Origin of the sequence: Rhizobium sp. C4, assembly GCF_021026315.1 — a bacterium.
Lineage (GTDB): Bacteria > Pseudomonadota > Alphaproteobacteria > Rhizobiales > Rhizobiaceae > Ensifer_A.
On sequence record NZ_JAJNCX010000018.1, the window covers coordinates 1 to 57579 of the forward strand.

The window sequence follows — 57579 nt, forward strand, 5'->3', positions numbered from 1 at the left end:
AGCCTCCTGCTCGCGCAGCACCCCAATAATCTGCTCTTCTGTAAATCTCTGCTTCTTCATAAGTCCGTCCTCAATGGGCCGAACTCTAATCAATTTTGGAGGAAATTCTCAGTGGCAGGTCAGGCGCCGGGCGCCGGCCGGATCGTTTCCGTCAGACCTAAGACCTCGGCCAGCAGCGCGAGGTCGGCGACGGAACGGCCATACCAGCCGACCGTATCGAGGCTGTTCGCGTAGATCTTGAAGCCTTCGCGGCTGACCATGCCGAAGGTCGGCTTCAGGGCGTAAACGCCGCAGAAGGAGGCGGGACGGATGGTGGAGCCGCCGGTCTGGGTGCCGATGGAGAGGGGCACATGAAAGTCGGCGACGGATGCCGCGGAGCCGGCCGAGGAGCCGCCGGAAGAAAACCGCGGATCACGCGGATTTCCGGTCGCGGCATTGCGACCGGCTGCGGCAAATTCCGTCGTGTCCGTCTTGCCCAGAATGATGGCGCCCTCGGCGCGCAGCAGATCGACGACGGCCGCGTCCTGCCCCGGCTGGTGGCCTTCAAAATTGGGCGAGTTGAATGTGGTCGGCATGTCTTTCGTCTCGAAGACATCCTTGATGCCGATCGGCAGGCCATGCAGTCTGCCGCGCTGTTCCTGCGGCAGGGCATCGAGTGCGGAGGCCTGCTTCAGCACATGCGGGTTCAGGTGGAGCCAAGCCCGAACCTCGCCATCGCGCGCCTCGATCCGTTGCAGGCAGGACTGCACCAGATCCCGGGCGAGAAGCCGGCCCTCCCGCAAAGCCTGCAATGCCTGCGTCGCGGTGAGCCGATGAAGCTCCAATTTTGCCGGAATACCGGAGGCCGGTTGCGGTCGGATATTCATGACTACCTCGGGACTGTCTCTCAGTCTGAAGATGCGCCGGGCGGGGCCAGACGGTGATGCCCGGTGACGGATTGAAATGCTGCACCGACGAGAAGGCAGAGCGCATCCTCCTGCGGGCGACCGACGATTTGCATGCCGGTCGGCAGACCCGCGCGTCCAAGCCCCGTCGGAAGCATCAATGCCGGGAAGCCGGTGAAGTCGAAAATCATCGTGTTTCGGGAGATGACGTCCTGAAAACCAAGCGGCGCGCCGTTGACATCGACCGTCAACGTCGCAAGCGAGCCCGCTTCGCCGCCAATCCCCGGTGTGATGAGGAGGTCAAGGCCGTCCATCGCGCCGAGGAACGCGTCTTGCGCCGCCACCCGCGCCTGAAGAGCCTGAGCGTAGTCGACAGCGCTGAAGGCCATGCCATTGCGCAGCCGGCCGAACATGCCGGGGTCCATGAGGTCGGCGCGCTCCGCCCGTTCGGCATGAAGGGCTGCCAGTTCGCTTTGCAAGACGATCCAGCCGGCCTTGTGGTAGGGCGCGACATCCACAGGCGGCAGCTCCACCAGGATGCAGCCTAGCGTCTCCAGCGTTTCGAGCGCCTTCTGCCAGTTGGTCAAGACAGCCTGATCCACATTGTCGGTGAACCAGCCGCTGGCGACCCCGATGCGCAGACCCTTTATGTCCAGATCTTCCGAAAAGGCGGCGCAGTCGTGGGCAAGCTGTGGATCGGGGTGGCCCGTCATGAATGGCAGGACGCGGGCAATATCCGTCGCTGAACGCGCCATCGGGCCAACATGGTCGAGCGTCCAGGAGAGGGCGGCGACCCCGCGGCGGGAAACCTTCTCGCCTGTCGGCTTCAGTCCCGTCGTACCGCACCAGCAGGAGGGCACACGGATCGAGCCGCCGGTATCCGTGCCCAGCGCCAGCGGCATCAACCGGGCGGCCAGCGCCGCGCCGGAGCCCGTCGAGGAGCCGCCTGTCCACCGGCTTGCATCCCATGGATTGGTCACAGCGCCAAAGCGCGGATTATGCGGGCCGCCGCAGGCAAATTCGCTTGTGGCGGTCATGGCAAAGGGAATGGCACCGGCAGCCCGAAGGCGGGCAACGACATCGGCGTCTGCCGGAGCGATGCGGTTGCCGGTGAATTTCGAGCCGCAGGTCACTTCTGTGTCGGCGACGTCGATAATGTCCTTGACGCCGAAGGGAATGCCCTCCAGCGGGCGCGGGTTGCCGGCACTCCATCGTGCCGCGCTTTCGACAGCCGCTTCATGGGCGCCGGGTATCGGTCGCAGAATGGCTTCGCCGCCCGCCCGGGTGATGTCGACCGAGGTCATGAGACTTTCGAGGGCATTGACCGGCGTCAGCACCCCTGTGGAAAAGGCAGAAAGCAAACCGCCGACACCTGCCTCGGCGACGCTCTTGAACGCGCCTTCGGCGATCGGCATGGAGGCGAGTTCCGGCTCGCTCACAGGCGGCATCATAGGATGCGGCGCGAGACGGGCGTCCGCGTCAGCCGGATCGACAAAGGAGGTCGGCTCCAGCACATCCGTTGCAGGGAGGGGCTGGAGCATGTTCATCAATTACTCCGCAGCAATGCTGGTGGCGTTACGGGAGGCCATAAGCGGCTGGATGCGCTGACCGAACTGGTCGAGGCCGATCAGGAAGTCGTCGAAGGTCAGCATGATGCCCTTGGTGCCGGGGACATTGGCGGCTTCATCCAGCATGCGGGCGACAGAGGCGTAGGAACCAACGATCGTGCCCATGTTGAAGTTGACCGCGCCTTCCGGCAGGTTGATGTGCTTGGCTGTAGAGGAGCTGTCGGCCGAGGCGTCCTTGCTGCCCTGGTCCGCCATCCAGGCGAGAGCATTGACGTCCGCGCCGCCGCGATATTTCTCCCACTTGGCCTTTGCCAGTTCGTCCGTCTCGTCGGCGATGACCATGAAGAGAACATAGGCGCCAACGTCGCGGCCCGTCTTGGCCGTGGCTTCGACCAGGCGAATGTTGCCTTCCTTGTGGGCGGTCGGCGTGTTGATGCCGGCGCCCATGACGAAGTTGTAGTCGGCATATTCGGCGGCGAATTCCATGCCGCGCGGGCTCTGGCCGGCGGCAACGATCTCGATCTTGTTGGCCGGCATCGGCTTCATCTTGCAATCGTTCATCTGGAAATGCTTGCCGTCGAAGGTGCATTCGCCCTTTGTCCAGAGGTCCTGCATGACGTGCACATATTCGGACGAATAGTCATAGCGGTAGCCGAAATAGTCATTGCCCGGCCAGATGCCCATCTGATCGTACTCGGCCATCTGCCAGCCGGAGACGATGTTGACGCCGAAACGGCCGGGCGCAACGCTGTCGATCGTCGTCGCCATGCGGGCGACAATGGCCGGCGGCAGGGTGAGCACGGCGGTGGAGGCGAAAAGCTTGATCCGCTCGGTGACGGCCGCAAGGCTCGCCATCAGCGTGAAGGATTCCAGATTGTAGTCCCAGAACTCGGTCTTGCCGCCAAAGCCGCGCAGCTTGATCATCGAAAGCGCGAATTCGAGACCGTATTTTTCGGCCTTCTGCACGATCTGCTTATTGAGTTCGAAGCTCGGCATATATTGCGGCGCGGCCTCGGAAATCAGCCATCCATTGTTGCCGATCGGGATGAAAACGCCAATGTCCATGTTGTGCTCCTGTGGTCGGGAAGGGGAGGATGAACTGCAATATGTACGAACTAATGCAAAAATTCCGAAACCTGTCCAGACAAAAATGGCGAACAAATAGGCGTGCATAAAATACGTGCAAAATCCTTCCGGATTCCGGTGGGTGTGATTGGGAATTGGGCGCGATCAGGCGCGCGCTGCAGCAACATTGTGCAGCGCGCAAGAGTGGCTCAGACGGCGTTTTCGGCTGTTTTAGTTTTCTGCCCGCAGTGTCGTCGTGTAGCTGAAACGGTCGGCGGGGAGAATCTGGAAAGCGTATTCCAGCAGGCGGCGGCCGGAGCCGTAATAGCGGCGGGTCACCATCAGGGCGAGGTCGCCGCCTTTGCAGCCGACTTTCTCGGCAATGTCCTCGTCCATGGCGACGGGGCGAACATCCTGTTGAATTTCATGGATTTTCTCGCCCGTGAACTCTTCGATGTAGTGGAAGATGGCGCGGCGGGCGACGGTGACGTCCTTGATGGCGGCGGCAACGCGCGAGTCGATATAGACTTCATTCCAGGAAAAGGCCCTGCCGCGATTGGCAGGGTAGCGCACGCCGGTGATGTGCAGGAACTTGCGGCCGGGGCGGCAGCCCAGATCGACGGCCAGTCTGCCCTGGGCCGAGACCATTTCGCGATAACCGATAACGAATTCCGTCTCTGCGGCAATTTCGAAGAGTTCTGAGCGCGATTGCGCGATGAAGCGCGTGCTGCCATTCGTAGCCTCTATGGCCTCGACGCGCGTGCCCACTCCCTTGCGCGCCGAAAGCCGCCCCTTGTTGCGTAACAGGCCAATTGCCTGGCGCACTGTCTGGCGGCTGACGCCGAGCGCTTCGGCAAGTTCGTTTTCCGTGGGGAGCAGGGAGCCAACTGCAAAATCACCCTTGGAAATGCGGGCCTCCAGGTGGTGTGCCACCTGCATATAGAGCGGCGCGGTCGCAATCTCGGGCTTCCAGTCGCTCTTGATATCCTGTTTGCCGCTCGTCATTTCCACAGCAATTGCATCGCTCATGTGTTCAGGCCTCCCGGCCCATCAATATGTTTTTTCATGCGAAAGCAAACGGATTTCAGCGCCGATGCTAATTTTCGCAGTGTCCTTGCGCTCAATTTCGAAATCAATTAGTACGTACATATACGGATATCTTTAGGGCTGTTGCATTTCATGTCAGACGTCACCGTCGAAGACGCCTCGGGATCGGGCGCGCGGAAATCCCATTCGCTTGTGGTCACGCTCAGTGCGGCCACGTTGATCCAGATTGTCGCAACGGCCAGCGTTCTTGCCCTGACTGCCATTGCTCCGACTGTGGCTGTGGATCTTGGCATCGGGGCCTATCTGATTGGTTATCAGATCAGCCTGATCTATGCCTCGGGCATGTTCTCGTCGGCTGTGGCCGGTACGCTCGTCAAGCGCTTCGGGCCGGTACGTGTCGAACAGCTGGCGCTTGTCTGCTTTGTTCTAGGTTTTGTCGGCATCGCCATGGCGCATGTTCTGCCAATCATCATCGCCTCCCTGCTGATCGGGATCGGCTATGGGCTGAACAATCCTGCTTCCTCGGAAATGCTGGGGCGGATCACGCCGCAGAACAAGCGCAACATCGTCTTCTCGATCAAGCAGTCCGGTGTGCCGCTCGGCGGCATCCTGGCGAGCTTTGCCTTTCCCTTCCTGTCGCGGCAGATTGATTGGCAATATGCGGTGTTGGTCGGGGCTGCGGCGCCGCTGGCGACCATGGTGCTTCTGGCTGTAACGCATGAGAGCGACCCTGTGGACCGCACCGTGCCGATGGGCTCGATGATGAAGGGGTTTCGCGACGAGCAAAGCATCATCTGGAAAAATCCCAAGCTGAGAACCTTGAGTTTCCTCGGCTTTGCCTATTCGGCGACGCAGCTTTCGCTTTCCGCCTTCGCGGTTGTGACGCTGGTTCATGATGGCGGCTGGTCGCTTCTGGCCGCCGGTTCCGTGGCGGCCGTGATGCAGTTCTTTGGCGCGTTCGGGCGCATCTTCTGGGGTGTCGTTGCGGACAGGGTTGGCGGCGGCTTCAAGACGCTGGCGCTGCTGGGGCTGCTCATCGGACTTGGATTCGCCTCCCTTTTCTTTGTCGTGGACATGCCGGCTTACGTGCAGGTCGCGATACTGATCATGTTGGGCATGACTACGATCGGCTGGAACGGCGTGCTCTTGGCCGAGGTGGCGCATAATGCGCCGGAAGGGCGCATCGGCGCGATTACTGGTGGCGTCCTGGTTTACACGTTCATCGGTGTCATCGTCGGGCCGTCGAGCTTTGCAAGCCTCTATATGGGCACTGGCCATTATGGGGCGAGTTTCCTTGTCTTTTCGCTGCTCGGATTTTTCGGCATGGTCGCGGCATGGCGCTCCCATAAAGCGGCGCGGGTCTGACATGTAAAGTACTGACATATTAAGATATGGAGCGGGGCCGTGCAACGTGTGCGGCCCCGTTTTCGTTTGTCCTTTCGTTACGTAAAGTTTCGTCAATCTAAGGGAGATGAATAAGAATATTGCAGATAATCACGCCTTGGACGGCATTTGCCTGAATATTTTGCAGTGCAAAAAAATCTTGCAAAATAGTTGACGACGCTTTGAATATGTACGTACATTACATATGTCCCGTTGCCACGGAGATGCGATCACGACCCCGGAAATGCGGGGCATCCAACAGGGGAATGTCAGATATGCGTGTGCTTCTACTCAGCGCTTTCGTTGCCGCGTCCGCCATTGCTGCAGTGCCGTCGGGCGCGCATGCGGATGCCATGGCCGACGCCAAGGCGATCATCGAACAGCATAAGAAGATACCCGTCTTTGAACCGCCCGGCGAGCCCTTTGACGCAAAGTCCTGCATGGCGGGCAAGAAGGTTCTCTCGATCCCGATCTCGATGACGATCCCGTTCAATGTCGAGTTGCAGAAGGCGATGTCAACCGCCGCCAAGGAAGTCGGCTTCACCTACACGACCTGGGACAATCAGCTGAAGACCGACCAGTGGATACAGGGTGTGTCGCAGGCAATCAGCCAGAAATACGACGTGCTGGACCTCGCCGGCGGCCTGAACCCCGAATGGCTTGGCCCGCAGCTGAGCGAAGCGCGCAGCGCCGGTCTCAAGATCACGACAACGCATCTTTACGATGTCACTCAGAAGTCCGCTCCGACGGTGGATTACTCCTCGCGCGTCGACTTCACCGGCGCGGGCAAGGTGCTCGCCGCCTGGGCCTATATTCAGACAGGCGGCAAACCGAATGTGCTCATCGTAGGCTCCTCAGACGTGCTGCCGTCCATTCCCTTCGTCAAGGCGATCCAGGAAGAGCTGAAGGTGCTTTGCCCGGAATGCAAGCAGAAACATCTCGATGTCCCGGTTTCCGACTGGGCCACGAAGATCCAGCCCGGCACGCAATCCGCGCTGCTGGCTGATCCCGGCATCAACTACATCATCCCGATCTATGACTCGATGTCGCAATTCGTCGTGCCGGCGCTGCGCATCACTGGTGCGGCTGGCTCAGTCGGCGTCGCAGGCTTCAACGGCACGCCCTTCGTGCTCGACATGCTGCGCGACGGCCAGGTCAACATGGATATCGGCGAAAGCCTCGGCTGGGCCGGCTATGCGGCGATCGACAACATCATGCGCATGATCTGCGGCAAGCCGGAAGTGGCCAAGCTCAACGTGCCGCTGCTGATCTTCGACAAGGACAATGTGAAGACTGCCGGCGTGCCGGCCAACTTCAATGACGGCTATGGCGATGCGCATCTCGAGGGGTTCCGCAAGCTCTGGAAGCTGAAGTGAGCTGAGCAACCTTCAACCCGAACCGGAGCCGCGCCATGACTGATAATGCCGTGCTTGTGATGAACAACATCAAGATGAAGTTCGGAAGCAACTATGCCCTCAAGGGCGTCAGCATTGCGGTCCGGCGCGGCGAGGTCTTCGGCCTGCTCGGACAGAACGGATCGGGCAAGTCCACCCTCATCAAGGTTCTGGCCGGGTTTCACCAGCCGGAAGAGGGCAGCGAGGTCGTGCTGTGGGGCGAGAAAATGGCCCTGCCGCTCGACCCCATGCTGATCAAGAAGCGCGGTGTCGCCTTCGTCCACCAGCATCTCGGTCTCGTCCCCTCGCTGACGGTCGCCGAAAACATGCGGGTGACGTCACTCGGCCAGAAGAACCCCTGGTTCGTTTCCTGGCGCAAGGAGGCCGAGCGCCTTTCCAGGCTCTTTGCCGAATTCAATCTCGATATCGACCCGATGGCGACCGTGGCGAGCCTGCCGCCGGTCGAGCGCGCCTTCGTCGCCATCATCCGCGCCTTCGAGGATCTGCGTGCGTCCGATGCCGGCTATGGTGGGGAGGGCATTCTGGTACTCGACGAACCGACGCCTTTCCTGCCGGGCGAGGACGTGAAGCGGCTCTTCGAACTCGTCCGTTCCATCGTCAAGACCGGCGCCTCCGTGATCATCGTGACCCACGACATCGACGAGGTGCGCGACATCACCGATCGCGTCGCTGTGCTGCGTGACGGACAGCTGGTCGAGGTTCTCGACACGTATGCCTCGAGCCGCCAGGCCATTCTTGATACGATCATCGGATCGCGCATCGATGCCTTTGCCAAGGAGCGGATGAGCACCGGCGCTGCTCCCGTTGCCATCCGCGCCGATCATCTGACCGATGGCCGCACGCCGCCTTTCAGCCTGTCGCTGCAAGAGGGTGAGATTCTGGGTGTCACGGGCCTGATTGGCTCGGGCTTTGCCAGCGTGCCTTACACGCTTTATGGCGCGCGGCGGGGAGCCGGGACGCTGACAGTTGCCGATCGGAAGGTCGATCTGGCGGCCATGAGCCCGCTCATGGCGCAGCGCATGGGCGTGGCATTGCTTCCAGGTGACAGGCTGGGGGCGGCCGGGATCGGCTCGCTGGCAGTCACCGACAACATTACTCTGCCCATTCTTGAGGAACTTTCGAACCTTGTGGGGCTCGACCGTGGCGCCATGGTGAAGTAGGCCGGGCGGCTTTCCGAACTCCATGACGTGCGCCCGCACAATCCGGCGCTGGCGCTCGGGTCGCTTTCCGGCGGAAATCAGCAGAAGGTGCTGCTTGCCAAATGGCTGCGCATCCAGCCGAAACTGCTTCTCCTCGATGAGCCGACGCAGGGTGTCGATTTTGGCGCGCGGCAGCAGATTTTCAAGGCGCTGGATGGGGCGGCGCGCGCCGGAACCTCCATCCTCTGCGCCTCCACCGACAATGAACAGCTTGAGCAGATCTGCGACCGCATCCTTGTCTTCGCGCGCGGACGGCCCGTGGTCGAGCTCAAGGGACACGAGATCAGCCGCAAGGCAATCACCGAAGCCTGCTTCTACAGCACCGATGCGGAGGCCGCAGAATGACAACGATCGAAATGCCCGTCCAGAAACCCGTCTCCGCCCTGCGGTCGCGCTTCACGCTGAAAACCGAGGCGGAACGTTTCGCGCTGGTCGCCGCCTGGCTCTTTCTCATCATTCTCTTCGGCATTCTCATGCCGGACAGTTTCTTGAGCTGGCGCAATTTCTCGACCATGTTCGGCTCGCAGGCCGTCCTGGTCGTCCTCACGCTCGGCATCATCATTCCGCTCACCTCCGGCGACTTCGACCTGTCGGGCGCGTCCATCCTGACGATGAGTTCGATGGTCATCGGCGTCTTCAATGCGCAGATGGGCTGGCCGATCCTGCCGGTGCTGGTCATGTCGCTGGCCGTCGGCGCGCTGATCGGGGCGATCAATGCCTTCTTCGTCCTCTATTTCCGCATCCACTCGCTCATCGTGACCTTGGGTGTCGGCACCTTCGTCAATGGCGTCATTCTCTGGATGAGCGGTTCGCAGACGATCTCCGGCGTCTCGATGGACCTTGTTACCTGGGTCATCATGGGCCGGCTCTGGGGCATTCCGCTCGCCTTCTACTATGCGCTGATCCTGGCTGCGGTCATCTGGTACGCGTTCGAATTCACCATTCCCGGCCGCAAGCTGCTGTTTGTCGGACGCGGTCGCGAGGTCTCGCGGTTGAACGGCATCCCGGTCGAGCGTGTGCGCGCGACGTCCTTCATTCTCTCAGGCCTGATCTCCGCCTTTGCCGGCATCCTCTATTCCGGCATGACGGGTTCGGCCGATCCGCTCTCCGGCCTCAATCTGCTGCTGCCCGCCTTCGCTGCGGCCTTCCTCGGCGCCACGACCATCGCGCCCGGCCGCTTCAACGCATTCGGCGCCGTGATCAGCGTCTATTTCCTCGTCACCGGCATTACCGGCCTGACCATGATGGGCGCACATGCCTATGTGCAGAACCTCTTCTATGGCGGCGCGCTGGTCATCGCCGTGTCGCTCAGCCAGCTCGTCCGCAACCGTCAGCCGCAGGATTTCAGCTGATGGCCGAACTCAAGGAAATCGCCGATACGCTGGCGCGCCTTTACTGGTCGCGTCCGGCCAACGAGGCGGAGACGGTCGCCATGGCGGGTGAAATGGAGCGCGACAGTGCCGCCATCGCCCCGCCGCGCGAGGGACAAGGCAATGTCTTCTTCGCAATCGAGCCTTCGACCTACTATGCGCTGATGGCCAAGGAGGCGGAGGCATGAGCAAGCTTCATCCGCAAAGCCTCGCCGAGGCGGCCAGCCTGATCAGGACCGGTGAGGTCACCTCGCTTTCGCTGACGCAGGCCGCGATCGAACGCGCCAAGACATCGCAGCCGCGCATCAACGCCTTCATCGCCATCGAGGAGGATGCAGCCCTTGCCGCCGCCGAGGCGGCCGACCGTTGGAAATCGGGCGGCAAGCCGCTGGGCCCGTTGCACGGCGTGCCGCTGGCGCACAAGGACATGTATGACCGCAAGGGCATGGTGACGGGATGCGGGTCCAAAATCCGCGCCGGCCATGTCGCGACCTCGACCTCGACTGTGATGCAGCGGCTTGAGGCGGCGGGCGCCATTTCCATCGGGCGGCTCAACATGAGCGAATTCGCCATGGGGCCGACCGGTCACAATGCCCATCATGGCCGCGCGAAGAACCCGATCGATCCGGAGCGGATCACGGGCGGCTCGTCCAGCGGTTCGGGTTCTGCCGTCGGGGCAGGGGTTGTGCTGGCCGCGCTCGGCTCCGACACCGGTGGTTCCATTCGTCTTCCAGCCGCCTGCTGCGGCGTTGTCGGCATCAAGCCCACGCAGGGACGCGTCAGCCGCCATGGCGCAATGCCGCTTTCCTTCTCGCAGGATTGTATCGGCCCGCTCGGCGCGCATGTGGATGACGCCTACAGCCTGCTCCGGATCATCAGCGGTGCGGACCCGCTCGATCCGACCTGCGCGACCTTGCCGCCGCCCGACGATCTGTCTGCGGACGTGTCGGCCCTGCGCATCGGGGTGCTCGGTGGCGTGTTCGCGAAAGATGTCGAGGCGGTGGTTGCGGGTGGTTTGGGCGCTGCAATGATGGCGCTGGAGCCGCATGTCGCCGCAATCCGGCAGGCAACGCCTTCCGATCTCTCGACGGTTGCCGAACTTGCAAACGTCGTTGCCATGGGCGAGGCGGGCGCGGCCCATTTCGACTGGGTGCGCGAGCGGCCGGAAGATTACGGGCCGCAGATCCGCATGCGGCTGTCGCAATCGCTTGCCATGCCCGCCCCGATCTACATCCGCGCGCTACAGATGCGCAGTCTCCTGCTGGCAGAGTTTTTGGAGACGGCATTCTCGGAGGCGGACGTGCTGATCGCGCCGGTCATGCCGTTCCTGCCGCCGCGTTCGGCGGATGTCGATATTGGCGCGAGCCCCGAGATGAACCGTATCGTCAGCGCGATGACAATGTTCACGCGGCCGTTTTCCTATCTCGGATTGCCGGTCGTCACGATGCCGGTCGCCGTCTCGCCCGAGGGGCTGCCGGTCGCGATCCAGATCATAGGCCGGCCCTGGCGCGAGGCACAGATCGCCTGCCTCGCCAGCCGTCTCGAACACGAACTCTCCCTCAAACCCTTTGTGCCGCAGGTCGCGCCCCTGGCGCAGTCGGCATGAGCGCTACTTGAAAGGATGTCTCTGATGACCCTCAAACCGTCTTTCGCCAATGCCGAAGTCATCGCGGATGCCGTCTCGCAGCAGACCTTTCGCGATGCGATGTCCAAGATGGGCGCGGCCGTCAACATCGTGACCTCCGACGGCCCGGCCGGCAAGGTCGGCTTTGCCGCAACTGCCGTGTGCAGCGTCACCGACACGCCGCCGACACTGCTTGTTTGTCTCAACCGCTCCGCCTCGGTGTTCAACGCCGTCATGGAAAACCGCGCGCTCTGCGTGAATGTGCTGGCGAGCTCCCACGACCGCCTCTCCAACCTCTTCGGCGGCAAGACGCCGGTCGAGGAGCGGTTTGCTGCGGCAAGCTGGCATCGCGGCGTATCAGGCGCACCGGTACTTGACGATGCCGTCGTCTCGTTCGATTGCATGGTGGCGGACAGTATGGATGTGGGGACACACCGCGTCCTGTTCTGCTCCGTCCTTTCCGTTTCCAACGGTGAAGGCGCCGATGCGTTGATCTACTTCCAGCGAAGCTACCACAGCGTGGGGCTTGCCGCTGCCGGTTAGCGGTTGTGCGAGCCTCTGGGCGTCATCCCATATTTTCCTTTGTCGGGCGGAGCGTGCTCGGAGAAAATTCCCCGAATGGTCCTGAGTTTCTTGAATGCCTCGGTTGCGGTTGTACTGCTTCTCGAAATTCACGGTCGATAGCATCCGTTCCTGACATGCTTAGGTTCGGGTTCTAGAACATCGCGATGTAAAAGAACACGTCGAGCGGCGCTTGCTCTTGAGGCGAATGAGACCGAAAAAGGCTCTGTCAAATTGGAGACGGATATTAAGGCGTTCATCAATACCGCTGGCAAGCTCGAGCAAGGCAATGTTGCCATTCTTGGCGATACGGCAAAGTTCTCAAATAAAACCTCGGCCATGCCATTAAGCTGGATGATAATGTCGAGGCTATCGTCGAATTCTCAGGTTGGCACGCGATGGTGCTGCAGGAGATAAATTTCTCTTTCAAAACGAGATTTGGGACCTCAAGGTAGACAGAAATCGCAGGAAGAGACATCCGTTTCCACTTATATTTTGGATCGGGACGCTACTGTCCGACGGGATTGGAGCATTCTGCCAGCCATTTATTTGACCATATGACGTCAAACTACGTCTGCTCTCGGACGTTTTTGCATGGAATTCAAACGGCAAAAATGCGGGCGCATTCCCGCCGTTCAAATTGGTCGAGAATCGTCTCCAGTTTGCTGGACGATGTCTTACTTCTCGAACTCCGTCTCGACATCACGAAGGCGCGCCAAATTGACAAGCCTCTGTGCCATCAGGCACCCGCAACCAACTTCCCTACATAAAATATAACGGAAAAGCCCGCTAGGTGAAAACCAGCGGACTTCTTGGCGTTCGGGCGATTTGAATTCGATCAATGCTGCCATCCACCCCGCTGCCGCTCAGGCGGCGGTGCTGGTGCTTGAGTGAAATGTGGTATGGGCAACGGTTACACTCATGCCTTTGTCGCTGGACACGGTCTGGACCCGCGCGTCCAGCTGCTTGGCAAGGGCTTCAATGATCAGCGATCCCAGCCCCGATCCCGGTTCTGCCGGTTTGGCCGTCGCGTTTTTGCCCACGCCGTTGTCCGAAACCACCAGCCGCCAGTCTGCTTCCTGCATTTCGAAGCTCACCAGAACCCGTTCGGACCCGGTATGGACCGGGAAGGCATATTTGATGGCGTTGATGACGAGTTCCGTGACGATGAGACCAAGGCTGACGGCGCTGCGGGACGGGATCGCGCTTTCGGTTGCGTTCACATCGATGATGATGGGCCTGCTGTCCAGCACGATGGACTTGGCCAAACCCTCGCACAGCTTGCGCAGGTAAGCCGCCACTTCGATCTCTTCGACACCGTCTGTCAGATGCAGATAGTTCTGGACGGTTGCGACCGACATGACGCGCCTATGGGCATCTTCCAGATGGCGTCGGCTGTCTTCGGAGGTGACCGCGCGCGCCTTCAGCAGCAATATGCTCGCTATGATCTGAAGGCTGTTGGCGACCCGGTGCTGCATCTCGTCGAAGAGAATACGTTGCTGGTCGAGCAATTTTTCGGTGCGCTCGAGAAGCGCCTGTTTCTCGGCCGTGGCATGCCTTGCTTCCGTGACATCGCGAAAGGCCAGCAACGTGTTCGGCGGGGACGATCCGCCGTAGGCGACCGTACTGGCCGACATGACCAGAGTTCGCCGACCGAGGCTTGCGACATCACGATCGAATTCAAAAGCTGAGATCTGCGGCTGATCCGGCATGGTCACCGTCAGCAGGTTGCGCAGCACCGGAATGTCCCATTGCTGCTCGTCCAGATCAAACAGGCCGACACCATGAGATGTCTCGGGATCGATCTCGAACGTCTGAAAGAAGGCACTGTTTGCCGCAATGAGGCGCATGTGGCTGTCGAGGACGACGAAGGGTTCTGGAATGCTCTCGACGATCGCGAGCGCAAGCGTCTTGGCATCCTGGGGATTTCCGAGCCGCCGCAACCGCATATCCCCCCGCGAGGTTGAATGGTCCCGCCGACCCTCATCTCTGCCGGTTTGAACACTACGCTTGATTGTCTCCCTTAGCCAACAGAATCTAAGCTTGCAGCCACCGGGGACAGACGCAAAGCGGGTGCGGATTTCAAACGCGTCGTTTCGCGCGCCTCGGGATGCCAGGTCGCAGCAGCCGGTGGGCTTACCCGGTCACCTGGCCGTCGCCGACGAGAATCTGACGCCGGCATCTGGCGGCGATCTTGTCGTCATGGGTCGAGATCAGAAATGTCGTGCCTTCCTCGCGATTGAGGCGGTCGATCGTCTCCATCACCTGGTTGGCGGCGGCGCGGTCGAGATTGCCGGTCGGCTCGTCGGCCAGCACCAGTTCCGGACTGTTCATCAGCGCGCGGGCGACGGCCACCCTTTGCTTTTGCCCGCCGGAAAGGCTGGTGGCGAGATAATCCATCCTGTCGGCAAGGCCCATCCTGACCAGTAGTTCGCGTCCGCGCGCGCGGGCCGCCGAAGTCTCTCGTCCCTCCCGCACGGCGGTCGGCAAGATCACGTTCTCCAGTGCTGTAAAATCCGGCAGGAGATTGTGAAACTGGAACACGAAGCCGATATGCCGGTTGCGGAACTCCGTGAGGTCCTCGTCGCTGGCTGAGGTCAGATCTTGTCCCAGCATCGTGTGGCGGCCCGATGTCGGCCGCATCAATGTGCCGAGTATGGTCAGCAGGGTGCTCTTGCCGGACCCGGATGGTCCGAGCAGAGCCGACATCTCGCCATGCGCCATTGTAAGGTTTAGACCTTTCAGCACCTGGGTCGCGGCATCGCCCTCCCCGAAGGTCTTCCAAAGATCGCGGACATCGAGCAGGGGCTCCGTCATTGGCCGATCGCCGTGACGGGATCGACGCGCGAGGCGGCGCGCGCGGGTAGAATGGAGGCGAGCGTGGCGCTGATCACGGTCAAGAGGATTGCCAGCCCGTAGGCGCCCTGCGTGATGTCGATCGGCAAATTGCCGGGCTTGAAGGCCTCACGGCCGGGAAAGGCGAGCAGCACGAGATAGCCAAGGCCCGCGCCGAGCAGGCCGCCGGCCAGTCCGATCATCGCGCCCTGGATGACGAAGACGGTGACGACGAAGGAGCGCGGCGCGCCCATGGCCCGCATGATCCCGATTTCGGGACGCCTGCGATAGGTGGAGAGGAGAAGCGCGGACGCGATACCGATGACGATGGTGATCAGCGCGAAGGATTTGAGCATGAGGCCTGTCTGCGCCTGAGCCTTGAGCGCATCGAGAAGCTGGGCGGCATTCTCGGTCCAGGACGTGGCGGGCAGGCCGGTGATCGCCTTGATCCGCGCGGTCGTCGCATCCGCCTGATAGAGGTCGGCGAGCTTGATCTCGACCCGCGAGACGCCCTGCGGCAAGGCAAACAGCGTTCGCGCGACGGCAAGACTGACATAGACCTGCCGGCGGTCGGGGCCGCCGGAGCCGATCTCGTAAATGCCCGAAACGATCAGCGACTGGCTGATGCCCGTATCTGCCTGAAGCTCGACCGTCTGGCCGAGGCGGTAGCTCATGTCGTCAGCCAGCTTCTTGCCGATCAGGACCTTACCCGGCCCCAGATCGACCGTTCCCGCGACGAGATAAGACTTCAGATTGATGATGGCGGAGACCTTGGCGGGCTCGACGCCCGTCACGCTCACCTGCGCCGACTGCACGCCGCGCTTGAGGAAACCGCCTCCGGTGATCTCGCGGGAGACAGCCTTGACGCCCGGCAGTTGCTCGATGACGGGAATGAAGGCATCGACGGAGGAGAGACGGGCCTCGCGGCTGGTATCCTTCTTCTGGACCAGCAGGACCGCGCCCTTTTCATCTGGCAAAAGCAAGGAGGGGACGCGCGCCTCCGCTTCGATCGTCACATGAGAGAGATCGCCCGCCGTGCGCGACAGGATATAGTCAGCAAGCCCGCCGATCAGGGCGCTCATGAAGATGAAGATGAACACGCCGACCGCGACCCCGAAGATGAGCAGCGCGGATTGCGCCTTGTTGGAGGTCATGTAGCGTGAGGCGATCTTGAGCGCATAGAGCATGTTACGGCCCCTTGACCTTCACGCTCTTTCCATCGGCAAGGCCATTGGCATCGACGATCAACCGGTCTCCCGCCTTCAGGCCATCGGTCACGAGCAGCCGTTCTGCGGGCCAGTCGATGACGTTGACGGCCGTCTTGTGCGCCTTCCCGTCGGTGGCAACGAGGAAGACGGCATGGTCCTGTCCGCTCGTCACGATGGCGGCCCGTGGCGCCGAGATGGCCTTGTCCTTGCGCTCAACGATGATATTGGCCGTCACCGTCAGCCCCACGGGTGCCAATTGAGGTTTGTCGAACGCGATCTTGACGGCAAGACCGCCCGTTCCGGCATCGACGACCGGCGCCACGAAGGTGACATGGCCTTCCTGCGTGCTTGTCGCCCCCGTCAGTTGCAGGAGGGCCGGCATGCCGACCTTGATCTGCGTTGCGTAGAGTTCATCGACATTCGTCTCGACCACGAGGTCGCTGAGATCCGCAAGCGTGAAAAGCGGCGTTGAGAGATCGACGACCTGACCGGGATCGACATTGCGCTTCAGGACAGTTCCGGCAATGGGGGCGACGATGCTGAACTTCGTCAGCAGAAACTGCGCCTGATCGACAAGCGCGCGCAGCCTGCCGACCTCCTGATCGGCGCGCGCCATGGCGTGCCGGGCATCCTCAAGCGCCATGCGGGATACGTTTTCCCCAAGCGCCTCCGCGCGGTCGAGCGCTTCGCTCGCCTGGCTTTGCGCGACTTGAGCCTGCTGCAATGTTGCAATGCTCTGCCGCACGGCGGCGGTCTGCGATGTGTCGTCCAGTGTCGCAAGCACTGCGCCCTGCTGCACGACGTCACCTTCCTGCGCCATGCGGGTCGTGAGCGTTCCGGCGACGGTTGATTTGACATCGACGGAACGAAGCGCCGCGATCCGCCCGTTGATGGCAAGAACACGGGTGATCGGCCCGGGGGCTACGACCTCCACGGCCACGGTTGCCGCGGTCGTTTTCCAGGGCTGACGGTAGAGCACGGCCGCGATGATGGCGAGGCCAATGGCCAGCGCGACGAGCAATGGCCAGCGTCGTGGCCGCTGCTCGTTATCGCGGGATGGGCCTGGGTCTGCCGGGTGTTGCGGGGGAACGGTCACGGCTGAATAGGGCTTTGTGGCGACCATCGCATTCCGCGAAACGGTCTCGGTCGGCTTTCCGTTTTGTTCGGGAACCACCATCAATTCAATCCGTGTTGTTCGTCAGCGTGTCTGGCCAGGTCGTCACGTCAGGAAGTCGGGCTGCGCGTAAGCCGGGTTCGGATAGTGGTAGAAACCCTCGCCCGACGCGGCACCCAACTTGCCCTTGTCGATGTAATTCGTCTTCAGATACTCGGCGATGCGAAGCTGCACCGGATCCTTGCTTTGCTCGGCGCCGTTACGGATAATGTTGTAGGCCGTCGTCAGGCCGACAATGTCGAGGATGGCGAATGGCCCCATGCCGATCGAGTTGGCGACCATCCAGGTCTTGTCGATGGTCTGGGCGTCGGCGACCTCGTTGACCAGCAATTGCAGCGCCGCGTTCAGCATGGGAATGAGCAGCGTGTTGAGCAGATATCCCGGCTGCTCCTTCTTCAGCGGCAGCGCGACCATGCCGATCGCTTTCGCAAATGCCACCACCGCATCGAAGACCGCCGGATCGGTGCCGGGGTGGCCCATGATTTCCGCCGTGTTGTGGGTCCAGATCTGATTGGCGAAGTGCAGGTTCAGGAAATGCTCGGGACGGCCGGTGAAGGCGGCAAACTGGCTCGGCAGCATGGTCGAAGAATTGCTGGCAAAGATCGTGCTCGGCGGCGCGACCTTGGCGAGTTCCGCATAGAAAGCGCGCTTGATATCGACGTTCTCCGGGACCGCCTCGATCATCAGATCGGCGTCCGCGACGGCCGTCTTCAGGTCGGAGCTATAGGCGATGCGGTCGAATGCGGCATCGACCGCCGCCTGCGTGGCGCCGACCTCGGCGATATAGGTTTGCTTCAGGGCCGTAAACTTGGCCTTTGCGCCTTCAAGCACGGTGTCGTTGATGTCGTAGACCGTGACATCGAAGCCGTGAAAGGCCGTTTGAAAGGCGATCTGTGCGCCGAGAACACCGGTTCCAGCGACGGTAACGTTCCTTATCGATTGCTTGGGCATAGGCCCTCCAGTCTTGTTCTTTATCTTTTCGACAACAGGCCGGATCAGCCTATGCCTATGGGGTGGGGTCGGTTTTGATCAAGATCAATAAGCATGGCAGTCCAGGGCCGAACCCGATCACATCCCCCATTTCCGGATGAACCACGTTTTGACGATTGTCGTCAGCACGGCATAGCCGACGAGGAACGATGCGACGATCGGCCAGTAGAGCAGCGGAAGCGGCTGCAGGCCAAGCGTTCCTGCCAGCGGCGAGTATGGCAGCGCAACGGCGATGGCACAGATGATGATCGTCGAAATGATCAGCGGCGGGCTTGCCCAGCTGTCGATGAAGGGCCGTTTCTTCGTGCGGATGACATGGATGATCAGCGTCTGGGACAGGATGGATTCCACGAACCAGCCCGTCTGGAAAAGCGACGGATTGCTCCAGGCATCGAACACGTAGAGCATGGTGAAATAGGTCGCATAGTCGAAGATCGAGCTCATCGGGCCAATGAACAGCATGAAGCGCATGATGTTGCCTATTTCCCATTTGCGGGGCTGCTGCAGATACTCCTCGTCCACCGTATCGGTGGGGATCGTCGTCTGCGAAAAATCGTAAAGCAGGTTGTTCGCCAGAACCTGCAGCGGCGCCATCGGCAGGAAGGGCAGGAACATGGATGCGCCGAGCACGCTGAACATGTTCCCGAAACTCGAGCTGGCACCCATCTTGATATATTTGACGATGTTGCCGAACACCCGCCGCCCTTCGAGAACGCCTTCATTGAGGATCGCAAGGTTCTTTTCGAGAAGGATGATGTCTGCGGATTCCTTGGCGATGTCGGCGGCCGTATCAACCGATATGCCGACATCCGCCCGCTTCAGCGCCGGCCCGTCATTGATGCCGTCTCCCAGAAAGCCGACGACATGGTCGCTGGCCTGCAGGGCTGCAATGATGCGGGCTTTTTGCGCGGGTGAGACCTTGGCAAAGACATTCGTCCGCTCAATTGCCTTGCGCAAAGCCTCGTCATCCATCGCCTCGATTTCATGGCCTGTGGCAACGCCTGTCACGGTCAGTCCGACATCCCGGCATGTCTTCAACGTCACCAGATCGTTGTCGCCCGTCAGGATCTTGATCGAGACGCCCGATGCAGCAAGGGCAGCAAGCGCGGCGGCGGCCGTTTCCTTCGGCGGATCGAGAAAGGCGACAAAGCCCTGAAGGGTCAGGCCGGCCTCGTCGCCGGCATGATAGGATGATTTCGGTTCGGCAATCTCTCTGGTGCCCAGGGCAATGACGCGAAAGCCGTCGCCATTAAGCCGCGCGGTCACGTCGGCAATGCTGGTGCGGTGGGCTGCATCGAGCGGCCTGCTTCCGTCGGCCGTTCGGCAATCGGCGCAGACGGCGAGCACCTCCTCGACGGCCCCCTTGCAGATCAGCAGCGTTTTGCCCTCGGGCGTCCCAACGACGACCGAGAGGCGTCGGCGATTGAAATCGAAGGGGATCTCATCGATCTTGCTGTAGCCGCCATCGACTGAGAGATGTTCCTCAAGCTCGGCATGGTTCTGGATTGCAACGTCCAGAAGGTTCCGGAGCCCACTTTGAAAGTGGCTGTTGAGATAGGCGTATTTCAGGACATTATCGTCGTTGTGTCCTGCCACATCGAGATGCAGTTTGAGGACGACGCGGTCCTGTGTCAGCGTGCCTGTCTTGTCGGTACACAACACGTCCATGGCGCCGAAATTCTGGATCGCATCCAGCCGCTTCACGATGGCATGTTTCTTCGCCATCGCCATCGCTCCCTGTGCCAGGTTCACGGTGACGATCATGGGCAGCATTTCCGGCGCCAGTCCGACAGCGACGGCCACGGCAAAGAACAGCGCTTCCAGCCAATCGTGCTTGGTCAGGCCATTGATGAGGAAAACCAGCGGCACCATGACGAGGATGAAGCGCAGCATCAGCCAGGAAAAGCTTCGGATGCCGCGATCGAAGCTCGTTTCGGTGTCGGCGGCCATGATCTGGCGCGCCAGCGTTCCAAACGAAGTGGCGTCGCCGGTGTGAACGACGACGGCCGTGCCATATCCGCTGGAAATGCTCGATCCCATGAAGCAGATATTGGGCAGCGCCAGCGGGTTCTCGTCGGTCACCTTCGCGATGGCGTCGTTTTTTTCGACAGGCATGGATTCGCCGGTCAGTGTCGACTGGTTGACGTACAAATCGTTCGCGCTGCACAAGCGGACATCGGCCGGCACCATGTCGCCCGCCGAGAGCTTGACGATATCACCCGGAACAAGCCCATCCAGCGGGATCGCGGCAAACCCCTCGGCATCCGCGCCGGCAGCGCCCTGTCGTTTCACCATGACCTCGACACGCACCATATTGGCAAGCTTTGCCGCCGCCTTGCTGGAGCGATGCTCCTGAATGAAGCCGAGGCCAATGCTGAGCACGACCATGGTCGCAATCACGGCGGCCGAGCGCAGATCCGAGAGCAGCCAGGAGAGGCCGGCAAGCCCGAACAGCAATATGTTCAGCGGGTTCTTGAATTTGTTCCAAAGCTCCAGAAGCAGAGGCGAGCTGTCACGCCCGCCCGCTATATTGGGTCCGTAGGTTTCAAGACGTGCCTTGACCTCCTGACCGGAGAGGCCATCAGAACCTGTTTTCAGTTTCGCAAGCACGTCGGAAACGCTGGCTGCCGCCAGTGTCCGGAGTTCGAGATCGGATGGATTTGGTGTCACGCAGGTTTGCTCCAATGCTCTTGCCTTGCGCCTCGGGTTCCAACTGCGAAAGTCATGAGGGGTTCCATCTTGCTCATGAGCGCAACGCGCCACCGAGATCGTGGCTTTTGGCAATCCGCGTGCCCGCATGGCCGTTCAGTATGCCTTCGGCATCCTCAAGCCGTCCGATTGCCGCAAATCCTCCTGCTTCGGCAAAGTCGGCCGCAGCAATGAGCTTCGGCCGCATGGAACCCTCCGGGGCACCCAGGGTGCGCGCAGCCTCCGGCGTCAGTTCGGCAATGGCGACGGCATTCCCGCTGCCGAAATCACGAAAGACCGCGGCAACATCCGTCAACAATAGCAGCGCATCAGCGCCGAGCGAACGCGCCAGCAGGGCGCTTGCGGCATCCTTGTCGATGACCGCCTCGATGCCGAGCAGGCTGCCGTCGTTGCGTCTGACGACCGGGATACCCCCGCCGCCGGTGCAGACGACGATCACGCCGTTGTCGAGCAGCAGCTTCAGCACCTTCCAGTCCGGGATCTCGACGGGCTTCGGCGAGGGAACAACACGACGCCACTTGTCGCCGTCTCTCGCAACGGTCCATCCGGCCGCCTTCGCGCGGCTTTCCGCTTCAGCTTGTTCATAGACCGGGCCGACGAATTTGCCGGGCTTGCCGAAAGCCGGATCCTTCGGGTCCACAATCACCTGTGTCAGGACGGTCGCCACCGGTCTTGTGTGATCCAGCGCGTTTTCCAGTTCCTGCTCGATCATATAGCCGATCATGCCCTCGGTTTCTGCGCCGAGAACATCCAGCGGATAGGCCTCATCCGGCTTGTAGGCGGCGCCTTGCAGGGCGAGCAGGCCAACCTGCGGACCGTTGCCATGCGTGACGACAAGTCTGTGGCCCGCCCGGATGATGGCGGCCAGCGACCGGGCGACGACCTGAACGTTTTTGCGTTGCGCCTCTGCCGTCAGGGCCTCGCCGCGCCTGAGAAGGGCGTTGCCGCCGAGTGCTGCCACGACCAGCATTCTCAATCCCCCAGCGTTGCAACGAGGACTGCCTTGATGGTGTGCAGACGGTTTTCCGCCTGATCGAAGACGATCGAGGCCGGACTTTCAAAGACCTCTTCCGTGACTTCCATGGCATCGATGCCAAACTGGGCCTTGATGTCGGCACCGACGCTCGTCTCCGTATTATGAAATGCCGGCAGGCAATGCATGAAGCGGGTTCTCGGATTTCCGGTCCGTTTCATCAGCGCCGCGTTGACCTGATAGGGCATGAGCAGCTTGATACGTTCTGCCCATTTCTCCTTCGGCTCGCCCATCGAAACCCAGACATCGGTATAGACGAAGTCGACATCCTTGACCGCCTGTCCGATATCCGCCGTGATCGTGATCCGCGCGCCGGTTTCTTTGGCGATCTCGTCCGCCTCGTGGCGAATTTCGGCAGACGGCCAGCATGCCTCCGGCGCACAAAGCCGAACGTCCATGCCCATTTTGGCGCCGCCGATCAGCACGCTGCCGCCCATGTTGTTGGCGGCGTCGCCGATGAAAACGAAGGCGACCTGATGCAGGAGCTTTTCGACATGTTCCTGCATGGTCAGGAAGTCGGCCAGGATCTGGGTTGGATGGAATTCATTGGTCAGGCCGTTATAGACGGGCACGCCGGAATATTTCGCCAGTTCCTCGACGATCGCCTGGCCGAAGCCCCGATATTCGATCGCGTCATAGATGCGGCCAAGAACGCGGGCCGTATCCTTGACCGATTCCTTGTGCCCGATATGGCTTCCCGTTGGTCCGAGATAGGTGACGCGCGCGCCCTGATCGAAGGCCGCGACTTCAAAGCCGACACGGGTTCGGGTCGAATCCTTCTCGAAAATGAGGGCAATGTCCTTGCCCTTTAGCCTTGGGACCTCGGTGCCGGCATATTTTGCCGTCTTCAGGTCCGCCGCAAGCTTGATGAGAAAGCTGATCTCGCGCGGCGTGTAATCGCGAAGCGTCAGCAGGCTTCGGTTCTTCAGATTGAAGGCCATGGAAATGCTCCTTGAAGTCAGGTTGCGTCGCGGATGGTCGGGCAGCTCATGCAATGGCCCCCACCGCGACCTCGGCCGAGTTCCGCGCCGGGAATGGCCAGCACGTCGATGCCGACGGCTTTGAGCGCCGCGTTCGTATCGTCGTTTCTGTCGTAACCGACGACGACGCCGGGTCTCAGCGCCAGAACATTGTTGCCGTCGTTCCACTGCTCGCGCGCACGCTCTTCCTCTGTCGCGCCGCCGGTGGGCACGATCTGAAGCTTTCGATAGCCGAGAACCTCGGCCACGATCTCGAAGATCGGTCGCGGGTCATGGCGGAAGGAGAGGGGCGTTTTGCCATCACCCGGCCTGATGTCATAGCAGACGAGTTCGTCCGCAACCTCCTTGAACGTCGTCACGACATCGCCGCCGCAGAGCGTGAAGACGGTATCGAGATGCATGGCGGCACGCGACTTCGGGATGCGGAAGGCCAGAACCCGATCGACAACGCTCTTGCTGAACAGAGCCTCTGCAAGTTGCCCGATGCCTTGTGGAGACGACCGCTCGCCCATGCCAACGAGAACCGTGCGGTTTCCAACCGGCATGATATCGCCGCCCTCCAGCGTTGCCAGCCCGTGCTCCTTTGACGGATCGCCCCAATGGACCGTCACCTTGCCGGCGAATTTGGGATGAAACCTGTAAATCGCCGCCGTCAGCAGCGTTTCAGGCCGTCTGGCCGGCCAGAACATAGGATTGACCGCGACACCGCCATAGATCCACGCGGAATTGTCGCGGGTGAACAGGGCGTTCGGCAGCGGCGGCAGGATGAAGCCGTGATGGCCAAGGTAGCTTCCAAACAGGCCGGTCGGCTTGAAGGGGAGATCGTCGACCGCGAGCCCACCGAGCAGAAAGTCGGCAAGGCGAGGTCGGGGCAGTTCCTCCATCCAGGCGCGCAACTCGGCGATCATGCCGATGCCGACCTGATCGGCTGCGATCCGGTGATCCAGCACGAAGGCGCGGGCTTCAGGAATTTCGAGGGTTTCGGCGAGCAGCGTGTTGACGTCCAGCACCTCGACACCCTGTTCCCGCATCACGCCGGTAAAGACATCGTGGTCCTTCTGGGCCTGCTTGACCCAGAAAACGTCGTCGAAAAGCAGCTCCTCCCGGTTTGTCGGCGTGAGGCGTCGATGGGCAAGGCCGGGGCGGCAGACCAGCACCTGCCGCAAGGTTCCTGTTTCGGAATGCACGCCCAGGGGAAGGGAATTGTTCATTGTCGTCTTCCTCGGCCAATGGCCGCCAGAGCATCATCCGATCGGAGTGGAACGAAGGTCGATTGGATCATGTTGAAAATAGAAGGATTTAGAGGGCGCTGATGGCGCCGATCCACATGAGGTATCCGGCGACGACCGCCGCCAGACCGATCGCCGCCGCGAGAAGCGCCTCGAGGCCGGAGAACGGTTTTTCCGCCCTGGCATGCCGTGCCCACCAGTAGACGGGAACGCCGAGGACATAGAGAAGCGCGCACATCAGCAGATAGTTCGGGCCGGCTGCGTAAATCAGCCAGCAACCGTAGACCGTCGCAATGGCGCCCGTGAACAGATCGCGGCCGCGTGCTTCGCCCGGGCCATAGGCCTCGCCGCTGATGGCGAGCTTGAGGGCGTAAGCGCCGGAAAGCACGTAAGGGACAAGGATGGCCGTCGATGCGATGAAGAAGAGGGCCAGATAGGTCGAATTCGCAAAGAAGGTGAGAATCAGAAAAGCCTGTACGAGCAGGTTGGTGATCCAGAGCGCTCCCGACGGCGAGCCCTTGCTGTTTTCAACGGCAAAGATGTCCGGCAACATCCCCTCCTTGGCGGCGCGATAGGGGATTTCGGCGGCAAACAGCGTCCAGCTCAGGAAGGCGCCGGCGACGGACACGACGAGCCCGATCCGGACGACGACGGAGCCCCAGGGGCCGGCAATCTTTTCAAGAACATTGGCCATGGAGGCAGCGGCCGGCAGGCCGGCGAGTTCCGGCTGGCTCATGATGCCGAAGGAGAGAAGCGAGACGGCAAGATAGGCCGCAAGCGCGATGACGAAGCCGATGATCGTTGCCCGTCCGATATCGGCCCGTTTGGCCGCCCGCGCGGAATAGACGCTGGCGCCTTCGATGCCGATGAAGACCCAGAGCGTGACCAGCATCGTGCTTTTGACCTGGGTGAGGATATTGCCGAGCGCCGGTGTTTCCGTGCCCCAGAGGTCCAGGCGAAATGTTGGAAGACGGAAGGCGATCGCAACAAGCGCGATGAACAGCACGATCGGTGCGAGCTTGGCGATCGTCGTCAGGACGTTGATGATGGCGGCCTGGCGAATGCCCATCAGGATCAGGGCATGCGTGGCCCAAAGCAGAATGGACGCCCCGACGATCGCCTGCCACGTATTCCCTTCTGCGCCGAACGCGGGAAAGAAATAGCTCAGCGCCCCGAAGATCAGAACGACATAGGAGACATTGCCGATCCAGGCGCTCAGCCAGTAACCCCACGCACTATTAAATCCGACGAAATCGCCGAAGCCGGCGCGGGCATAGGCATAGGGACCGGCGTCCAGCGCGGGCTTTCGGGTCGACAGGCTCTGGTAGACGAAGGCCAGCGCCAGCATGCCGACGCCCGTGATCAGCCATCCGATCATGACAGCGCCGGGCGACGCGCCCTTCGCCATGTTTTGCGGCAGGCTGAAGACACCGCCCCCGATCATCGATCCGACCACCAGCGCCACCAGAGGCAGCAGGCCGAGCTTGGTTTCAGAAACAGGGCTTTGGACGCGGACCACGTCCACGGTCGGAATGCTCATGCTCGTATTCCTTGCTTTGAAGAACTATCGTTAGCGAGCTGGGTTCCATCTGCGGAACGAACCTCAAATCAATGCCGAGGGCACCTCTGCGGGTGCGCGTGACGGTTCCGAAACTCGTCACGATCTTAAGCTAGACCTTATACACCCTTTTGGAATTGATACAGGTCAAGGGACGCGTTCTGATTGAGGTGTAGCTATTCCCCGGAGGAATCGAGGGCTTTTACGGTACGCTTCAGGTTGGGGGATGCGACTTGCCTGTTTTGCGCGGTGCCGGTCCCGCGCGTCGTCATCGGCGACGACGACCTGGGCCACCATCGAACTGCTGAGTCGGAGAGAGAGCGTGGGGTTCGAATTCTGCGGCCCCAAAGTGCCTGCCGCCCCCGTATGCCGTCGGAAAGGTACAATCGTCATGCGGAATCGCTCCGGCCTTCGGGATGCGTTCATCGACAGGATTTTCGGCAGACGGGAAGTGCGCCATTCTAGCCCGGTCGCATCCATGCGCGGGTTCTGGGGTTTGATGAGCGCCTACTGGCTCTCCGAGCGGTGGCGAGAGGCCTGGGGCATCACGGTTGCGATCCTGATCCTGACGGCCTTCTACGCGAAGGCGAATGTCTGGTTTGCCGTTACCTCCGGCGAACTGATCAACCGGATCGCCTATTTCCACGATCCCGCGACGCCAACTACGCTCTCGACCCTGCTGACGACCTTTGCGACGCTTGCGGGTATTGCAATCCTGCGAGACGCAGGCTTCACCGCGACACGCCATTTCCTGTCGACCACGCTTCATCGCCGATGGCGGGCCTGGCTCGACCAGCGCTTCAACGAAGCACTGTTCGATTCCAATCATACCCATTTCCACCTGCAGCAGATCGGAGCCGACGCGGCAGGAACGTCAGTTCCGGCACCGGACAATATCGATCAGCGCATCCAGGAATCCATCAAGGGAATGACCGGCGGCGCCATCGGGCTGGCAATGGGCGTCGCCGGCGTCGTGCTCTCCCTCGGTTTCGTCGGCAGCAAACTGATCGAAACCTCGACCGAGGTCAGCGGGCTTATGTTTCTGGGCAGTTATGGCAGCGCCGTTCTCGCCTTCGTGGCGATTGCGGTCTATGTGCCGATCAACACCCTCATGGCTGCCAGGCTCGGCGGCCTTCTCCAGCGGCTCTCTGTCCGCATGCAATGGGCGGAAGGCGGTTACCGCAACGAGCTGAACACCTTTCTACACAGGAGCTTCCACGTCGCGGTCCTCCACGCCGAAAGAGCCCAGAAAGCCGTCAATCAGCGGAGATATCGGGATATAGACCAGACCTGGGCCAGCCAGAACAAGGTCACGGCCGCCTATATGGGGTTCGAGCTTGTTCACAACTTCGTCGGCGCGCGGATCGTCGCCTACGCGCCCAATCTCATTCCCTACATCAACAAGACGATCAGTCTCCAACAATACGTCACGGGCGCCGAGCTTGCGAATGCCCTCATCAATGACTGTTCCTGGTTCATCCATGTCATGCCCGATATCGCCACGCTCCGGGCCAATGCCCGGCGGATAACCGACCTCGCGCAGGCGATCGAATGTGTCCAGCAACCCGAGGCGTTTTATGCGCAAAGCGGCCCGTGCGACTTCAAGTACTCGAAGCAGGATGCCGCGCGCGGCGTGATGGTCGAGAAACTGGAATTGCTGCATGCCCGCGTCGAACAGCCTTTCCTCGTTGCCGACCGGCTGGAATTCGCACCGGGCGAATGGACGCTGATTGTCGGGGAGTCGGGAAGCGGCAAGACATCGCTTCTGAAGGCGATGAACAGGCTTTGGGCGCATGGTCGCGGTTCGATCCTCACGCCCCGGCATGTCCGTGCACTCTATGCGGCGCAGGACATCAGGCTCCAGGCCGTGTCCTTGCGAGAACTCATCTGCCTTCCCGACCCGGTCAGCGCGCATTCCGAAGCAAGCATCAGGGCAGCCCTGTCTCAGGCCGGGCTCGAAGCGCTTGCCGACGCATTGTCGGACGATGGTCGTGACGGCCAGAGCTGGGATCAGCTTCTATCGGGTGGACAGAAGCAGAAGCTCGTCCTTGCAAGGATACTGCTGCTGCGACCCGGGCTGATCTTTCTGGATGAGGCGACAAGCGCGCTCGACGCCGAGGCGGCACGGGCGTTTCACCGCACGATCAAGGACGCCTGTCAGGAAGCAACCGTCATCGCCGTCATGCATGACATCTCCCCCATCCGCTCCGATCGCGGGATCGACTTTTTCGACAGCGTTCTGAGCATACGAGACAAAGTCGCGTCCAAGGGCTCCATAGAGGCTTGGCGGAAGTCGTCCATGCCGGCTTCTTGAATTGAAGACTGGCGGGTATGCCCTGCCGGCGATCATCCCGCTGCCGGCACCGGATCAGGCTTCGGGTCCGCCGTCGTCATTTTCGGCCTCGACGCCGCTGACATCAATAATGTCGAGGGCGAAGAAGATATGCGTAGAGGAGGATCGCGGCGGTTCCTGGGTTGGGCTTAATGCGCCCGGCTCCCACCAATCGAAATGTTGTGCGAGAAGGGACCAGGCCTGCATCCTTTCCGGGCGGCTCGCCTCATCGTCCGGCAATTCGGTAAAGTTCGCGTCGACAACGACGCTCATCCAATGATGGTTGTCGCCATATCGATCGATCTGCAGGCAGACACGCGGATTGGACCTCAAAATCTCAATCTTTTTGCCCGGCATCGAGAAGGCGTAGAGCCGGTTCCCATGGAGAGCGTAGTAGATCGGGATGACATAGGGAATATTGTCCTTGGCACAGGCCAGCCTCGCCAAACGCTGTTCGGCAATGAGGGCAATGCAGTCGTTCTTGCTCATTTCCCGGATAAACATTCCGGTTCCTCCCCGATGCGTGATGTTCTGATGGCGACTTATCGATTTCCGCAGCCAACGCCCCGGTGTCGTTGGCATCTGAGCAGCGGCTTCCTCGCTGCTGATTTCGTTTGCAGATGGGCAATATCTACCAATTTGAAAATGCCTCCGCCTTGATGCCGGTCAATCGGGATGCCTTGGCACGTGGTAGCGTGTTGCACGGATGTCCGGCAGGTTGTGTCCGGAGGAGGATTTTTGATGCTCGAATACAGTGTCTCCGCGCAACGGATCGACCAGCGAGAAAGCGTCGCGCGCACCAAGGATGCGCAGATCAGGTTGGCGACGGGGCTTTCCGGCACAGCGGATGCCTTTAATCCGGCAGAACTGCTGCTGGCGGCGATTGCTGCCTGCATGATCAAGGGGATTGAGCGCGTCACGCCACTCCTCGATTTCTCGCTTAACGGTGTCGAGGTGCACCTTCATGCCGTTCGGCAGGACAGCCCGCCGCTGATCGTTTCCGTCGATTACGAGCTTGTGGTCGAGACTGACGAAACGGATCAACGTCTCGAACTGCTGCACAAGAATGTCCGCAAATACGGGACGATCTCCAACACCATCGCTCTTTCTGCGCGTCTTGAGGGCACGATCCGGAGGAAATCATGAAAGGCCTTCATCGTGAAAACCACCTCGTTTCCCGTATCGGATGGCTGCGCGCCGCTGTGCTCGGAGCAAATGACGGCATCGTCTCGACGGCGAGCCTCATTGTCGGCGTAGCCGCGTCTGCCGCCGGCAGTTCTCAAATCCTGATCGCCGGGGTTGCTGGTCTGGTGGCCGGTGCCATGTCGATGGCAGCCGGCGAATATGTTTCGGTCAGTTCGCAGGCCGATACCGAGCAGGCCGATCTGGCGCGGGAGAGAGTTGAGCTGGAGACCCAGCCGGCTGAGGAGCGCGAGGAGCTTGCCCAGCTTTACGCGAAGCGCGGCGTGGAGATTGAGCTGACCCGGCGCGTGGCCGAGCAATTGATGCAGAAGGATGCGCTGGAGGCGCATGCGCGTGAGGAACTCGGCATTTCCGAAATCACTAGGCAAGGCCCATCGTTGCCGCACTGACCTCGGCCCTGACATTCTCACTCGGCGCATTCATGCCACTCGCCATGGTGTGGCTGGCCCCGGCCCACCTGCTCGTGGTGATCGTCTCGGCTGCCTCCATCCTGTTCCTCGGCCTTCTCGGGGCGATTGGTGCGAAGGCAGGCGGCGCGAACGTGCTGAAAGCGACGCTCCGCGTCACCTTTTGGGGTGCCTTTGCCATGGCCCTAACGGCAGGCATCGGTGCCTTGGTTGGGACCGCCGTGTAGACAGCGCTGCTGTCAGGTGAGCGAACGTCAGCGGCGAACGACAATGCCGAAACCCGGCGCTGTTCAACGATCCGCCTTATTCGCGAACGCACGGATCAGATCCATACTCGTTGGGGGAATACGGCAGCAAGCGTCGCCTTCGTCATGGTCACTCGATCCAAAGAGTTGGAGACGATTTCCGTCTCTCGGCGGTTTCTAATCCGAGAATTCATGGCGAATTGCCAAGTCTCTGTGCAATCAGGCCCCCCACAACCAAACTCGCAACATCAAATAAAACGAAAAAGCCCGCCAGGTAATACCAGCGGGCTTTTGACGTCCGGGACCTATCTCTCACCCCTATGTGCCGGAGATCTTCCTTTTGCATGACATAATCGGAAGAGCTCGACTTAAAGGGGCTTGTAACTCGAGTAAATCTTAGGCGGCGCGGCGGTTTGTTCCGTAGGCGTTTTTCGTCCCGCCGACCTTGAGGCGAGAGACCAGTTCGGCGAGATGCGCCGCCTCCGATGCCAGGGAATGGCTGGAATGGGCTGTATTGGACACCATCGCGGCGTTCTGCTGTGTCATCTGGTCCATCTGGTTGACCGCGCTGTTGATTTCGCGAATGCCGGTCGCTTGTTCCTTGGCGGACTGGGCGACTTCGGAAATCAGGCCTGTAATGCTGGCGATTTCGGTGACGATCGTTTCCAGCGCCTTGCCGGTCTCTCCGACGAGGTTGACGCCCTTGCCGACCTGATCGCTCGAGGTCGAGATGAGCTGCTTGATTTCCTTGGCGGCATTGGCGGAGCGTTGCGCCAGTTCGCGCACTTCCTGCGCGACGACGGCGAAGCCCTTGCCGGCATCACCTGCACGTGCGGCCTCGACGCCTGCGTTCAGCGCCAGAAGGTTGGTTTGGAAGGCAATCTCGTCGATGACGCTGATGATCTGGCTGATCTGGCCTGAGGAATGCGCGATCTGCGACATGGCGGAAATCGCGTTCTGGACGACGCTGCCGGAATGTTCGGCGGCCTGGCGCGTCTTGGACGTGGCAGACGCCAGTTCGTTGGTGTTTTGAGCGGTCCGCTGCACGGTGGACGTGATCTCGTCAATTGCCGCGGCAGTTTCTTCGAGCGAGCTTGCCTGCTGTTCGGTGCGGCGCGAAAGATCGTCCGTCGAGCGGCTGATTTCAGAAGAACCGCCACTGATGCTATGGACAGCCTCCACCACGGCGGTGATCACCTCTTCAAGCTGCTGCGTTGCCGTGTTGAAGTCGCGTTTCAAAATCTCGGATTTTGCCGGCAGCGTGGCGTCGATCCGGTAGGTCAGGTCGCCTGCCGCCAGCGCGGTCATGGCCGAGCGAAGGGCGGTAATCGTTTCCTGATCCTCGCGGGCAACCGCCTCGGACTGTTCGCGCAGCACGAACTGTTCATGGATATCCGTGAACGTGCCGCACACTCTCACAGTCGTTCCATCGGGGAGATAGCGGGCGCCGGCGGTCGAGCGGAACCAGCGGTAAGACCCTTCCTTGATCTTGATGCGGAAGGTTTCCGTGTAGCGCGCCTTTCCGCTCTTGTCGCTCAGGAATTGGCCGAGACCCGTGAAGACGCGTTCCAGATCGTCCGGATGGGCTCTCGAGATCCATGCTTCCAGCGTGTCTGGGAATTCGGCCTCCGTATAGCCCGTGATGCGCCTCAGTTCGGAAGAATAGCGCCAACGTGACTGCGGATGCTGACCGTTTGCCTCCGGCAGATAGGCCTCCCAAAGCCCTACGCCGCAATATCCATCCAGAAGATCGAGACGTTCCTGTGCAGTCTCGAATTTTGACTGGAGTTCTTTCGCTTCCGCCTTCGATCTTATGCCGAACATATGCTTCCCCAAGATGCGAGTGAGATTGAGGCGAAATTTAACAAACGGCAAATAAGCATTGGTTAATCAAAAATGCCGCGCATAGCCGAGCATGTGTCCTCTGGGGGATGCAGGCGCCGGCCTCGGACGCCTGCAAAACGATGATCGGGCCCTCGTCCTTCTACCCATCTCTGAAAACACATATTGAAAAGCAAAGCTTTGTCCGGATTTCAGTCTGGTTTCGGAGCCGTTTTCCAAATTGAAAACTGACTATCTTGAACAGCGCGAAGATCTGTTTTGTTCAAAACATCTTACCGAAATATTCAAAGAAAAAGGGTTGCTGCATGGGAGTATCGCATCATTTCTGGAGATTGATGGACCGCGTTTCGACGTGACTTCGGACCCATGGATGACGAAACATCGGGTGGACTCGTTAACACGACCAGCGGTCACACGGGGGCGTAATTGCGAAGTTCAGAGGAAATACAGTCTTTCTGCATAGCGTTGGCAGCAGGTTGATAGCAATACGAGTGCTCAAGCGGACGTGTCTTGTCGCAAAAGCTGTACAACCTGCAAGAATTGACAAATGTCGGAACGGGAGTATCGTCCGAAGGCTGCGTAACGGGGAGGAGCCCGGATCGGGAGATCGGACGCGGGAGGATATGATGGTGGAACTGACTTCGCAGCTTGATCTGCGAAAGAGCATCCGGCCTGAAGATGTCATTCGTTTCGCGCCGGGTGAGATCGTTGCTGAGGCGGATGCCGGCGATGCGGCGGGCCGCAGCCTTTTCTTTCGCGACATAGACTATGGCGCTTCGACTGTTTCGGCTCCCGGCATCGACAGCATCCTGATGGTCGTCTACCGACGCGGACAAACGCGAATGCGCCGTCGTGTGGACGGGACATGGCGCGAAACCCATGTGAAGCCAGGCGCGATATCGCTTCTCGGTGTAGACCGCTCCTCCGATTGGGAATGGGACGGCAATATCGAGGTTTCGCATTTCTATCTCTCGAAAGACCTCATGTCGAAAATGGCTTTGCGCGCCTTCGAGAGCGAATATCGCCACTTCCATGCCATTGACGATCTTTGCATCGAGGATCCTTCGCTGCTGGCGTTGACCGATGCGCTTGAAGCCGAATTGCGGAATGTCGCCTCCGGGTCCCGGCTTCTGACGGATCTTCTCTCTCAGGCGCTGACCCTTCAGGTGCTGCGCAACCATCACATCTGTGACAGGGCGAGCCGTGACACCGTTGATGCCGGGGTGACACTGACGGGTGCGCAACGCCAGCGCGTCATCGACTTCATCGAGGCCAATTTCGCCAAGAATTTCAGTCTTGCCGATCTCGCCAATGCGGCAGGCCTGTGTGAACACACCTTTCCGCGTCGTTTCAAGGCGGCTTTCGAGCAAAGCCCCTGGCAATTCGTGCTGATGCGGCGCGTGCATCGCGCCATGGCGCTGATCAAGGACACGCGTCTTTCTCTTGCCGAGATCGCCTTCCTCACGGGCTTCAGCGATCAGGCCCACATGACCCGCGTCATGAAAAAGGCGACAGGCCAGACGCCCGGAAACCTGCGCCGCGCGTAAGCCTGCCGGGTACTGATACGCCCCCGGACATTTCCCTTCTTCTTTATCCAGCCCCCTTCCGTAAGGTCAGATTGTACAAAATCGGTAACCCGATCGTTCAATATCGTCTGCCGTCAAACTGACAGTCTTCTTTCCATGCCGGGATTGTGAGGGAGGAGCCTTGCGGATCGCCGGCTCCGTCTCTGGGAGGAGGCTCGCGTTTTTTTGTCATGGTCGCAGGGCGTTTCGTCGTCGTGCGAGCAGCGAGGCGCACTTTCTCCCGTGTCTGGCAAAAGGGAGGCTTTTCAACAATGAACCAATTCATCATGTCCATGGATGCCGGTGGCACCATGACGGATACGTTCTTCGTCGATGATACGGGACGCTTCGTCGTCGGCAAGGCGCAGACGACGCCCGCCGATGAATCGATCGGCTTCGGCCGCTCGGTGGAGGACGCGCTGGCGCAATGGGGGCAATCCCCGGAAGCGGTGTTTCCGAAAGTCGCGACCGGCATCTATTCCGGCACGTCGATGCTCAATCGGCTTCTGGAGCGGAAAGGTCGACGTCTCGGCGTCATCGTGACGGCCGGTATGGAAGATTATTTCCAGCTCGAGCGCGGCATTCAGACCTATCTCGGCTATTCGTATCAGGACCGTCTGAAGGTCTTGACGCATCGTCACAATCAGCCCCTGGTCCCGCGCGAGCGGATGAAGGGTGTGCGTGGCCGCATCGACCTTTTCGGCACGGAAGCCATCCCGCTCTATGAACACGAGGCCGAAGCGGCTGTCGCCGAACTGCTCGACATGGATGTCGAGGGCATCGTCGTCAACCTGCTGTTCTCCTATGTCAACGGCGCGCATGAAAATGCCGTCAAGGAGGCCGCGCTCAAGGTCATGGAGCGCAAGGGCAAGAGCGTTCCGATCTATCTCTCTTCCGAGCTTTATCCGGTCATGCAGGATTTTGCCCGGCTCAACACCGTGACGATCGAGGCCTATGCTGCCGAACCGTCGCGCGGCCAATTCCAGAAAATCGCCAATCGTGCGAAGGGTTTCGGCGGGCAGTTCGAGCTGCGCGTCATGGCCTCGCATGGCGGCACGATCTCGACGGAAGCCCGCGAGCTTGCCCGCACGCTCATTTCCGGCCCCATCGGCGGTATGGTCGGCGCGCGCCATCTCGGTGCAGAACTTGGCATCGGCAATATTGTCTGCTCGGATATCGGCGGCACATCCTTCGACCTCGGCCTGATCACCGGCGGCGAGTTCACCACCAAGACGCAGCCGGACATGGCGCGTTTCGTGCTCAAGCTGCCGCTGGTCGATATTGACTCGGTCGGTGCCGGCACGGGCTCCTATGTTCGCCTCGACCCGATCTCAAAGCGCATCGAATTCGGGCCGGACAGTGCCGGGTCGCGCATCGGCATGTGCTTCGAGCAGGGCGGCGTCGATACGCCGACGCTGTCGGATTGCAACATCATCCTCGGCAATCTCAACCCGAACAACTTCCTCGGTGGCGAAGTCATCCTCAACAAGGAGCGCAGCTATCAGGCGATCAAGGAGCGTATTGCCGATCCGCTGGGTCTCGACCCCTATGACGCGGCAGAAGGCGTTCTCCAGCTCTTCGAGAACCACCTGCGCAACGAGGTCTATGCCCGCGTCTTCGGCAAGGGCTATTCGCCGGAAGACTATACGCTCTTCTCCTATGGCGGTGGCGGGCCGATGCATGTCGCCGGCTACACCAAGGGCCTGAACTTCGCCGATGTTCTGGTTCCGGCATGGGCGGCGGGCTTCTCGGCCTTCGGCTGCGCCTGCGCCGATTTCGAATATCGTCTCGACCGCACGGTGAATGTGGCAACGGCCAGCCCGGATTTGGCGCCGGCTGCCTTTGAACAGGGCTTCAACCTGCTTTCCGGCGCAGTCAATGCCGGGTGGGAGGGGCTTCGTGCCAAGGTGAAGGACGAGTTCTCCAAGTCCGGCGTCGATGCTGCCCAGATCGAGTACCGTCATTGCCTGCGCGTGCAGTATGTCGGTCAGCTCAACGACGTGGAAATCGAGCTGCCCTTCCAGGAGATCCGCTCGGTTGATGACATCCGCGAAATCATCGAACGCTTCGAGGCGGCCTATTCGAAGGAATTCTCCCGTTCGGCGAAATCGCCAGAGCTCGGCTACCTCGTCACCAACGTTCTGGTACGCGGCGTGGTCAAGGTGATGAAGCCGGCGCTGCCGAACTTCCCGCTGCATGGTCCGGAGCCAACGGAAGATGCCCTCAAGGAAATCCGTCCGATCTACCGAAACGGCAAATGGCACGATGCCCGTATCTTCGACATGGACGAGCTTCTGCCCGGCAATGTGATCACCGGTCCGGCCGTCATCGAGGCCTCTTCCACGACATTCATGGTCCCGCCCGGTGCTGAAGCCCGGCTCGACCAGCACCTCATCTTCCACCTGCGTCATCTCGAAGACTGACCGGAAAGGACGACCAACATGTTGAACAAACTGCAAACTGTTGACAGCCGCATCGAAAATATCGGCTGGGAAGGCAAGACGCTCCGGCAGATGCTGACGGAGTCCGACGAGATCTTCGAGCGCACCGGCCATTATCAGGGCCTGAAGGACCTGAAGATCCGCAACGGCCAGCCGATCCTGTACGAGAAGATCTTCTCGCACCTGCGGGGCGGCCTCGTAAATGCGCGCTCCACAGCGCTCAACATTTCCGCCTCACCCATCGTGAAGGAAATCGGCGAGCTGTCCTTCGCGCTCTACACGCCGGAGGGCGAATCCGTTGCGCTTTCCACCGGCATCATCGTGCATGTCCATACGATGGCCGATGCGATCAAATATATGATCCGCAACAATTACGAGAAGAATCCGGGCATCGCGCCGGGCCATGTCTTCTGCAACAACAATTCGATGATCGGCGATGTTCACACCGCCGACGTCCATACGCTGATCCCGATCTTCTGGGAAAACGAGCTGATCGGCTGGGCCGGCGGCGTGACCCATGAAATCGATGTCGGCGGCATCCAGCCCGGCTCCATGTGCTACGGCCATGCCGACCGCTATGGCGACGGCCTGCTCGTCTCGGCCGAACTCGTCGGCACCAACGACCTCTTCCACGAGGACTATCTCCAGCGTTGCCGCGACAACGTGCGCGCCGAGATGTATTGGGTGCTGGACGAAAAGACCCGTCTCACCGGCTGCCAGCTGGTGCGCGAGCAGGTCTATCGGACGATCGAGGAAGTCGGCCTCGACACCTACAAGTCCTTCATCCGCGAGGCGGTCGAGGAAGGTCGCCGCACGCTGATCGGCAAGGTCAAGCAGATGGGCTTTCCCGGCGAATACGAAGCCCCGACCTTCATCGATCTGCCCTGGAAGAACGACGAGACGGTCCATCCTCTGGCCCGCAAGGACACGATGATGCATGCGCCGCTGCGCATGAAGATCACCGGTGACGGGCATCTTGGCTTGAGCTTCGACGGGGCGAACCAGTGGGACTATCACTCGTTCAACTGCGCGCCGTCACCGATGCAGGGCGCGATGTGGGTGCAGCTCACCCAGACGCTCTGGAACTCGGACAAGATCAATGACGGGGCCTATTATGCCACCTCCATCGAACTGCCGAAGGGATCGTGGTGCAATCCGGACTATGACAAGGTTTCGACCACGCTCACCTGGTTCTTCCTGATCCCGAGCTTCACCGGCTTCGTGCGCAGCCTCGCGCGCTCTTACTTTGCGCGTGGCTATCTGGAGGAGATTTCCGCCTCCTATCCCTGCACCTGGAACCTGCTGCAGGGTGGTGGCATCAACCACTTCGGCCAGCCGTCGGCCTTCACCAACTTCGAGATCTCCTGCCAGGGCACGGGTGCAGCCTATGTCAAGGACGGGGAGGCGACATGCGCCGCCATGTGGAACCCGGAAGGCGACATGGGCGAGGTCGAAACCTGGGAACATCTCGAACCGCTGCTCTATCTCGGCCGTGGCCGCAAGGCCAACACGTCGGGAGCCGGCAAGTATCGCGGTGGCTGCGGGGCTGAAAGTCTGCGCATGCTCTTCAAGACGCAGTCGCAGATCCTGTTCAGTGCAGGTGAGGGCCATGTCTTCTCGTCCGCCGGCGTCTTCGGCGGCTATCCGGGCAATTCCGGCTATCGCCACAATGTCCATAACTCCAACATGAAGGAACTGACGGCCAGCAAGGCTCCCTATCCGACGCTTGACGGCGACCCGGAAAACAGTGCCATCAGCGCCATGGTCAAGGGCGATGAGGTCTTCGACCTCAACCAGATGACCGGCCCGCATCCCTTCGGCGAATATGACCTCTACACCTCCGTCCAGCGCGGTGGTCCGGGTCTGGGCGATCCGCTTGAACGCGATCCGGCCTCGGTCGCTGCCGATGTCAACGGCGGTGAACTTCTGGAGCGTTTTGCCAAGCCGATCTACGGCGTGGTGCTGACCAAGGGGGCCGATGGCAGGCTGCAGGCCGATGTGGCGGCGACGCAGGCCGAACGCGCCGCGATGCGCAAGCGTCGTCTCGAGCGTGCCGTCGACACCAAGGACTTTATCGCGCGTGAGCGTGAGCGGGTTCTTGCCGGCAATATCCACGCGCCGGTTCGCGCCATGTACCAGAGTTCCATGAAACTCTCGTCGCGCTGGGCTGCGCATTTCCGCAACTTCTGGAGCCTTGGCGAAGACTTCTCGTTCTGAAGTCGCTGCCCGTACAGATAACTATTGGAGATAACCATGAGTGTATCCCACGACATCAACACCTTGCGGGAGCTGAAAGACGGCAAGCTGAGCTTCGAGAAGCTGCACGGCATGATCAGCGGCTTCAAGGACGCGGACCGCTTCGACAAGATGGTCAAGATCTGGCAGGACAGCGTGGAATGGGACGATCCCATCCTGCTGCCACTTGCCGAACATCTCTTCGTGGTCCGAAAGCCCGACGGCCGCCGCATCGTCAAATCGACCTGGGGCTATGAATATTGCGACGTGAATGAAAACTGGAAGCTTCACGCCAAGGTTTTCGTGCGTGACACCGAGGAACTGATCAACGAGATCTATCCGGACAAGCTGGGCTGCGATCCCGAATGGATGCAGCTTCGCGAATATTACGATCCGCTCTCCGGCACGCTGCTGGAGGTGGAAGTGGTGCCGCCCGGATATCCCATCGTCCACGACTTCAAGCCGGACATCGACACCTTCTACCGTGACTGGCTTGGCCGGCCGGTGCCGTAAGCGGCGGCCGGTCTCAGTCTCTTGAATGCGGGGAAGGCGGGGCATCTTGGATGCCTCGGCTTCCCTCGACCAGTTTTAAAGCAGGAAAGGACAAAACCATGGAATCGATCTTCATCACGGGCGCGGGCTCCGGGATCGGCAAGCACACGGCAACGGTTTTCGCCGCAAAAGGCTGGCGTGTCGGACTGGCCGACAACAATGGAGCCGCAGCTGCTGCACTTGCGGCCGAGCTTGGGGGCCATGCGAAAGCCTACACGGTTGATGTCACCAGCCTTGCTTCAATTGAGACGGCGCTTGCCGATTTCGTCGGCCCCGAAGGCGCGCTGAAGGCGATCTTCAATTCGGCCGGTCTTCTGGAAATGAAGCCATTTGCGGAGGCGAATATCGATCGTCTCAACGCCGTCTTCGACGTCAACGTCAAGGGCGTGATCAACTCGACCAAAGCCGCCTTGCCTTATCTGTCCCGGCATGGCGATGCACGGATCATCACGATGGGGTCGGTGTCCGGCATTTACGGCATTCCAGATCTTGCGGTCTATTCGTCCTCCAAATTCGCGGTGCGCGGCCTGACCGAAGCGCTGAATGTCGAACTTGAGGGCAAGGGCATATGGGTCTGCGACCTCATGGTCGCCTATGTAAAAACACCCATGGTGCTCGAAGCCGCAAGCAAGGCGAAGTCCGTGGATATTCTCGGCGTCAATGTGACACCCGATCAGGTGGCGGAAACCGTTCTCAAGGCGGTGGACGGGCGTCAGGTCCATTGGTTCGTGACCCCGGAAGATGCAGGTGTTGCAACCCAGGTCGACAGCATGCCCTGGGAAAGCCGCCGGGATTTTGTCAAGCAAATCACCGGTTATTGAGTACGGGCCTGTCCGGAGCAGAACGGGACAGGCCCGTACTGCTCCGGACAGGCACGGTTGGGCAAACGGGTCGGTACCCGGCGACAAGTATTGAGGAATGACGGCAATGGATATGCGGATGCGTCTGATCGATTATCTGGACACCGGGGCATCGCTAGGCGCTGATCGTCCCTGCCTGACCATGTCGGGCAGGGATCACAGCTATGGCGAGGTGCAGGTGCTGAGCTACCGGGTTGCCCGCAGCCTCGCGGCAAGCGGTATTGCGGCGGGCGACAAGGTTGCCATTCTCTCGGCAAACGATCCCATCGCATTTTCCTGCGTTTTCGGCATTTCGCGGGCGGGTGCCGTCTGGTGCCCGATCAACCCGCGCAACGAAGCCAACGAGAACCGCTACATCCTCGACAATTTCGATTGCCGCTTCCTCATCTTTCACAGCGCCTTTGCGGAGATGGTGGAGAAGATGCTGCCGGATCTGCCGCAGCTCGCGCAGGCTGTCTGCCTGGATGCGGAACTCCCCTTCGCGATATCGCTCGAAGCCTGGATCGACGGTGTGGACGACAGCCCCTTTTCCCGTGAACCGATCGACGATGTCGCCATGATCCCCGGAACCGGTGGCACGACCGGCAAGCCAAAGGGCGTGATGTTGACCGACACGAATCTCGAAATCATGTCGGCCCTGACATTGATGGGCTATCCGTTCGAGGGGAGGCCGCGCTATCTGGCGCTCGCGCCGCTGACGCATGCGGCGGGCGTTCTCTGCTTTCCCGTTCTGGCGCTGGGTGGCCAGATTGTGGTCATGTCGCGTCCCGACATCGCCGAGTTCGCCCGTCTGATCGAGGCACACAGGATCACCCACACATTCCTGCCGCCGACGCTGATCTATATGCTGCTCGACAGTCCCTATCTTGACAAGGCCGATCTCTCGTCGCTGCAATGCTTCTGGTATGGGGCAGCGCCGATCTCGGTCGCGCGCCTGAAGGAGGCGCTCACGCGCATCGGCCCCATGGCACAATTCTTCGGCCAGACCGAAGCGCCGATGATGATCACCGTCATGCCGCCGAAAGACCATTACAACGCGGATGGATCGATTGCCGAGGATCGGCTGCGTTCGGCCGGCCGCGCCGGCCCGCACGTGCGGCTGGGGATCATTGACGGCGAAGGCAGGCTGCTTCCGGCAGGTGAGCGGGGCGAGGTCGTCCTTCGCAGCTCGCTGGTCATGAAGGGTTATTACAAGAACCAGGCGGCGACCGAGGAAACCTTCGCCCATGGCTGGCATCACACCGGCGATATCGGCTATCTGGACGAGGACAATTTCCTCTACATCGTCGACCGTGCCAAGGACATGATCATCACCGGCGGCTTCAACGTCTATTCCGTCGAGGTTGAGCAGGCGCTGGCCCAGCATGACGACGTTCTCGATTGCGCCGTCGTCGGCTTGCCGGACGACAAATGGGGCGAACGCATCGTCGCCGTCGTCCAGCCCAAGGAAGGCAAGACGATCGACGCCCAAGCCCTCATCGCCTTCGTCAAGGCCCAGATCGGCAGCATCAAGGCCCCGAAACAGCTCGAAGTCTGGCCCGACCTGCCACGCTCGCGGGTTGGAAAGGTGCTGAAGGCAGAGATCCGGCAAAAGCTGTCGACGGAATAACATCGCAACAAGCTTGCCGAATTGACAAGTCTCTGTGCCATCAGGCCCCCGCAACCAACCTCTCGACATCAAATATAACCAAAAAGCCCGCCAGGTGAAAACCAGCGGGCTGTTCGCGTTTGGACGATTTGAATTCGATCAATGCAGTCACCTGAGATGCTCTGAGACGAGACGCGGCAAGGACACGCCTCGCGGCTCTCAACGCTCGGATTGACGAACTGAACCGTACCCGCGAGGCGGTCGAGCGCCTAGTAGCAGAATGTTCATCCGGCAAAAGCGGCCCCTGCCCAATCCTGGAGTCGTTTGGCTTGTAGCCTCATCTCCCTGGTTAAGGGGGCACCGGCTATTCGGGTGCCTTCCTTGTCGGTGCTGGGCACCTTAAGTGCCGCATCATTGGCCCCAACGATCAGAACTTGCCCTGCGCGGTGGTCCCGTCCAGGGTGATCACCTGTATCGCACCCTTGACGCCCGGATTAACCGGAACGGGCGAAGTCCCCGTGAGGCGGTTGCCATCGGCAGCAGACAAGGTGAAGCGTTGCGTTGCGCCATCCACCAACAGGATCGCGTTCCCCTTATATCCAGCCGCCGGAACCGGCTTATCCGCAGCATCGTATATATAAACGCTGACCTCGGTGGTCCCTGACACCACCAGTTCGACATGGTGGTTTGCGCCTGCGTCAACCTTCAGTCCACCATTCGGGCCGGGACGGGGTGCGTGGGCATAGGCTGGAAAGGCGGCCATGACGGCGATGGACAGGGCAAGCAGAGTGCGACGCATGGAGTTCTCCTGGTAGGGCTAAAAGGTTTCGATGGTGCGGGTGGGTGCTCCGGTCGTCGGCTGCGCGCCGCTCACTTGGCGACGCGCTTGCTCGACAAGACGCGCCAGAGGCTTGCGACCATATCGCAGGAACAGCGTCGGTGTCAGAAGCGTATCGAGGAGCGTGGCGGTGACAAGCCCACCGAAGATGGTGATGGCAACCGGATGGAGGATCTCCTTGCCCGGGGCCTTGGCATCGATCATCAGCGGAATGAGGGCGACGCCCGCCGACAGGGCCGTCATCAAGACGGGTGTCAGACGTTCGAGCGAGCCCCGTACCACAAGATCCCTGCCGAACGGCAGATCCTCCTGGATTGCCAGATTTATGTAGTGGCTGATCTTCAGGATGCCGTTGCGGGTGGAAATGCCGGTTAGCGTGATGAAGCCGATCATCGAGGCCACGGAAAGCGGCTGGCCGGCAATCCAGAGCGCGGTCACCGATCCGATCAATGCCAGCGGCACGCTCGCCATGATGATCGAGACGAAGAGCACCGAGCGATAACGCGAATAGAGGATCGCAAACACCATGGCCAGCGAGATGACCGAGAGGAGGCCGATGGTTCTCATCGACTCCTCCTGCGCCTGGAAGGTGCCTTCGAGGCTGACGAAGAAGCCGGGCGGCAGTGTGGAGCGCGCGATCACATTGCGGATGTCGGCAATGACCCTGGCCATGTCCGCTTCGCCGTCGGTATTGGCGAGAACGACGACGCGACGCTTGCCGTTTTCACGCAGGATCTGGTTGGGACCATCCGTTTCGCGGACTTCGGCGATCTGGCTGACGGGGATCCAGCCTGCAGGCGTCTCGATCAGCATATCCGAGAGCCCCTTGGTGCTGCGCGTCTCATCCTCAAGACGCAGCACGACATCGAACCGCTTGTTGCCATCAATGATGCGGGAAACAATCGTTCCGTTCGACAGACGTTCGAGCTGCTCGGTCACGGCCGCCGGCTGGATGCCGTAAAGGGCCGCGCGGCGGTAATCGACAATGACCTCAAGATGCGGGATGCGGACCTGCTTTTCCACCTGCAGGTCGACGATACCAGGGATATCCGCCAGCTTGCCACGAAACTCCTCGGCAAAGCCGCGAATGCTGTCGAGATCCTCGCCGAATATCTTGAGCGCGATCTGGGCGCGCACGCCCGAAAGCATGTGGTCGAGCCGGTGGGAAATCGGCTGGCCGACATTGGTAGCGACAGGCAGGACCGAAAGTCGCGACCGAATGTCCGCAATGATCTCGTCCTTGCTCCTTCCGTCTGCCGCAAGGGCCACTTCGATCTCCGATGCGTGCACGCCTTCCGCATGTTCATCGAGCTCGGCACGGCCGGTGCGACGACCGACCTGCTCGACCTCGGGCACCTCCATGATCAATCGCTCTGCGATCAGGCCGACCCGGTGGCTCTCGGCAAGCGAAATGCCAGGGTTGAACAGCATGTTGATCGTCAGCGTGCCCTCATTGAAGGGTGGCAGGAAGGAGCGCGGCAGTTGCGTGGCAAACAGGCCTGCCGCAACGACGCCAGTAAGCACGATCGTCATCAGGATCTTCGGATGGCCGAAAGACCATTTGAGAAGACGGCGGTTTGCCCGTTTCAGGACCCGGACGACCACGCCCTCATGCTCGTCCAGACGCTTCAGGCCGGGCAGCATGTAATAGGCCATGACCGGGGTGAGCGTGATCGACACCACAAGCGAAGCCAGGATGGAGATGATATAGGCCTGGCCAAGCGGCGCGAAGAGCCGTCCTTCGATGCCGGAAAGCGCAAACAGCGGCACGAAAACGAGAACGATGATCATCGTGGCATAGATGATGCCGGAGCGGACTTCCTGGCTCGCGGAGACGACGACGTCAAAGACTGACCGCGGATTGCCCTTCTCTCGGTTCTCCCGCAGCCGCCGGAAAATGTTCTCGACATCGACGACCGCATCGTCGACCAGTTCGCCGATGGCGATCGCCAGACCGCCAAGCGTCATGGTGTTGATCGACAAACCCATCAGATGGAAGAGGATCGCGGACACCAGAATGGAAACGGGGATCGCCGTCAGCGAGATGGCGGTCGTCCTTGTATTCAGGAGGAAGACGAACAGAATGATGGCAACGACGACGATGGCCTCAACCAGAACCTTCTGAACGTTTCCAATCGAGGTCTCGATGAAATTGGCCTGCCGGAAAAGGACCTGATCGGCTTTCACGCCTGCCGGCAAGGTGGCACCGATCTCGCTGAGTGCTGCCTCGACCTCGCGTGTGAGCTTCACGGTATCGATATCCGGCTGCTTCTCCACCGAGACTATGACAGCAGACTGCCCCTGATAGCCTGCATCCCCTCGCTTCTGGCGCGATGCAAAAGCCACCTCTGCGACCTGTCGCAGCAGGACGGGTTGCCCGGCCACGCTGGCCACCACGACGCTTGCCAGATCCTCGATCTTCTTTGTGCGGCCGACATTGCGGATCAGGAATTCGCGGCTGTATTGGTCCGTGAAGCCGCCGCCGGTGTTGGAACCGAACTGCGCCAGCGCCTGTTCGATCTGCTTGAAGGACACGCCGAGCGCCCGCATGGCGGCCGAATTGGGCGAGACGCGATACTGCCTGACTTCGCCGCCGATCGGAATGACCTGGGCCACACCGGGGATGCTCAGGATACGCGGCCGAACGGTGAAATCGGCCAGTTCTCGCAACTCCATGGCTGAGACCTTGTCCGGCCCGGTCACGGCAATCAGCATCACCTGACCCATGATCGAATTGATCGGCCCCATCTGCGGCACGACATTGGCAGGCAGTTGCGGCTGCACCAGCGACAGGCGCTCGGCAATCTGTTGCCGATTGCGATAGATATCCGTGTCCCAGTCGAATTCGACATAGATGATCGAAAGACCCACGCCTGACGTGGAGCGCACACGGCTTACCCCCGGAAGCCCGTTCATCTGGGACTCGAGCGGATAGGTTACGAGCTGTTCGACCTCCTCCGGTGCAAGCCCCTCGGCTTCCGTCATGATGGTGACGGTCGGCCGATTGAGATCCGGGAACACGTCGACAGGCAAACGCGTGACCGTAAATGCCCCATAGATCATCAGCACGGCGGCGATCGCCAGGACGAAAAGCCGGTTCCTGAGCGACTGGGTGACGAGAAAGTTGAACATAACAGCCTCAGCGGATCTGGTTCAGGAGTTCGGCACCCTGTGTGACGATGCGCTTGCCGGCTTCGATACCCGAGACAACCAGCAGACGGTCGCCGTCCAGGGGCTCGGTGCGGACTTCCCTTGGGACGAAACGCTCCGCATTCGTGTGTTCGTAGACGAGGGACTGGCCATTCGAGCCGCGCAGGACACTGGTGCGCGGGACAGCAATGCCTGTTCGTTTCTCCATGGTCGAGGAGAGCACGGTCAGCAATTGCCCGGCGCGGATGCCTTCGGGGTTCTCCTCGACGCTGAAGTGGATCGGGATCGCCTGATTGCGATCGGCCAGACCGCTGCCGCGATAGCTAAGCGTCGCGGTTCTGCCATCCATGAATTTGCCTCGCGCCGTCCCCGTCACGGAATGGGCTTCGAAACTCAACGCCTCCACCCAGTAGCGGCTTGGATCGATGATCTGGAAGATGACTGTATTGGGTTCGGCGATCTGACCCGCGACCGCCTGGGCTGCGGCGATCACACCCGATACAGGGGCAATCAGCTTCTCCGCGGCCATGGGTGCCTGTTCAAGATTGGCGCGTCTTGCTTTTAGACCCTGGAGCTCGAGCCTCGCATCCTCGACCTCGGCACGCGCCACCACGGACTGGAGCTGCTCGAAGCGCTGGAGCTTGCGCTCGACCAGCATGATGTTCTGGTCGAGTTCGCGGGCCTGCTGCTGTTGGCTTGTCAGGTCGGCGGCACCGACGGAGGGCTGTACGAGCGCCAGCACGTCTCCGGCAGACACCCGCGCGCCCAGTTGGAGGAAGCCGCCGGAGGGCGGCAGAAGCCTTCCTGATACGGATGCCTGGACATAGCCTGATGTCGTGGGATCGGGAATGATCCGCGCCGGCAGCTCCACGGTCCCCGCATGTGTGGCCTGTTCCGTGAATATCGTGCGGATCGCGAGGATGCGCTGTGTGGTCTTAGGCACGAAGATCGAGCCATCCGCAAACCGCTGGGCGACGTCCCGCTCGGCGGCCTGCATGCCGGGCAGTGCAGGGCCGGCAGCGTACGATTTGGGCGTTCCCGCGAAAATCAGGATTGCCGCGATGGCAGCGACCGTGGCGGTGGACTTGCGGCGGCGAAACAGCAAGGCGATCAGAAGGCCGAGCACCACTCCGCCGCCACCGACGGCCAGCAGCGTCAGGTCAGGTCGCAGCAGCCGTGCCCCGACACCTTGCACCCACGCGGTGCTGACCGGAAAGCCATCAGTCGCTGCCACCGACCCCACGCTGGTTGCTTTCTCGGGGATTACCATTGTGATGGTCAGCACATCGAAGAGATCACCTGCCATGACAGTGATCGCGAGATCATAGGTTCCGGACTGCGCCAGCCAGGGAGCTGCTGCAACATAGGTGCCCTCTCCCATGGCTTCCGCCTTTATCGTGCCGGCGGGGCTGTCGATCTCCAGCGACGCGCCGCTGATCGGTTCGTTGCCCTTGAAGCTGTCGAGGAAGATCTCCAGCCGCGCGCCGCGCGCCACGGCCACCAGTTCTATATCGACTGTCGACGCATCGGCACGTGGCGCGATCGTCGCTGAGACCGGCGGAGGCGGCGCGCCATGATCATGTCCCTCATGGGCAAAGGCAGGCGATGGGGCCCACCCGATCAGAAGGAGAGTAAAGCCAGTGAGAACAGAGGCGAATCGGTCGACCATCGCAAACCTGAGAACGAGTTGATTTGCTCCGGTGTAGCTCCGCGTCTTTGTCCAGCGATGTCCAGATTGTTACAGAATGTTTCAGGACAGTTTTGAGCTATCCTTTGGAAGTGTGATACTGACGATCAGCCCGCCCGTGTCGGCGTTATCAAGCCGCAGGCTCCCGAAATGGCCGTTTATAATGGCCTGAGCGATCGGCAGTCCCAGCCCAAAGCCCCCCGTTTCCAGGTTCCGCGATGGCTCAAGCCGAACAAAGGGTGACAGCGCCCGCTCGATGTCCTCTGCAGCAATACCGGGGCCCGCATCACGGATTTTGATGTTAACTTCAGTATCGCGATCGGTCACCTCGACATGCGCTTGCCCGCCATATTTGCATGCATTCTCGACGAGGTTGGCAAAGGCGCGCTTCAAGGCAAGGCGCCGCCCCATGATAATGGCATGGGCGCTGCCGGTGAGTTCGACCGAAGCGCCCCGATCGACGGCATCATCAATCAGGGTTTCCAGAATCGCGACGATGTCGATCGACTTCAACTCCTCGTCACGGCGATCGCCGCGCAGGAAAGACAGGGTCTGATCGAGCATCCGCTCCATCTCCGTCAAGTCTTCCGCCATCGCCGCGCGCACGGCTCCATCGGCCAGATCCTCGGCCCTGAACCGCAAGCGGGTGATCGGAGTCTTGAGGTCGTGGGAAACGGCCGCAAGCGCCTGGGTCTGGTCTTCGATCAGGCGTTCGATGCGACGCTGCATGTCGTTGAAGGCAACCGCCAGCTCGACCACCTCTCGCGGCCCTGTTTCCGGCACGGCGGTGACCGTCTTGCCCCGGTAGAAATCCTTCGCGGCGGCGGCGACCGCAGCCAGCGGGCGGGTGAACCAGCGCACCAGAAGCATGGAAACAATAATCGCCCCGACGGCCATCAATGTCGTCGAAACCAGCATACTCCCCGGAGGTGGGGCCTTTCGGTCCCATGCAACGAGATTGACGTTGATCCAGGTCGCGTCTGGAAGCTTGATCGACACAACCGCCAGATGGGGATCGTCACTTGCCTGGTTCTCGGGCCCGATGATCAGGCCGTCCTCCGCGATCTCAGGTGCGAGCGTCCGAAGATTTCGCCTGAGCGGCTCCCAGTTCTCCCCTCCAGTCCCGCCGGCAACTGCATAGGGCGTTGCTCCCCAATGAGCAACAATGGAGCCGCCTGAGAAATCATGGGCCACATCCTCGCGTTCCTCGACAGGCGCACGCATGACCGCTCGCTTGATTGTCAGAAGCTGGTCGGCAAGCCGGGCTTCGTTTGCCAGGTCCAGTTCCTGTTCCAGGCTCCGGTGATAGGTGAACAGGCTGCCGAAATGCACCAGCGAGACGCCGAACAGAACAACCAGTGCCGTCCGCAACCGCAGGCTATCGATTGACTGCCACCAGTGCCGGATACGGATCTCAGGCACGGGTCACGTCCGTCGCAAAAAGATATCCGGCACCTCGCACCGTCTTGATCAGATCTTCACGGCCATCGAGCTTCCGGCGCAAACGGCTCACCTGCACGTCGATCGATCGATCATAGCCTTCGATGGTGCGATTGCGGGCGGCGTCCAGGAGGAATTCACGCGTCAGAATCCGCTGCGGTGCTTCTAGGAAGGCCAGCAGCAAATCATATTCCCCCGTCGACAGATCCACGACGACACCGCTTGGCGCGGTGAGTTCGCGCTTCAGGGTATCGAGCGTCCAGCCGGCGAAGAGGAAGCTTCGCCGGGCGCGCTGCGTGGACGGACTGCCCAGACCACGGCTGCGCCGCAACACCGCACCAATCCGCGCCAGCAACTCTCGCGGATTGAACGGTTTCGGCAGATAGTCGTCCGCCCCAACCTCAAGACCGATGATGCGATCCGTGTCGTCGCCCTTGGCTGTCAGCATGATGATCGGGACGGAGGAGCTGCGGCGCAGGTCGCGACAGATCTCCAAACCGTTCTTTCCCGGAAGCATGAGATCCAGCACGATCAGATCGACCGCAGCCTGTTTCAGTGTCTCGGCCATCTCGACGCCATTTCGTGCGGTATGGACTCGAAACCCGTTCGCCCGCAGGAACTTCGCAACCAGGATCAGGATCTGACCGTCATCATCGACAATCAGGATTTCGGGCAAGGCATCCAAGGCTGTTGTCTCCGCGGGTCCGATACTAGCGAAGCCCCGTCATGTAGCAGACGGCTGGAGCCAGTTTGTGTCGAAAAGGTAACAGATTGTTTCACCAGCAATAGCCTACACAGGAAATCTGAGGCGTTTAGCACTTGAACAGTTATACAGCGAACGGCTGCTTCTGAGCTATTGTTTTGTAAGCCTAACGTCTCAAATGGGGGCGCATTCCTGCCGTTCGGGCTGCCTCAAGCTGGTTTCCAATTCGTGCCTGCTAGTAAATAAGCCGAAATACCGGCCGAATTGACAAGTCTCTGCGCCATCAGGCCCCCGCAACCAAACAATCAATACGCAAGACAACGAAAAAGCCCGCCAGGTGAAAACCAGCGGGCTGTTCGCGTTTCTGCGCGCAGACGCCACCCCCGTGAAGAACCATAGAAAGGATATTCCCGGGTTGGCTCAGTCGACATTGTATTCGAACCGACCGACCAGAACGTCCACGTTGTGGAGCCCCAGAATGGAATTGGTGAAGAGCTCGTAGGTGCGTCCGCCCTCGACCCTCGTTCCACCGGAGGTCCAGCCGTCCCCGGAGAGGTCGAGCGTGTCGCCGGTGTCCAGCCTGACGACGAGGCTCGTCGTGTCGCCGTCGATGGCTTGCGACATGTCGAACACATCTTCGGCTGTCAGCTTGATGCTGTTGTTGCCGTGGCCGGTCATGTCGATCATCTCGATGCTCGACACACGATCCTGCGCCAGCTTGGTGAAATCGAGCATCATATCCGTGCCCTGAACGAGAAGAGTGTCAAAGCCCGACTTGCCGTCAATCCTGGTGAAAGCCGTGTTCGATACTGAAATCGTATCGTCGTTCTCTGTGCCTCGATAGTCCTGGCTGCCGAGATAGGCCCCGCCGAAGAGGACATAGGCCGCTCCCCTGTCATCGCCTTCGGTCACATCATTGCCCCTGGCGCCGACGAGGAGATCGTCGAAGCCGTCGCCATTGACGTCTCCGGCCGCCGCCACTGTCGACCCGGCAACGTCGCCCGCAGCTTCGCCGACGAGCTTGAAGCCGCCTTTGCCGGCCGCGATGTCGCTCAGATGAATGTCGCCGGTGCGCTCGCTCTCGCAAAAGATCACATAGGCCGCACCCGCCTCGCTGCGGCCTTCACCATTGCCGGGTGCCCCGACCAGAATGTCGGCGAGCCCGTCGCCATTGATGTCGCCCGCCGATGAAACCGCCACGCCTGCCCGGTCGAGATCGTCCTCGCCGATGATCCTGAGGCCAGCGCTACGCGTGCCGCCGTCTGTCCCCAGCGTCATATGTTCAAGATCGACACCGTAAGGCACATCGCCCCGGCCATAGACGACATAGGCCTTGCCGGCCATCGCGCCCTCGACCATCCCGTAATAAGGAGCGTCAAACGGGGCGCCAATCAGGAAATCGTCCAGCCCGTCGCCGTTGACATCGCCTGCCGCAGCAACAGCAAAACCCGTCTCGTCGAATTCCGCGACACCCGAAATCTTGAAGCCGCCGACACCGAAACCAAGTCCTCCAAGATCTATGGACGAAATGCTGTTGCCTGAACCATAAACAAGATAGGCAGCGCCCTTGTAGAAGCCATTGCTGTAGCCGCCATAGGCGCCGATCACGTAATCGCCATATCCGTCCTGATTGAAGTCGCCGGCGGAAGAAACCGCATAGCCTGCGAGCTGATAGGGCTCCTCTCCGGCAATCTTGAAGCCGTCGCTTCCCTTCTGCATCAATTGCAGGTCGAGCGTTGAGTTGCGGTCTCGGGAACCGAGAATGACATAGGCGGCCCCGGTGCTGTCGGAATAGTCGGCTGTCGAACTGTTGTTCGGTGCGCCGATGATGACATCGGCATATCCATCGCCGTTGATGTCGCCGGCGGCGGAGACGGATGTGCCAGCCGTATCGTAATCATTCTCACCCAAGATCTTGAAGCCACCATGGCCGATAGCGATTTCAGACAGTTGCAGGGTTTGAGGCGCTTCGGTCGTTCCGTAAATGATGTAGGCAGCGCCGGCGGAATAGCCGGCTTCGTGATCGCTATGCGCGCCGATTGCGATATCATCCAGGCCATCGCCATTGAAATCGCCCAGAGATGCGACGGTGATGCCATTCTGGATCGTATCGCTTTCGGCTGTTATCCGGACGCCGCCAATGGAAAAGCCAACATCCGCAAGGTCTATCGTACCGCCAAGGGAATATCCGCCGAACAGGACGAAAGCCGTATCCTGTCCGCCTCCGCCATCCGAAACCATGGCCGCAGAAGCAGCGACGCGGCCGCCGAAATCGCCTCCATACATGGCGCTGACAAGGAGATCATCAACGCCATCGCCATTGAAATCGCCCGCTGACGAAACGGAATAGCCGGCTCGGTCGCCAAAGGCGCCACCGACAATCTTCAAGCCGTATGGGCTGCCGGCAAGGCTGGAAAGCAGGATCTGTGCCGGAGCTTCAATGACGGTAACGCCCGGTTCATCTGTTCCCTGGACGGCGATGGTGATCATCGTCATCGTTCCATCCACCGTCGGGATATAGATTTCATCGGTCAGCACGTCACCGTTGTTCAGGGCCTGCACTTCGGGCCGCCAGTTGTCGAGCTGATAGGTCCAGCTGCCATCGGCATCAATCGTGATGCCGCCATAAAGGCCGGGAGACAGGGACTGTGTGTCGAAGGACGATTGCCCGACATCGGGGTCGCTCGCGAATAGTCGTCCCGAAGTGCTCAGCTGGCCATCTTCGCGGACCATGCCTGTTATGGTCCCGGTAATCTCGGCCGCATCGTTATAACCTTGGACCCTCAGCGTTGCGATGTTCGCGACGTCGAGAACGCCGTCGCTGACGGTGTAGGCAATGGTGATGTCACGAAAACTGTTAAAGTCGAGCGCATTGAACTGCGCCGGGTCGATGCCGATCGTTCCGTCGCCGTGATCCACAAAGGCGACCGTGTGGCCGAGATTGTCGATGGCGGTGATATCTCGCACCGACAAGGCGCTGCTTTCGGCGTCGGTCTGGCCGGCAAGCAGGTTAATCGTGGCAACCGTGTCATCCTCGCTGACGGCGCCGGCGTCGATTGCGACAACGTTCGGTGCATCGTTCACGCCGCGATATGTCAGGTTCACGGTCGCGGTGTCCGTTCCGCCATGGCCGTCCGAAATTGTGTAGGTGAACGTGTCGGCAAGCCGCTCGCCGGCCCCCAGCGCCTGAAGAGCCGTGACGCTCCTCGGATCGATGGAGATCGTGCCATCGCCATTCAGCGCCACCGCCGCACCCAAGGCGCTGGTCGGTGAAACGCCGGTGATTGACAGCGTGTCGCCATCGCCATCCGTGTCGTTGCCAAGCAGGCTTGCAACGGTGATCGTGTGAACCGTGCCTGCTGACAAGTCAGCGCGGGCCGGATTGCCCTGCGCATCGTAGATCTGCGCCTTGACGCCGGAGGCGGATGCGTCGAGGCCCTGCCAGGTGATGACGAATCCGCCGTTCGCCAGTGCTGCGATGGCCGGGTGCCGTTGCGAGGACTCCGTGTCGGTGTTGACCAGGAATTCCCGGCCGACAGGCGTGCCATTGGCGTCGAAAAGACGCGCCTTGATGCCCAGGCCGGATGTGTCATCCACACGATCACTGCTCTCCCAGGCCATCACGAAGCCGCCGTTCGAAAGCGCGGTGATCGCCGGTTTTGTCTGGTCGCCGGCCATCTGGTTGTTGACGATGAACTCGCTGCCGACGGCGTTGCCGTGGGCGTCAAAGATCTGCGCCTTGATGCCATAACCGGACGTGTCGGTTTCATGGTCGTCGCTGGTCCATGTGATGACGAAGCCGCCGTTCGACAGGGCCGTGATATCGGGCTCGAACTGGCCGTTGGCAGTTCGCGTATTCACAAGATGTTCAGCGCCGACGGCCGCGCCATTGGCGTCAAAGATCTGCGCCCTGATCTCGTAGTCGGACGCATCGTCGATGCCGTCATGGCTCTCCCATGTGACGACAAATCCGCCAGTCGACAATGCCGTGATCGCAGGCGAGGTCTGGTTGCTGTCCGTCCGTGTGTTGACCAGGAATTCATCGCCGACGGGGGCGCCACCTGCATCGAATATCTGCGCCTTGACGCCGAACTCGGATTGATCCTCCACGCCATCGTAGCTGTGCCATGTGATGACAAAGCCGCCGCCTGTCAGGGCGGTGATATCGGGCGCCTGCTGGGTGTCGTTGGTCTGGCTGTTGACGAGGAATTCCTTGCCGACAGGCGATCCGTCGGCGGCAAAGATCTGCGCCCTGATCTCGGTCGCAGCTCGGTTGAAGACCTGCTCATCGTTCTGCCATGTGATGACAAAGCCGCCATTCGTGAGCGCCGTGATGGCCGGAACTTCCCTGTATGTATTGGTTTGTGCGTTGACGAGGAACTCCGCGCCGACAGCCATCCCGCCTGCGTCGAATATCTGCGCCTTGATGCTGGAAAAGTCTGGAAAATTACCCGGATAATCATGAGCAATCCATGTGACCACGAAGCCGCCGTTTGAAAGCGCTGTGACTGCGGGGCCGAATTGATCACTTGCGAGCTCCGAATTGACCAGGAATTCACCGGTCTGCACGTTGGCAGAAATGGTGTCGTCATTGGCAAGGGGCGTGGTCTGATCGGCGAAGCCGTTGACCGTCAGCGTGGCGCTGTTGGCCGTGCTGGTGGTGCCATCGGATACGGCATAGCTGACCGTGAGCGTCCGGCTTTCACCATTGCGCAGAGCATTGAACTGAGCAGGATCGATACTGATCGTTCCGTTGCCGTTGTCCACAAACGTCACGGCATGACCGAGATTGTCCTTCACCGCAATGGAAACCGCCGACAATGCGGTCGTCTCCTCGTCGCTTTGACCCGCCAGCAGGTTGATCGTGACGATGGCGTCATCCTCGCCGACCGTGCCGGCATTGATCGCGGTGACGATGGGTGCGTCGTTTGCGCCGGTGATCTGGATGGAGACTGCCTGCGTGAAACGCCCTTCTGCTTCTGAGACCACGAATTGCTCGGTGAGTGTTGCACCGGTGGCGAGCGACCGCACGGCGGCCTTGTCGTTGTCGAGGTCGTAGGTCCAGGCGCCGTTCGAGCCCAGATGGAATGTCCCGTAGACGCCCTGAACATCTTTCGCGAGATATTCCAGCGCGCCGGCATAGCGGTCGATGGCCTTCACGGTGCCGGCAGCACCCGGCGCATCCTCGCTGATGCTGGCGGTCCGGTCGCCGCCGAAGGTCGAGAAGTCGAATGTGCCGTCGATATGCAGGGTCACGGTTCCAAGACCCGCGCCATCGGTGGTGGCAACGGCGAAGCGCTCGATGGCATCATCGCCGGGGAGCAGGGCTTGTACAGCGTCGCTGAAGGGGTCGAGTTGATAGTGCCAATGCCCGTCTGCCGCCAGGTCGAAGGTCCCGAAAACGCCCTGGACCTGCAAGAGCGGGACAAACTGAGCCGTGCCCTGCGCGGTAATCGTTCCGGACGCGGTGAGGCGGTAGTCTTCGATCAGGGACGCCGTGAGGTCGCCCGTCACCGGCGGCGGAGCCTTGATGTCTATGGCCACTGCCGCAATCGCCGAGCCGTCTTCGGCCATGACCTTGAAGCTCTCGGCAAGCGTCTTGCCAAAGGTCAGCGCCTTGACGGATGCATTTTCCGGATCGAGCCGGTAGGTCCACGACCCGTCGGCCAGCAGGGTGAAACTGCCGTAATCGCCCTGTCGCGTCGTTGCGACGAAGCCTTCGCTTCGTCCGTCGGCAAAGGTTGCGGTGAGCCTGCCGGTCGCCGTTTCCACCCGGGATCCGATGACATCGCCGTCCAGATCGCCGGCGATATGCGCATGGTCGGTATCGTTGGGCAGCGAGAAGCCGCCATAGACGACATAGGCGGCGCCTGCATCCGCGCCACCCGCATCATTGAGATTGGCCCCGACGAGCAGATCGCCCAAACCATCTCCATCGATGTCTCCGGCAGACGCAACCGCGATGCCGGCATGATCGCCGCCGGCCTCGCCGACGAGCTTGAAGCCGCCAATTCCCAGCGCAATCGTGTCGAGATTGATTTCCGAGGGCGCATGGGCCGTGCCGTAAACCACATAGGCGCTGCCGGCGCCGCTTCCGGCCTGCGCGACCGCCTCGTCGAGAAGGTTGAGGCCAAGCTGGGACAGTGGAAGGTTCCTGTCGGTCGAGGCGCCGACCACCAGGTCGGTGAAGCCATCGCCGTTCAGATCGCCTGCGGCGGCGACCGATATGCCGGCGGCGTTCCCGGCGGCCTCGCCGGTGATCTTGAACCCGCCGATGCCGTTGGCGATGTCTGTCAGCGACAGATCGCTTCTGACCCCCTCGCGCCCGAAGACGACATAGGCTGCCCCCGCCTGCGCGCCGCCTTCGGCATTCGACGGAACACCGACCATGAAGTCATCGATCCCGTCGCCGTTTATGTCGCCAAGGGCGGAGATTGTGATCAATGATCTCTCGGCAGAGGGAATTGTTTCGTCAGGTCGAAGAGAGGCGCCCTCCACCGTGATGCTCGAAATGGCCGGACTGCCCGAGGCGCCCAGCGTGGCAGATCCGTAGATGATCCTGGAGATGCCAAAATGTGACCCCACCGCGACATCATCGAAGCCATCCTTGTCAATGTCGCCGAGGGCCGAGACTGTGACCCCTCCCAGGACATTGGCAGACCCTGGAAATGACGGAAACGTAACCTTGAAACCGCCTATCCCGTCAGCAACGGCATCGAGATTGACCGTCGTCTCCCCAGCCTGTCCCAGAACGATGTAGGCCCCATCTCTCGATCCAATGACGAGGTCATCAAGACCATCGCCGTTGACATCGCCGGCGGACGCAACATCCATGCCCGCGAAAATGCCGGTTACAGATTGTGGAAAGGGACCGGATAGCGATTGCACCGACTCGCCTTCGATCCTGAAGCCGGAGACAGCGTCGCCTATGTCGTCCAGATTGACCGAGCCGATCGTGTTCGCTTGCCCGAAGATGACGTAGGCGCCGCCGACGCCGGGGTTCGCAACAAACGTATCGCCGTCAAAGCGAAGCTGGGTGCTGCCGGGCCCACCCATAAGGATGTCCGCAAACCCGTCGCCATTGACATCTCCGGCCGCTGCCACGGACATGCCGGTGAAATGATTGGCGTCGGGGGATATGGCAGGACTTCCGAAGGGGTCTCTCACGATCGTGGAACCTGGGACGATCTTGAAGCCGCCGCGACCGGCGGCAATGTCATCCAGATTGATCTGGTCCGGGCGTTGTTGCTGACCATAGACGACATAGACGGCCCCGTGATCCGTCAAGGTCGCCGGCAGATCTCCTGGGCCGCCGGTCGCATCATTGCCCGGCGCACCGATGATGAAATCATCAAACCCGTCGCCGTTGAAATCGCCTGCCGACGAAACGGAAAGACCGGCCATGTCGCCCGCCCGCTCGCCAACGATCCTGAACCCGCCTTCGCCGGTGGCAATATCGGAGAGAAGCAAGGTTTCGCCGTCATATTGACCGGTCACGGTAACCGTGACGGTCGCGTCCGCTGACGCCCCGTGGCTGTCGGTTGCGCGCACGACAACGGTCACATCGCGGGTCTGGCCGTCTTCAAGCGACTGGAAGCCCTGGCCGGGATCGAAGATCAGCGATGTGCCGCTGAGTTTTGCCGTGCCTTCGAGCGGGCCTTTGACGATCGAATAGGTCAGCGTCTTGCCGTCATCATCGGTGTCGATATCGGAGGCGAGCTTTGCCAGATCAAGCGCGACACTTGCCCCGTCCTCGACCGCGCTCAGGCGGCCGGCAGAAAGGATAGGCGCATCGTTTTCCCCGGTCACGGTGATCGTGACCGTGCCCTTGCCCGACAGCCCATGTCTGTCGGTTGCGCTGAGATCAATCTCGACGGACCTTGTTTCGCCCTTCGACAGGCTCTCGAACGCGCTGCCCGTCTCGAAGGAAAGCGTGGTTCCCTTGAGTGAGGCGCTGCCGAGCTTCGGTTCGCCTGTCACCGCATAGGTGAGGGTGTTTGCGTTGTCATCGGAATCGACATCCCCCGCAAGCGATGCGATGTCGATTGTCGCCGAGGCGCTCTCGGTGATCTTCAGCGCCTTGTCCGAAATGGTCGGCGCGTCATTGATGCCCGTCACCGTCACCGTGACCGTTGCATCCGCGGTTTCACCCTGCGAATTGGTCACGCGCACGGTGACATCCACATCGCGGCTCTCGCCCTTTGCGAGGTCATCAAACCCCTTGGCCGGATTGAACACCAGCTGGCCGTTCGCAATGCTGGCCAAGCCCTTCTCGGGCTGCTCGACGATCGCGAATGTCGGCGCCAGGCCATCATCCAGGCCGGTCGTTTTCACCAGGCTCATCAGCTTCATGGCAACGGTTGCGCCATTTTCCACGGCGTCCAGATGACCATCAATGACGACCGGGACTTCGTTGGCACCTGTGACGACGAACTCCACCGGCACAATGAAGATCGTGTTGCTGCTTGCGCTTTCAACACGGACATCGAGCGAAACGGTGGCGGACTGGCCCTTCGTCAGGTTGTTGAAGGCGCCGTTGGGATCGAAGGTTAGGATGCCGGTTTGCGAGAGCGAGACCTGTCCGCCTCCCGTCACGGGTCCGCTCACGAAGGTGAGGTCGGGATTGTGGCTGCGGTCGGAGACGATCGACATGATGTCG

Annotated in this window: 38 protein-coding genes and 1 pseudogene; 17 read left to right on the forward strand and 22 right to left on the reverse strand. The window is 60.7% G+C overall.

Annotation, left to right across the window (positions count from 1 at the left end):
- Positions 1–119: 119 nt before the first annotated feature.
- The 4 genes from LQK84_RS22555 to LQK84_RS22570 all read right to left on the reverse strand — a co-directional run bounded on the left by LQK84_RS22555 (position 120) and on the right by LQK84_RS22570 (position 4546).
- Entirely contained in the window at positions 120–866 is a 747-nt protein-coding gene (locus LQK84_RS22555; protein WP_230831051.1) for an amidase, read from the reverse strand.
- A 20-nt stretch (positions 867–886) separates the two neighbouring features.
- A complete protein-coding gene (locus tag LQK84_RS22560) occupies positions 887–2431 on the reverse strand; it encodes an amidase (RefSeq protein ID WP_230831052.1) in 1545 nt (514 codons plus the stop codon).
- A gap of 3 nt (positions 2432–2434) precedes the next feature.
- Positions 2435–3517: a pyrimidine utilization protein A gene (gene rutA, locus LQK84_RS22565; protein WP_230831053.1), complete on the reverse strand. Its 1083-nt coding sequence runs from the start codon at positions 3515–3517 to the stop codon at positions 2435–2437.
- Between the two features lie 231 nt (positions 3518–3748).
- A complete protein-coding gene (locus tag LQK84_RS22570; protein ID WP_230831054.1) occupies positions 3749–4546 on the reverse strand; it encodes a GntR family transcriptional regulator in 798 nt (265 codons plus the stop codon).
- Between the two features lie 150 nt (positions 4547–4696).
- Between LQK84_RS22570 and LQK84_RS22575 the strand changes: the two genes are divergently transcribed.
- From LQK84_RS22575 to rutF, 8 genes are all read left to right on the forward strand, one after another.
- On the forward strand, positions 4697–5929 hold the full coding sequence (locus tag LQK84_RS22575) for an MFS transporter (protein WP_230831055.1): 1233 nt from the start codon (positions 4697–4699) through the stop codon (positions 5927–5929).
- 293 nt (positions 5930–6222) lie between these two features.
- On the forward strand, positions 6223–7323 hold the full coding sequence (locus LQK84_RS22580) for a sugar ABC transporter substrate-binding protein (RefSeq protein ID WP_230831056.1): 1101 nt from the start codon (positions 6223–6225) through the stop codon (positions 7321–7323).
- Positions 7324–7358: 35 nt separating this feature from the next.
- Positions 7359–8522 carry an ATP-binding cassette domain-containing protein gene (locus tag LQK84_RS22585; protein WP_230831057.1) on the forward strand — a complete coding sequence of 388 codons (1164 nt, stop codon included), beginning with the start codon at positions 7359–7361 and terminating at the stop codon, positions 8520–8522.
- Between the two features lie 27 nt (positions 8523–8549).
- On the forward strand, positions 8550–8906 hold the full coding sequence (locus LQK84_RS22590) for an ATP-binding cassette domain-containing protein (RefSeq protein WP_230831058.1): 357 nt from the start codon (positions 8550–8552) through the stop codon (positions 8904–8906).
- Positions 8903–9913 (forward strand): ABC transporter permease, encoded by a 1011-nt coding sequence (locus LQK84_RS22595; protein WP_230831059.1) that lies wholly within the window; start codon positions 8903–8905, stop codon positions 9911–9913. The genes LQK84_RS22590 and LQK84_RS22595 overlap by 4 nt, the downstream gene beginning before the upstream one ends.
- A complete protein-coding gene (locus LQK84_RS22600; protein ID WP_230831060.1) occupies positions 9913–10119 on the forward strand; it encodes a hypothetical protein in 207 nt (68 codons plus the stop codon). Before LQK84_RS22595 ends, LQK84_RS22600 begins: the two co-directional genes overlap by 1 nt.
- Entirely contained in the window at positions 10116–11537 is a 1422-nt protein-coding gene (locus tag LQK84_RS22605; RefSeq protein WP_230831061.1) for an amidase, read from the forward strand. The genes LQK84_RS22600 and LQK84_RS22605 overlap by 4 nt, the downstream gene beginning before the upstream one ends.
- 15 nt (positions 11538–11552) lie before the next feature.
- The gene (gene rutF, locus LQK84_RS22610; protein ID WP_230831062.1) at positions 11553–12098 is read left to right on the forward strand and encodes an NADH-dependent FMN reductase RutF; all 546 of its coding nucleotides are present in this window, start codon (positions 11553–11555) and stop codon (positions 12096–12098) included.
- An 884-nt stretch (positions 12099–12982) separates the two neighbouring features.
- Here rutF and LQK84_RS22615 read toward each other — a convergent pair.
- From LQK84_RS22615 to arcD, 10 genes are all read right to left on the reverse strand, one after another.
- Positions 12983–13966, reverse strand: a complete 984-nt coding sequence (locus LQK84_RS22615) for a sensor histidine kinase (RefSeq protein WP_230831063.1) — start codon at positions 13964–13966, stop codon at positions 12983–12985.
- Between the two features lie 286 nt (positions 13967–14252).
- A complete protein-coding gene (locus tag LQK84_RS22620; protein ID WP_230831064.1) occupies positions 14253–14933 on the reverse strand; it encodes an ABC transporter ATP-binding protein in 681 nt (226 codons plus the stop codon).
- Entirely contained in the window at positions 14930–16138 is a 1209-nt protein-coding gene (locus tag LQK84_RS22625) for an ABC transporter permease (protein WP_230831065.1), read from the reverse strand. The genes LQK84_RS22620 and LQK84_RS22625 overlap by 4 nt, the downstream gene beginning before the upstream one ends.
- 1 nt (position 16139) lies before the next feature.
- Positions 16140–17336, reverse strand: coding sequence for an efflux RND transporter periplasmic adaptor subunit (locus LQK84_RS22630; RefSeq protein WP_230831066.1), 1197 nt, complete (start codon positions 17334–17336; stop codon positions 16140–16142).
- A gap of 42 nt (positions 17337–17378) precedes the next feature.
- A complete protein-coding gene (locus tag LQK84_RS22635; protein WP_230831067.1) occupies positions 17379–18284 on the reverse strand; it encodes a 3-hydroxyacyl-CoA dehydrogenase in 906 nt (301 codons plus the stop codon).
- A 117-nt stretch (positions 18285–18401) separates the two neighbouring features.
- Positions 18402–20993, reverse strand: coding sequence for a magnesium-translocating P-type ATPase (gene mgtA / locus LQK84_RS22640; protein ID WP_230831068.1), 2592 nt, complete (start codon positions 20991–20993; stop codon positions 18402–18404).
- 73 nt (positions 20994–21066) lie between these two features.
- Positions 21067–22002 (reverse strand): carbamate kinase, encoded by a 936-nt coding sequence (gene arcC, locus LQK84_RS22645; RefSeq protein WP_230831069.1) that lies wholly within the window; start codon positions 22000–22002, stop codon positions 21067–21069.
- A gap of 2 nt (positions 22003–22004) precedes the next feature.
- Positions 22005–23006, reverse strand: coding sequence for an ornithine carbamoyltransferase (locus LQK84_RS22650; protein WP_230831070.1), 1002 nt, complete (start codon positions 23004–23006; stop codon positions 22005–22007).
- A gap of 17 nt (positions 23007–23023) precedes the next feature.
- Positions 23024–24256, reverse strand: a complete 1233-nt coding sequence (locus tag LQK84_RS22655) for an arginine deiminase (protein ID WP_230831071.1) — start codon at positions 24254–24256, stop codon at positions 23024–23026.
- Between the two features lie 88 nt (positions 24257–24344).
- Positions 24345–25814 carry an arginine-ornithine antiporter gene (gene arcD, locus LQK84_RS22660; RefSeq protein WP_230831072.1) on the reverse strand — a complete coding sequence of 490 codons (1470 nt, stop codon included), beginning with the start codon at positions 25812–25814 and terminating at the stop codon, positions 24345–24347.
- A 409-nt stretch (positions 25815–26223) separates the two neighbouring features.
- Between arcD and LQK84_RS22665 the strand changes: the two genes are divergently transcribed.
- Positions 26224–28146, forward strand: a complete 1923-nt coding sequence (locus tag LQK84_RS22665) for an ABC transporter ATP-binding protein/permease (protein ID WP_230831073.1) — start codon at positions 26224–26226, stop codon at positions 28144–28146.
- Between the two features lie 54 nt (positions 28147–28200).
- Here the strand turns inward: LQK84_RS22665 and LQK84_RS22670 are convergent, their stop codons facing one another.
- Positions 28201–28668, reverse strand: a complete 468-nt coding sequence (locus LQK84_RS22670; protein ID WP_230831074.1) for a pyridoxamine 5'-phosphate oxidase family protein — start codon at positions 28666–28668, stop codon at positions 28201–28203.
- Between the two features lie 237 nt (positions 28669–28905).
- Between LQK84_RS22670 and LQK84_RS22675 the strand changes: the two genes are divergently transcribed.
- Complete coding sequence (locus LQK84_RS22675; RefSeq protein ID WP_230831075.1) at positions 28906–29310, forward strand: OsmC family protein; 405 nt, start codon at positions 28906–28908, stop codon at positions 29308–29310.
- Positions 29307–30001, forward strand: a pseudogene (locus tag LQK84_RS22680) (VIT1/CCC1 transporter family protein). Before LQK84_RS22675 ends, LQK84_RS22680 begins: the two are co-directional and overlap by 4 nt.
- 414 nt (positions 30002–30415) lie before the next feature.
- Here LQK84_RS22680 and LQK84_RS22685 read toward each other — a convergent pair.
- Positions 30416–31843, reverse strand: a complete 1428-nt coding sequence (locus tag LQK84_RS22685) for a methyl-accepting chemotaxis protein (protein ID WP_230831076.1) — start codon at positions 31841–31843, stop codon at positions 30416–30418.
- A gap of 644 nt (positions 31844–32487) precedes the next feature.
- Here LQK84_RS22685 and LQK84_RS22690 point away from each other — a divergent pair.
- The 6 genes from LQK84_RS22690 to LQK84_RS22715 all read left to right on the forward strand — a co-directional run bounded on the left by LQK84_RS22690 (position 32488) and on the right by LQK84_RS22715 (position 41123).
- Positions 32488–33408, forward strand: a complete 921-nt coding sequence (locus LQK84_RS22690; RefSeq protein WP_230831077.1) for a helix-turn-helix domain-containing protein — start codon at positions 32488–32490, stop codon at positions 33406–33408.
- 290 nt (positions 33409–33698) lie between these two features.
- Positions 33699–35849 (forward strand): hydantoinase/oxoprolinase family protein, encoded by a 2151-nt coding sequence (locus LQK84_RS22695; protein ID WP_230831078.1) that lies wholly within the window; start codon positions 33699–33701, stop codon positions 35847–35849.
- An 18-nt stretch (positions 35850–35867) separates the two neighbouring features.
- On the forward strand, positions 35868–38084 hold the full coding sequence (locus tag LQK84_RS22700) for a hydantoinase B/oxoprolinase family protein (RefSeq protein ID WP_230831079.1): 2217 nt from the start codon (positions 35868–35870) through the stop codon (positions 38082–38084).
- Positions 38085–38120: 36 nt separating this feature from the next.
- Positions 38121–38615, forward strand: coding sequence for an acetone carboxylase subunit gamma (locus LQK84_RS22705; protein WP_230831080.1), 495 nt, complete (start codon positions 38121–38123; stop codon positions 38613–38615).
- Between the two features lie 98 nt (positions 38616–38713).
- Entirely contained in the window at positions 38714–39475 is a 762-nt protein-coding gene (locus LQK84_RS22710; protein WP_230831081.1) for an SDR family NAD(P)-dependent oxidoreductase, read from the forward strand.
- A 106-nt stretch (positions 39476–39581) separates the two neighbouring features.
- The gene (locus LQK84_RS22715) at positions 39582–41123 is read left to right on the forward strand and encodes an acyl-CoA synthetase (RefSeq protein WP_230831082.1); all 1542 of its coding nucleotides are present in this window, start codon (positions 39582–39584) and stop codon (positions 41121–41123) included.
- A gap of 406 nt (positions 41124–41529) precedes the next feature.
- Here LQK84_RS22715 and LQK84_RS22720 read toward each other — a convergent pair whose 3' ends face one another.
- From LQK84_RS22720 to LQK84_RS22745, 6 genes are all read right to left on the reverse strand, one after another.
- Positions 41530–41901 (reverse strand): hypothetical protein, encoded by a 372-nt coding sequence (locus tag LQK84_RS22720; protein WP_230831083.1) that lies wholly within the window; start codon positions 41899–41901, stop codon positions 41530–41532.
- Positions 41902–41919: 18 nt separating this feature from the next.
- The gene (locus tag LQK84_RS22725; RefSeq protein WP_230831084.1) at positions 41920–45072 is read right to left on the reverse strand and encodes an efflux RND transporter permease subunit; all 3153 of its coding nucleotides are present in this window, start codon (positions 45070–45072) and stop codon (positions 41920–41922) included.
- 7 nt (positions 45073–45079) lie between these two features.
- Positions 45080–46759 (reverse strand): efflux RND transporter periplasmic adaptor subunit, encoded by a 1680-nt coding sequence (locus LQK84_RS22730; RefSeq protein ID WP_230831085.1) that lies wholly within the window; start codon positions 46757–46759, stop codon positions 45080–45082.
- An 81-nt stretch (positions 46760–46840) separates the two neighbouring features.
- Entirely contained in the window at positions 46841–48199 is a 1359-nt protein-coding gene (locus LQK84_RS25285) for an ATP-binding protein (RefSeq protein WP_230831086.1), read from the reverse strand.
- A complete protein-coding gene (locus LQK84_RS22740) occupies positions 48192–48902 on the reverse strand; it encodes a response regulator (protein ID WP_230831087.1) in 711 nt (236 codons plus the stop codon). Before LQK84_RS22740 ends, LQK84_RS25285 begins: the two co-directional genes overlap by 8 nt.
- Positions 48903–49340: 438 nt before the next feature.
- On the reverse strand, positions 49341–57572 hold the full coding sequence (locus tag LQK84_RS22745) for a VCBS domain-containing protein (protein ID WP_230831088.1): 8232 nt from the start codon (positions 57570–57572) through the stop codon (positions 49341–49343).
- Between the last annotated feature and the right edge of the window lie 7 nt (positions 57573–57579).

Bases quoted from the DNA above. Each gene is read 5' to 3' on its own strand.
- LQK84_RS22555 (WP_230831051.1), bottom strand. From the start codon at position 866: ATGAATATCCGACCGCAACCGGCCTCCGGTATTCCGGCAAAATTGGAG.
- LQK84_RS22560 (WP_230831052.1), bottom strand. From the start codon at position 2,431: ATGAACATGCTCCAGCCCCTCCCTGCAACGGATGTGCTGGAGCCGACC.
- rutA (WP_230831053.1), bottom strand. From the start codon at position 3,517: ATGGACATTGGCGTTTTCATCCCGATCGGCAACAATGGATGGCTGATT.
- LQK84_RS22570 (WP_230831054.1), bottom strand. From the start codon at position 4,546: ATGAGCGATGCAATTGCTGTGGAAATGACGAGCGGCAAACAGGATATC.
- LQK84_RS22575 (WP_230831055.1), top strand. From the start codon at position 4,697: ATGTCAGACGTCACCGTCGAAGACGCCTCGGGATCGGGCGCGCGGAAA.
- LQK84_RS22580 (WP_230831056.1), top strand. From the start codon at position 6,223: ATGCGTGTGCTTCTACTCAGCGCTTTCGTTGCCGCGTCCGCCATTGCT.
- LQK84_RS22585 (WP_230831057.1), top strand. From the start codon at position 7,359: ATGACTGATAATGCCGTGCTTGTGATGAACAACATCAAGATGAAGTTC.
- LQK84_RS22595 (WP_230831059.1), top strand. From the start codon at position 8,903: ATGACAACGATCGAAATGCCCGTCCAGAAACCCGTCTCCGCCCTGCGG.
- LQK84_RS22600 (WP_230831060.1), top strand. From the start codon at position 9,913: ATGGCCGAACTCAAGGAAATCGCCGATACGCTGGCGCGCCTTTACTGG.
- LQK84_RS22605 (WP_230831061.1), top strand. From the start codon at position 10,116: ATGAGCAAGCTTCATCCGCAAAGCCTCGCCGAGGCGGCCAGCCTGATC.
- rutF (WP_230831062.1), top strand. From the start codon at position 11,553: ATGTCTCTGATGACCCTCAAACCGTCTTTCGCCAATGCCGAAGTCATC.
- LQK84_RS22615 (WP_230831063.1), bottom strand. From the start codon at position 13,966: ATGCGCCTCATTGCGGCAAACAGTGCCTTCTTTCAGACGTTCGAGATC.
- LQK84_RS22620 (WP_230831064.1), bottom strand. From the start codon at position 14,933: ATGACGGAGCCCCTGCTCGATGTCCGCGATCTTTGGAAGACCTTCGGG.
- LQK84_RS22625 (WP_230831065.1), bottom strand. From the start codon at position 16,138: ATGCTCTATGCGCTCAAGATCGCCTCACGCTACATGACCTCCAACAAG.
- LQK84_RS22630 (WP_230831066.1), bottom strand. From the start codon at position 17,336: ATGGTGGTTCCCGAACAAAACGGAAAGCCGACCGAGACCGTTTCGCGG.
- LQK84_RS22635 (WP_230831067.1), bottom strand. From the start codon at position 18,284: ATGCCCAAGCAATCGATAAGGAACGTTACCGTCGCTGGAACCGGTGTT.
- arcC (WP_230831069.1), bottom strand. From the start codon at position 22,002: ATGCTGGTCGTGGCAGCACTCGGCGGCAACGCCCTTCTCAGGCGCGGC.
- LQK84_RS22650 (WP_230831070.1), bottom strand. From the start codon at position 23,006: ATGGCCTTCAATCTGAAGAACCGAAGCCTGCTGACGCTTCGCGATTAC.
- LQK84_RS22655 (WP_230831071.1), bottom strand. From the start codon at position 24,256: ATGAACAATTCCCTTCCCCTGGGCGTGCATTCCGAAACAGGAACCTTG.
- arcD (WP_230831072.1), bottom strand. From the start codon at position 25,814: ATGAGCATTCCGACCGTGGACGTGGTCCGCGTCCAAAGCCCTGTTTCT.
- LQK84_RS22665 (WP_230831073.1), top strand. From the start codon at position 26,224: ATGCGGAATCGCTCCGGCCTTCGGGATGCGTTCATCGACAGGATTTTC.
- LQK84_RS22670 (WP_230831074.1), bottom strand. From the start codon at position 28,668: ATGTTTATCCGGGAAATGAGCAAGAACGACTGCATTGCCCTCATTGCC.
- LQK84_RS22675 (WP_230831075.1), top strand. From the start codon at position 28,906: ATGCTCGAATACAGTGTCTCCGCGCAACGGATCGACCAGCGAGAAAGC.
- LQK84_RS22685 (WP_230831076.1), bottom strand. From the start codon at position 31,843: ATGTTCGGCATAAGATCGAAGGCGGAAGCGAAAGAACTCCAGTCAAAA.
- LQK84_RS22690 (WP_230831077.1), top strand. From the start codon at position 32,488: ATGGTGGAACTGACTTCGCAGCTTGATCTGCGAAAGAGCATCCGGCCT.
- LQK84_RS22695 (WP_230831078.1), top strand. From the start codon at position 33,699: ATGAACCAATTCATCATGTCCATGGATGCCGGTGGCACCATGACGGAT.
- LQK84_RS22700 (WP_230831079.1), top strand. From the start codon at position 35,868: ATGTTGAACAAACTGCAAACTGTTGACAGCCGCATCGAAAATATCGGC.
- LQK84_RS22705 (WP_230831080.1), top strand. From the start codon at position 38,121: ATGAGTGTATCCCACGACATCAACACCTTGCGGGAGCTGAAAGACGGC.
- LQK84_RS22710 (WP_230831081.1), top strand. From the start codon at position 38,714: ATGGAATCGATCTTCATCACGGGCGCGGGCTCCGGGATCGGCAAGCAC.
- LQK84_RS22715 (WP_230831082.1), top strand. From the start codon at position 39,582: ATGGATATGCGGATGCGTCTGATCGATTATCTGGACACCGGGGCATCG.
- LQK84_RS22720 (WP_230831083.1), bottom strand. From the start codon at position 41,901: ATGCGTCGCACTCTGCTTGCCCTGTCCATCGCCGTCATGGCCGCCTTT.
- LQK84_RS22725 (WP_230831084.1), bottom strand. From the start codon at position 45,072: ATGTTCAACTTTCTCGTCACCCAGTCGCTCAGGAACCGGCTTTTCGTC.
- LQK84_RS22730 (WP_230831085.1), bottom strand. From the start codon at position 46,759: ATGGTCGACCGATTCGCCTCTGTTCTCACTGGCTTTACTCTCCTTCTG.
- LQK84_RS22745 (WP_230831088.1), bottom strand. From the start codon at position 57,572: ATGTCGATCGTCTCCGACCGCAGCCACAATCCCGACCTCACCTTCGTG.